This is a genomic window from Nocardioides kribbensis (assembly GCF_015070375.1).
GTDB classification, from domain to species: domain Bacteria; phylum Actinomycetota; class Actinomycetes; order Propionibacteriales; family Nocardioidaceae; genus Nocardioides; species Nocardioides kribbensis.
Genome location: NZ_JADCLL010000006.1, coordinates 170391 through 227324, shown reverse-complemented (window position 1 = coordinate 227324; position 56934 = coordinate 170391). Strand labels below are relative to the sequence as shown.

At 74.4% G+C, this 56934-nt stretch carries 56 protein-coding genes, 2 tRNA genes and 1 pseudogene (2 of these 59 running past the window's edge); 47 read left to right on the top strand and 12 right to left on the bottom strand.

Annotated features, from left to right (window positions below; genetic code table 11):
- Window positions 1-539 carry the 5' portion of a 3-methyladenine DNA glycosylase gene (locus IR170_RS14295; RefSeq protein WP_193665063.1) on the bottom strand. Its footprint begins 331 nt before the window's first position, so 539 of the gene's 870 nt are visible here — the first part of the coding sequence; its start codon is at window positions 537-539; its stop codon lies beyond the left edge, outside the window.
- A 116-nt stretch (window positions 540-655) separates the two neighbouring features.
- On the opposite strand from IR170_RS14295, the gene IR170_RS14290 reads away from it, so the two are divergent.
- The 5 genes from IR170_RS14290 to IR170_RS14270 all read left to right on the top strand — a co-directional run bounded on the left by IR170_RS14290 (window position 656) and on the right by IR170_RS14270 (window position 4240).
- On the top strand, window positions 656-1465 hold the full coding sequence (locus tag IR170_RS14290; RefSeq protein ID WP_193665061.1) for a fumarylacetoacetate hydrolase family protein: 810 nt from the start codon (window positions 656-658) through the stop codon (window positions 1463-1465).
- Between the two features lie 41 nt (window positions 1466-1506).
- On the top strand, window positions 1507-2955 hold the full coding sequence (gene gltX, locus IR170_RS14285; RefSeq protein ID WP_193665242.1) for a glutamate--tRNA ligase: 1449 nt from the start codon (window positions 1507-1509) through the stop codon (window positions 2953-2955).
- A complete protein-coding gene (locus tag IR170_RS14280) occupies window positions 2952-3914 on the top strand; it encodes a CPBP family intramembrane glutamic endopeptidase (protein WP_193665059.1) in 963 nt (320 codons plus the stop codon). The genes gltX and IR170_RS14280 overlap by 4 nt, the downstream gene beginning before the upstream one ends.
- Window positions 3915-3976: 62 nt before the next feature.
- Window positions 3977-4048 (top strand) — tRNA-Gln (locus tag IR170_RS14275).
- Between the two features lie 119 nt (window positions 4049-4167).
- Window positions 4168-4240: transfer RNA gene (locus tag IR170_RS14270), tRNA-Glu, on the top strand.
- Window positions 4241-4311: 71 nt separating this feature from the next.
- Here the strand turns inward: IR170_RS14270 and IR170_RS14265 are convergent.
- Window positions 4312-5547, bottom strand: a complete 1236-nt coding sequence (locus IR170_RS14265; protein ID WP_193665056.1) for an LCP family protein — start codon at window positions 5545-5547, stop codon at window positions 4312-4314.
- Between the two features lie 91 nt (window positions 5548-5638).
- Between IR170_RS14265 and IR170_RS14260 the strand changes: the two genes are divergently transcribed.
- Entirely contained in the window at window positions 5639-7357 is a 1719-nt protein-coding gene (locus IR170_RS14260; protein ID WP_319805092.1) for an AlkA N-terminal domain-containing protein, read from the top strand.
- Window position 7358: 1 nt separating this feature from the next.
- Window positions 7359-7838: a methylated-DNA--[protein]-cysteine S-methyltransferase gene (locus tag IR170_RS14255; protein WP_193665055.1), complete on the top strand. Its 480-nt coding sequence runs from the start codon at window positions 7359-7361 to the stop codon at window positions 7836-7838.
- 255 nt (window positions 7839-8093) lie between these two features.
- Here the strand turns inward: IR170_RS14255 and IR170_RS14250 are convergent, their stop codons facing one another.
- A complete protein-coding gene (locus IR170_RS14250) occupies window positions 8094-8819 on the bottom strand; it encodes an IclR family transcriptional regulator (protein ID WP_056862335.1) in 726 nt (241 codons plus the stop codon).
- Window positions 8820-9056: 237 nt separating this feature from the next.
- Here IR170_RS14250 and leuC point away from each other — a divergent pair, with 237 nt between their 5' ends.
- The gene (leuC, locus tag IR170_RS14245) at window positions 9057-10472 is read left to right on the top strand and encodes a 3-isopropylmalate dehydratase large subunit (protein WP_193665053.1); all 1416 of its coding nucleotides are present in this window, start codon (window positions 9057-9059) and stop codon (window positions 10470-10472) included.
- 31 nt (window positions 10473-10503) lie between these two features.
- The gene (leuD, locus tag IR170_RS14240) at window positions 10504-11109 is read left to right on the top strand and encodes a 3-isopropylmalate dehydratase small subunit (RefSeq protein WP_056862337.1); all 606 of its coding nucleotides are present in this window, start codon (window positions 10504-10506) and stop codon (window positions 11107-11109) included.
- A gap of 58 nt (window positions 11110-11167) precedes the next feature.
- Here leuD and IR170_RS14235 read toward each other — a convergent pair whose 3' ends face one another.
- Window positions 11168-11926, bottom strand: a complete 759-nt coding sequence (locus IR170_RS14235) for a GNAT family N-acetyltransferase (RefSeq protein WP_193665051.1) — start codon at window positions 11924-11926, stop codon at window positions 11168-11170.
- Window positions 11927-12034: 108 nt separating this feature from the next.
- Between IR170_RS14235 and IR170_RS14230 the strand changes: the two genes are divergently transcribed.
- Window positions 12035-12856, top strand: coding sequence for an alpha/beta fold hydrolase (locus tag IR170_RS14230; protein ID WP_308196084.1), 822 nt, complete (start codon window positions 12035-12037; stop codon window positions 12854-12856).
- A 76-nt stretch (window positions 12857-12932) separates the two neighbouring features.
- On the opposite strand, the gene cofC is transcribed toward IR170_RS14230, so the two are convergent.
- Window positions 12933-13577, bottom strand: coding sequence for a 2-phospho-L-lactate guanylyltransferase (gene cofC / locus IR170_RS14225; protein ID WP_193665049.1), 645 nt, complete (start codon window positions 13575-13577; stop codon window positions 12933-12935).
- A gap of 136 nt (window positions 13578-13713) precedes the next feature.
- Between cofC and IR170_RS14220 the strand changes: the two genes are divergently transcribed.
- Together IR170_RS14220 and IR170_RS14215 are read left to right on the top strand one after the other, a co-directional pair.
- Complete coding sequence (locus IR170_RS14220; RefSeq protein ID WP_319805091.1) at window positions 13714-14412, top strand: lysophospholipid acyltransferase family protein; 699 nt, start codon at window positions 13714-13716, stop codon at window positions 14410-14412.
- Complete coding sequence (locus IR170_RS14215; protein ID WP_193665045.1) at window positions 14409-15428, top strand: NAD(P)H-dependent glycerol-3-phosphate dehydrogenase; 1020 nt, start codon at window positions 14409-14411, stop codon at window positions 15426-15428. The genes IR170_RS14220 and IR170_RS14215 overlap by 4 nt, the downstream gene beginning before the upstream one ends.
- Window positions 15429-15477: 49 nt before the next feature.
- Here IR170_RS14215 and IR170_RS14210 read toward each other — a convergent pair whose 3' ends face one another.
- Window positions 15478-16557, bottom strand: a complete 1080-nt coding sequence (locus tag IR170_RS14210) for a trans-sulfuration enzyme family protein (protein ID WP_193665044.1) — start codon at window positions 16555-16557, stop codon at window positions 15478-15480.
- A 63-nt stretch (window positions 16558-16620) separates the two neighbouring features.
- Here IR170_RS14210 and IR170_RS14205 point away from each other — a divergent pair, with 63 nt between their 5' ends.
- Both IR170_RS14205 and IR170_RS14200 read left to right on the top strand, forming a co-directional pair.
- Window positions 16621-18036 (top strand): UDP-N-acetylmuramoyl-tripeptide--D-alanyl-D-alanine ligase, encoded by a 1416-nt coding sequence (locus IR170_RS14205; protein WP_193665042.1) that lies wholly within the window; start codon window positions 16621-16623, stop codon window positions 18034-18036.
- An 11-nt stretch (window positions 18037-18047) separates the two neighbouring features.
- The gene (locus IR170_RS14200) at window positions 18048-19127 is read left to right on the top strand and encodes a D-alanine--D-alanine ligase family protein (protein WP_193665040.1); all 1080 of its coding nucleotides are present in this window, start codon (window positions 18048-18050) and stop codon (window positions 19125-19127) included.
- A gap of 42 nt (window positions 19128-19169) precedes the next feature.
- Here the strand turns inward: IR170_RS14200 and IR170_RS14195 are convergent, their stop codons facing one another.
- Both IR170_RS14195 and IR170_RS14190 read right to left on the bottom strand, forming a co-directional pair.
- Window positions 19170-20123, bottom strand: coding sequence for a D-alanine--D-alanine ligase family protein (locus IR170_RS14195; RefSeq protein ID WP_056862345.1), 954 nt, complete (start codon window positions 20121-20123; stop codon window positions 19170-19172).
- A gap of 139 nt (window positions 20124-20262) precedes the next feature.
- Entirely contained in the window at window positions 20263-20499 is a 237-nt protein-coding gene (locus IR170_RS14190) for an Lrp/AsnC family transcriptional regulator (protein ID WP_056862346.1), read from the bottom strand.
- Window positions 20500-20646: 147 nt separating this feature from the next.
- Here IR170_RS14190 and IR170_RS14185 point away from each other — a divergent pair, with 147 nt between their 5' ends.
- On the top strand, window positions 20647-21642 hold the full coding sequence (locus IR170_RS14185; protein ID WP_193665037.1) for a thiamine-phosphate kinase: 996 nt from the start codon (window positions 20647-20649) through the stop codon (window positions 21640-21642).
- 89 nt (window positions 21643-21731) lie between these two features.
- Here the strand turns inward: IR170_RS14185 and rpmB are convergent, their stop codons facing one another.
- Window positions 21732-21917, bottom strand: coding sequence for a 50S ribosomal protein L28 (rpmB, locus tag IR170_RS14180; RefSeq protein WP_056862348.1), 186 nt, complete (start codon window positions 21915-21917; stop codon window positions 21732-21734).
- A gap of 235 nt (window positions 21918-22152) precedes the next feature.
- Here rpmB and IR170_RS14175 point away from each other — a divergent pair, with 235 nt between their 5' ends.
- From IR170_RS14175 to IR170_RS14080, 20 genes are all read left to right on the top strand, one after another.
- Window positions 22153-23832: a DAK2 domain-containing protein gene (locus IR170_RS14175; RefSeq protein WP_193665035.1), complete on the top strand. Its 1680-nt coding sequence runs from the start codon at window positions 22153-22155 to the stop codon at window positions 23830-23832.
- 19 nt (window positions 23833-23851) lie between these two features.
- Complete coding sequence (locus IR170_RS14170; protein ID WP_193665033.1) at window positions 23852-26104, top strand: ATP-dependent DNA helicase RecG; 2253 nt, start codon at window positions 23852-23854, stop codon at window positions 26102-26104.
- Window positions 26101-26670, top strand: coding sequence for a 16S rRNA (guanine(966)-N(2))-methyltransferase RsmD (rsmD, locus tag IR170_RS14165; protein WP_193665031.1), 570 nt, complete (start codon window positions 26101-26103; stop codon window positions 26668-26670). The genes IR170_RS14170 and rsmD overlap by 4 nt, the downstream gene beginning before the upstream one ends.
- Before the next feature lie 35 nt (window positions 26671-26705).
- Entirely contained in the window at window positions 26706-27197 is a 492-nt protein-coding gene (gene coaD, locus IR170_RS14160; RefSeq protein ID WP_056862352.1) for a pantetheine-phosphate adenylyltransferase, read from the top strand.
- Window positions 27198-27341: 144 nt separating this feature from the next.
- Window positions 27342-27899, top strand: coding sequence for a YceD family protein (locus IR170_RS14155; protein WP_056862897.1), 558 nt, complete (start codon window positions 27342-27344; stop codon window positions 27897-27899).
- Between the two features lie 128 nt (window positions 27900-28027).
- Entirely contained in the window at window positions 28028-28213 is a 186-nt protein-coding gene (rpmF, locus tag IR170_RS14150; protein WP_056862353.1) for a 50S ribosomal protein L32, read from the top strand.
- Window positions 28134-28985 (top strand): ribonuclease III, encoded by an 852-nt coding sequence (gene rnc / locus IR170_RS14145; RefSeq protein ID WP_251531419.1) that lies wholly within the window; start codon window positions 28134-28136, stop codon window positions 28983-28985. Before rpmF ends, rnc begins: the two co-directional genes overlap by 80 nt.
- Before the next feature lie 3 nt (window positions 28986-28988).
- Complete coding sequence (gene mutM, locus IR170_RS14140; RefSeq protein WP_193665029.1) at window positions 28989-29897, top strand: bifunctional DNA-formamidopyrimidine glycosylase/DNA-(apurinic or apyrimidinic site) lyase; 909 nt, start codon at window positions 28989-28991, stop codon at window positions 29895-29897.
- Between the two features lie 171 nt (window positions 29898-30068).
- Window positions 30069-30269, top strand: coding sequence for a hypothetical protein (locus IR170_RS14135; protein WP_193665027.1), 201 nt, complete (start codon window positions 30069-30071; stop codon window positions 30267-30269).
- 77 nt (window positions 30270-30346) lie between these two features.
- Window positions 30347-31606 (top strand): MFS transporter, encoded by a 1260-nt coding sequence (locus IR170_RS14130; protein ID WP_193665025.1) that lies wholly within the window; start codon window positions 30347-30349, stop codon window positions 31604-31606.
- Between the two features lie 108 nt (window positions 31607-31714).
- Window positions 31715-35287, top strand: a complete 3573-nt coding sequence (smc, locus tag IR170_RS14125; protein ID WP_193665023.1) for a chromosome segregation protein SMC — start codon at window positions 31715-31717, stop codon at window positions 35285-35287.
- Window positions 35288-35405: 118 nt separating this feature from the next.
- Window positions 35406-35861: an acyl-CoA thioesterase gene (locus IR170_RS14120; RefSeq protein ID WP_228941880.1), complete on the top strand. Its 456-nt coding sequence runs from the start codon at window positions 35406-35408 to the stop codon at window positions 35859-35861.
- Between the two features lie 71 nt (window positions 35862-35932).
- Window positions 35933-36139 carry a hypothetical protein gene (locus IR170_RS14115; RefSeq protein ID WP_193665021.1) on the top strand — a complete coding sequence of 69 codons (207 nt, stop codon included), beginning with the start codon at window positions 35933-35935 and terminating at the stop codon, window positions 36137-36139.
- Window positions 36140-36259: 120 nt separating this feature from the next.
- On the top strand, window positions 36260-37444 hold the full coding sequence (gene ftsY / locus IR170_RS14110; protein WP_193665019.1) for a signal recognition particle-docking protein FtsY: 1185 nt from the start codon (window positions 36260-36262) through the stop codon (window positions 37442-37444).
- 259 nt (window positions 37445-37703) lie between these two features.
- Window positions 37704-38984 (top strand): ammonium transporter, encoded by a 1281-nt coding sequence (locus IR170_RS14105; protein WP_193665017.1) that lies wholly within the window; start codon window positions 37704-37706, stop codon window positions 38982-38984.
- Between the two features lie 3 nt (window positions 38985-38987).
- Entirely contained in the window at window positions 38988-39326 is a 339-nt protein-coding gene (locus IR170_RS14100) for a P-II family nitrogen regulator (RefSeq protein WP_056862361.1), read from the top strand.
- Between the two features lie 165 nt (window positions 39327-39491).
- The gene (locus IR170_RS14095) at window positions 39492-39830 is read left to right on the top strand and encodes a P-II family nitrogen regulator (protein WP_056862362.1); all 339 of its coding nucleotides are present in this window, start codon (window positions 39492-39494) and stop codon (window positions 39828-39830) included.
- Window positions 39831-39921: 91 nt separating this feature from the next.
- On the top strand, window positions 39922-42141 hold the full coding sequence (locus IR170_RS14090; RefSeq protein ID WP_193665015.1) for a [protein-PII] uridylyltransferase: 2220 nt from the start codon (window positions 39922-39924) through the stop codon (window positions 42139-42141).
- Between the two features lie 45 nt (window positions 42142-42186).
- On the top strand, window positions 42187-43752 hold the full coding sequence (gene ffh, locus IR170_RS14085; RefSeq protein WP_056862364.1) for a signal recognition particle protein: 1566 nt from the start codon (window positions 42187-42189) through the stop codon (window positions 43750-43752).
- Between the two features lie 40 nt (window positions 43753-43792).
- Complete coding sequence (locus tag IR170_RS14080) at window positions 43793-44167, top strand: hypothetical protein (protein ID WP_193665013.1); 375 nt, start codon at window positions 43793-43795, stop codon at window positions 44165-44167.
- 51 nt (window positions 44168-44218) lie between these two features.
- On the opposite strand, the gene IR170_RS14075 is transcribed toward IR170_RS14080, so the two are convergent.
- The gene (locus IR170_RS14075) at window positions 44219-45406 is read right to left on the bottom strand and encodes an ROK family transcriptional regulator (protein ID WP_319805090.1); all 1188 of its coding nucleotides are present in this window, start codon (window positions 45404-45406) and stop codon (window positions 44219-44221) included.
- 176 nt (window positions 45407-45582) lie between these two features.
- Between IR170_RS14075 and IR170_RS14070 the strand changes: the two genes are divergently transcribed.
- Window positions 45583-47658: a glycoside hydrolase family 3 protein gene (locus IR170_RS14070; protein ID WP_193665011.1), complete on the top strand. Its 2076-nt coding sequence runs from the start codon at window positions 45583-45585 to the stop codon at window positions 47656-47658.
- An 85-nt stretch (window positions 47659-47743) separates the two neighbouring features.
- A complete protein-coding gene (locus tag IR170_RS14065) occupies window positions 47744-48865 on the top strand; it encodes an amidohydrolase family protein (RefSeq protein ID WP_193665005.1) in 1122 nt (373 codons plus the stop codon).
- A 24-nt stretch (window positions 48866-48889) separates the two neighbouring features.
- Here IR170_RS14065 and IR170_RS14060 read toward each other — a convergent pair whose 3' ends face one another.
- The gene (locus IR170_RS14060; protein ID WP_193665002.1) at window positions 48890-49654 is read right to left on the bottom strand and encodes a FadR/GntR family transcriptional regulator; all 765 of its coding nucleotides are present in this window, start codon (window positions 49652-49654) and stop codon (window positions 48890-48892) included.
- Window positions 49655-49877: 223 nt separating this feature from the next.
- Between IR170_RS14060 and IR170_RS14055 the strand changes: the two genes are divergently transcribed.
- The 10 genes and pseudogenes from IR170_RS14055 (at window position 49878) to IR170_RS14015 (ending at window position 56889) form a co-directional block, all read left to right on the top strand.
- Complete coding sequence (locus IR170_RS14055) at window positions 49878-50429, top strand: gluconokinase (RefSeq protein WP_193665236.1); 552 nt, start codon at window positions 49878-49880, stop codon at window positions 50427-50429.
- Between the two features lie 4 nt (window positions 50430-50433).
- Window positions 50434-51825, top strand: coding sequence for a GntP family permease (locus tag IR170_RS14050; RefSeq protein WP_193665000.1), 1392 nt, complete (start codon window positions 50434-50436; stop codon window positions 51823-51825).
- A gap of 195 nt (window positions 51826-52020) precedes the next feature.
- Window positions 52021-52539 carry a 30S ribosomal protein S16 gene (gene rpsP / locus IR170_RS14045; protein ID WP_193664998.1) on the top strand — a complete coding sequence of 173 codons (519 nt, stop codon included), beginning with the start codon at window positions 52021-52023 and terminating at the stop codon, window positions 52537-52539.
- 5 nt (window positions 52540-52544) lie between these two features.
- Window positions 52545-52787 (top strand): RNA-binding protein, encoded by a 243-nt coding sequence (locus IR170_RS14040; protein ID WP_056862370.1) that lies wholly within the window; start codon window positions 52545-52547, stop codon window positions 52785-52787.
- A 109-nt stretch (window positions 52788-52896) separates the two neighbouring features.
- Window positions 52897-53487, top strand: a complete 591-nt coding sequence (gene rimM, locus IR170_RS14035; RefSeq protein ID WP_251531390.1) for a ribosome maturation factor RimM — start codon at window positions 52897-52899, stop codon at window positions 53485-53487.
- A 7-nt stretch (window positions 53488-53494) separates the two neighbouring features.
- Window positions 53495-54202: pseudogene (gene trmD / locus IR170_RS19575) on the top strand (tRNA (guanosine(37)-N1)-methyltransferase TrmD); the annotation flags it as partial.
- Window positions 54200-54667, top strand: coding sequence for a GNAT family N-acetyltransferase (locus tag IR170_RS19570; protein ID WP_319805107.1), 468 nt, complete (start codon window positions 54200-54202; stop codon window positions 54665-54667). The pseudogene trmD and the gene IR170_RS19570, both read left to right, overlap by 3 nt.
- 245 nt (window positions 54668-54912) lie before the next feature.
- Window positions 54913-55263 carry a 50S ribosomal protein L19 gene (gene rplS / locus IR170_RS14025; protein ID WP_056862372.1) on the top strand — a complete coding sequence of 117 codons (351 nt, stop codon included), beginning with the start codon at window positions 54913-54915 and terminating at the stop codon, window positions 55261-55263.
- A gap of 46 nt (window positions 55264-55309) precedes the next feature.
- The gene (gene lepB, locus IR170_RS14020; protein ID WP_319805089.1) at window positions 55310-56158 is read left to right on the top strand and encodes a signal peptidase I; all 849 of its coding nucleotides are present in this window, start codon (window positions 55310-55312) and stop codon (window positions 56156-56158) included.
- Window positions 56155-56889, top strand: coding sequence for a ribonuclease HII (locus IR170_RS14015; protein WP_193664994.1), 735 nt, complete (start codon window positions 56155-56157; stop codon window positions 56887-56889). Before lepB ends, IR170_RS14015 begins: the two co-directional genes overlap by 4 nt.
- Here the strand turns inward: IR170_RS14015 and IR170_RS14010 are convergent.
- Window positions 56821-56934, bottom strand: the end of a protein-coding gene (locus IR170_RS14010) for a YqjF family protein (protein ID WP_319805088.1). It continues 666 nt past the right edge of the window; 114 of the gene's 780 nt are visible here — the last part of the coding sequence; its start codon lies beyond the right edge, outside the window; the stop codon is at window positions 56821-56823. The two genes, IR170_RS14015 and IR170_RS14010, sit on opposite strands and share 69 nt — an antisense overlap.

Below are 56934 nucleotides of genomic sequence, written 5' to 3'. Positions count from 1 at the left end.
AGGGTGTTGAGCGGGGCCGCGGTGGGGGTGAAGAAGCGGAAGGCGTCGAAGTGGGTGCAGGTGATGCGGTGCGACTCCACCACCGCGTCGGTGCCCTCGCGGCCCAGGCGCAGCGGCCAGTCGTGGCGGGTCTCGTCGGCGCGGTGCACCATCGCCCACTCGTGCAGCCCGAAGCAGCCGAAGGCGGCCGGTCGCGCCGCGGTCGCGGCCAGCAGGCGGCGCAGCGCCTCGAGCAGCGGGCGCTGGGCCGCCACGTGCTCCACGCCGACGGCCGGCGGGTCCCCGGCGTACCCCTTGAGCCCGGCGTACGCCGTGGCGTCGCCCCCCAGCGCGGCTCCGAAGCCGGGGTGCCAGCGGCGCAGCTGGGCCGGGCGCTGGGAGTAGTAGGTGAAGAGGAAGTCGTGCACGGGGTGCTTGACGCTGGCCCCGCGTCGCGCGAGGTGGGGGGCGAGGAAGGCGTCGACCCGCTCGGCGTGCGCGGCGGCCCGCGCGCGCCAGGTCTCCTCGTCGAGCACGAGCGGCGGCGCGGTCGGGGTCACCGCAGGGATTATCCGCGGCCCGTCGTCGGGCGCCCAGTCGCGGGCCCGGTCGCGGGCCCGGTCGAGGCACCGCCTCGGGTTCGGCCCGGCACGGCCCGCCTCGCTAGGGTCGAGGGGTGCGCATCGCGAGATTCACCACCGGCGAAGACCCTCTCTACGGCGTCGTGACGGGGGAGGTGGACGAGTTCGGCCAGCCCGACGAGGACAGCGTCGTCGTGGCCCTGGCCGGCGACCCGCTCTACGTCGGCGTCAAGCTGCTCGACCAGGAGCACAAGCTCTCCGACGTGCGCCTGCTCGCGCCCGTCCTGCCGCGCAGCAAGGTCGTCGGCATCGGGCGCAACTACGCCGCCCACGCCGCCGAGCTGGGCCACGACCTGCCCGAGGAGCCGCTGATGTTCCTCAAGCCCAACACCAGCGTGGTAGGCCCGGGCGACCCGATCTTCTACCCCCGCCAGACCCGGGAGCTGCACTACGAGGGCGAGCTGGCCGTGGTCATCGGCCGCATCTGCCGCGACGTGCCGCCCGAGCAGGCCACCGACGTCATCCACGGCTACACCATCGCCAACGACGTGACCGCGCGCGACCTGCAGCGCTCCGACGTGCAGTTCACCCGCGCGAAGGGCTTCGACTCCTTCTGCCCGCTGGGGCCGTGGATCGAGACCGACCTCGACCCGCAGCACTTCAAGGACGGGGTGTCGGTGCAGACCTTCCTCAACGGCGAGACCGTCCAGGACGGCTCGACCGCCGACATGATCTTCGACATCCCCGCGCTGGTGGCCCACGTCTCCAGCGTCATGACGCTGCTCCCGGGCGACGTCATCCTCACCGGCACCCCCGAGGGCGTCGGTCCGATGGAGGTGGGCGACGAGGTGGAGATCTCGATCGCCGGCCTCGGCACCCTCACGAACAAGGTGGCACAGCGTTGAGCACCACGACCCCCGGCACCGACCGTCCCGTCCGCGTGCGCATGGCCCCGAGCCCCACCGGCAGCCCGCACGTCGGCCTGGTCCGCACCGCGCTCTACAACTGGGCCTTCGCGCGCCACCACGGCGGCACCTTCGTCTTCCGCATCGAGGACACCGACACCGCCCGCAACACCCAGGAGTCCTACGACGCCCTCGTCGACCTCTTCCACTGGCTCGGCCTGGGCTGGGACGAGGGTCCCGAGGTCGGCGGCGACCACGGGCCCTACCTGCAGTCGCAGCGCGGTCATCTCTACGTCGACGCCCTGGCCCGGCTGGCCGAGGCCGGGCACACCTACCGCTGCTTCTGCACCACCGAGGAGATCGACGCGCGCCGCAAGGCGTCGGGCTCGAAGATCCTGGGCTACGACCGCTTCTGCCGCGACCTGACCGGCGAGCAGGTCGCGGCCTTCGAGGCCGAGGGCCGCTCGGCCGTCGTGCGCTTCAAGATGCCCGACGGCGAGATCGCCTTCGACGACCTCGTGCGCGGTACGATCACCTTCCACTCCGACCACGTGCCCGACTACGCGCTGGCCCGGGCCAACGGCGACCCGCTCTACACGCTGGTCAACCCCGTCGACGACGCGCTCATGGAGATCACCCACGTGCTGCGCGGCGAGGACCTGCTCTCCAGTACCCCGCGCCAGATCGCGCTCTACGCCGCCCTGGCCGACGTCGGCATCGGCACGGGCGCGCCGTACTTCGGCCACCTGCCCTACGTCATGGGCCAGGGCAACAAGAAGCTCAGCAAGCGCGACCCCGAGGCCAACGCCCTGGGCTACCGCGAGGCCGGCTTCCTGCCCGAGGGCCTGCTCAACTACGTCGCCCTCCTCGGCTGGGCGATCGCCGCCGACCGTGACGTCTTCACGCTGGAGGAGATGGTCGAGGCCTTCGAGATCGGCGACGTCAACCCCAACCCCGCCCGCTTCGACCTCAAGAAGGCCGACGCGATCAACAGCTCCCACATGCGGCTGCTCTCCACCGAGGACATCGCCCACCGCGCGCTGCCCTTCCTCAAGGCCGCCGGCGTCGTGTCCGACCCGGTGGGCGACGCCGACGCGCAGCTGCTCGAGCTGGCGATGCCGCTGGTCGCCGAGCGCATCAACAAGCTCACCGAGGCCGTCGACATGCTCGGGTTCCTCTTCGTCGAGGAGGCCGACTTCACCCGCGACCCCGCCGACGTCGAGAAGCTGGTGGCCACCGACGACGGCCGCGCGGTCGTCCAGGCCTCCCACGACGCCCTGGCCGGCCTGGAGCAGTGGTCGACTGCCGCCATCCAGGAGGCGCTGCAGACGCGCCTGGTCGACGAGATGGGCCTCAAGCCCCGCCACGCCTTCGGGCCGGTGCGCGTCGCGGTGACCGGCCGCAGGGTCTCCCCGCCGCTCTTCGAGAGCCTCGAGCTGCTCGGCCGCGAGCGCGGCCTGGCCCGCCTGGAGGGGGCGCTGGGCGCGTGAGCGACCACGCCCCCGCCCGTACGCCGGAGCCGTTGGAGTACCAGCGGCTGCTGCGCGCCGGCCGGCCGGGGGCGTGGCGCCCCCTCGTCGGCGTGGTGGCCCTGGTGGCCCTCGTGCTGCTGGCCCAGGTGGTCGTCGTCTCGGTGCTCAGCGTCTACCTGCTGCTCACCGGCGTCGACGGCGCCGAGGCCTCGCGACGGCTGTCGGGCGCCGACGAGGTCACCCCGGTCTTCCTCGCCGTGGTCAACCTCGGGTGGGCCGCGGCGATCCCCGCGGCATGGCTGGTGCTGTGGAGCGTGCACCGGCTGCGGCCGGGCTGGCTGGCCTCGGTGCGACCGCGCATCCGGTGGCGCTGGTTCGCCACCTGCCTGGGGCTGGCGCTGCTGGCACTGGTGGCGACCCTGGTGGTCTCGGCCGTGCTGCCCGCCCAAGGCGGGAGCACGCAGGTCAGCGGGCAGGTCAACGACTTCTCGCGCACCACCCGCGACTTCCTGCTGGTGATCGTGCTGCTGACCCCGCTGCAGGCGGCGGGGGAGGAGTACGCGTTCCGCGGCTACCTCACCCAGGTCTGCGGCGGGCTCGTGCGCCAGCGCTGGGTCGCCGTCGTCGTGCCGGCGCTGCTGTTCGCCCTGGCCCACGGGCTGGGCCAGGACCTGCCGATCTTCTTCGACCGCTTCGCCTTCGGCCTGGTGGCGGGCGCCCTGGTGGTGCTCACCGGCGGGCTCGAGGCGGGCATCGCGATGCACGTGCTCAACAACTTCTTCGCCTACGGCCTGGCCCTGGCCTTCGGCGACATGACCTCCGCGCTCAACCCCACCGGCGGGAGCTGGTGGAGCATCCCCGTGACGCTCACGCAGTCGCTGGTCTTCCTCGCGCTGACCCTCGCCGCGGCCCGCCGGCAGGGCGTCGAGCGGGTCTCCGGACGCCTCGACTTGGTCGGCTCCAGACGTCCCGTGTAATGTTTTGTCCGGCCCGGAGACGGGCCGAGCAGCAGGTCCGACGAGCTCGGGTCGACTGCGATTGGGATATGGTGTAATTGGCAACACGACTGGTTCTGGTCCAGTTATTCTAGGTTCGAGTCCTAGTATCCCAGCTGACAACCGGCAAGATCGCGGCCGCGAGGCCGCGATTTTGTGCGAGACGGGAGCTTCGGCTAACGTTCCGCGAGTTGTCAGGGAGATGCCGCGAGGCAGATCCCAGCAGCACCGCAAGGCCCCCGTTGTGTAGCGGCCTAGCACGCCGCCCTCTCACGGCGGTAGCGCCGGTTCGAATCCGGTCGGGGGTACAAGCAGACGAAGGCCCGGCTCCTCGGAGCCGGGCCTTCGTCGTTCCCGGACGGGTCCGTCCGAGGTGCCCTCAGGCGCAGAGCCCCGCGGCCGCGGCCTCCTCGGCGTCCTGCTCCGAGCCCCCGCCGCCGTCGACCGGGTCGGCTGCGGAGATGGCGCCCCCGCGGAACTCGCGGCCCAGCGACTCGTCGGCCTTGATCCGCTTCCACAGCGCGTCGGCCTCCGCGGTCCAGACCAGACGGTTGGGATCGGGCTCGTAGGCCTCGAACGGCACGCTGATGAAGCGGATCTTGGTCAGGCCGGTGTCGCGGAACTGGCGGGCCAGCTGGGTCAGGTCGCGCAGGCTGTCGATCTGGTCGTCGACCTCGATGGAGTCGGTGGCGGCCTTGAGGAACTGGTAGACCCGGTCGACGCGGGTGAGGGTGCCGGCGGAGAAGACCTTGTTGACCATGGAGGCGATGAAGGCCTGCTGGCGCTTCATCCGGCCGATGTCGCCGGTCGACGACAGCACTGTGCGCTCACGCACGTAGTTGAGGGCCTGCTGGCCCTCGAGCTCCTGGACGCCGGCGTCGAAGTAGATGTCGTGCTCGGGGTCGTCGACGTCCTTCGGGATGCAGACCTCCACCCCGTCGACCGCGTCGACCATGTCCTTGAAGCCGTTGAAGTCGAGGACCACGAAGTGGTCGATGTAGATGCCCGTGAGCTGCTCGACGGTCTGCACGGTGCACAGCGGGCCGCCCACGGCGAAGGCGGTGTTGAACATCGCCGCCTCGGCGCCGGGGATCTCCTCGCCGTCGACGCGGCACGCGGGGCGGTCCACGATCGCGTCGCGGGGCAGGCTCACGCCGTAGGCCTCCTGGCGGTCGGCCGAGACGTGCACCAGGATCGTGGTGTCGGCGCGCTGGCCGCCGCCGGTGAGCCCGTCGATGTCGTTGCCCTCGCCGTCGCGGTTGTCGGAGCCCATCACCAGGATGTTGAGCGGCTCCAGCGGGGCGTCGTCGGCGACGTCCTCCTTCTCCACGACGTGGGGGATGGCGCTGCCGGCGGCGATGTTGTCGTCGAGGCGCTGGTAGGCCAGGGTCACCGCGGCGGCGGTGAGCAGGGCCAGGCACAGCTGGGTGGTCAGCACGACCCGCAGGACCGTGCGCCGGTGGCGACGCGCCATCGTGCGGTGGCCCCCTCCAGCGGCTGCGGCGCCGGTGCGGGTGCGGCGCGGGCGGCGACGCCGCCCGCGACGCGGCGCCGTCTGCGAGGGCGCCTCGGCCGCGGGGTCGGAGCCCGCGGGCGGTGTCGTGTCGTGATTCACCCCACCATCGTCGCAGGCCCCTGCACGGGAGGGCTCCCGCCGTGTCCGATTCCCGCCGGTCCGGCCACCGGGCATCGGCCATGATGGGCACGTGACCCCGCCCAGCGACCTCGACCCGGCGTCCTGCTACGGCGCGGTGAAGTCACGCGACCGCCGCTTCGACGGGATGTTCTGGACCGCGGTGCGCACCACCGGCATCTACTGCCGTCCCTCCTGCCCGGCCCGCACCCCGGCGCCCGGCAACGTCACCTTCCACCGCAGCGCGGCCTCGGCCCAGGCCGCCGGCTACCGCGCCTGCAAGCGGTGCCTGCCCGACGCCGTGCCGGGCAGCCCGCAGTGGGACGTCGCCGCCGACGTCGCCGGGCGGGCCATGCGGCTGATCTCCGACGGCGTCGTCGACAGGGAGGGCGTCGAGGGTCTCGCCGCCAGCCTGGGCTACACCCCGCGCCACCTGACCCGTCTGCTCACCGCCGAGCTCGGCGCCGGCCCGCTGGCCCTCGCCCGGGCACGACGGGCGCAGACCGCGCGGGTGCTGGTGGAGACCACCGACCTCGGGCTGGCCGACGTCGCCTTCGCCGCCGGCTTCTCCAGCGTGCGGCAGTTTAACGACACGGTGCGCGCGGTCTACGCCGCGACCCCGTCGCAGCTGCGCGGTGCGGGCCGACGTGCCGGCGGCGCGGGCGGCGCGGGCCGTGCGGGAGACGTGGGCGGGGCTGGCGGCGTGGAGAGCGGGGACCCGTCCGGCTCGCATGGCGTGGACGACCCGGTGGCCCTCGCGGTCGTCGGGCTGCGGCTCGCCGTACGCACGCCCTTCGCGGGCCAGGCGCTGCTGGCCTTCCTGGCCTACCACCTCGTGCCGGGCGTCGAGGTCTCCGGGCCGGGGTGGTACGCCCGCACGCTCGACCTGCCCCACGGGCACGGCACGCTGCGCCTCGACCTCGACCCGGCCCTCGACGCCGCGCCGGCGGGGGAGACCGTGCTCGTGCCGGTGACCCTCGCCCTCAGCGACCTGCGCGACACGACCGCCGCCCTCGAGCGGGCCCGCCGGCTCGTCGACGCCGACTGCGACCCGCTGCCGGTCGCCGAGCACCTGGCCGGGGACCCCGTGCTGGGCCCCCTGGTGCGGGCCACGCCGGGTCTGCGGGTGCCCGGGCAGGTGGACGGCCCGGAGACCGCGATCCGCACCGTGATCGGCCAGCAGGTCAGCGTGACCGGCGCGCGCACCGTCACCGGCCGCGTCGTGGCCGAGCACGGACGCGTCGTGCGCACCTCGACCCCGGGGCTGACCCACCTCTTCCCCAGCTCTGCGGCGCTCGCCGCCGCCGACCCCGAGACGCTACCGATGCCGCGCGCCCGCGGCCGGGCCCTCGTCGCCCTCGCCGGCGCCCTGGCCTCGGGCCACCTCGCGCTCGACCGCGGCACGGCGCGGGCCGAGGTCTGGAAGGCGATGGTGGCGCTGCCCGGCATCGGTCCCTGGACCGCCGACTACGTCGCCATGCGCGCCCTGGGCGACCCCGACGTCTTCCTGCCCACCGACCTCGGCGTCCGCAACGCGCTGCGGCGTCTGGGCCACGACCCGGTCGCCACGATCGAGGCGGCCGACCGGTGGCGGCCCTGGCGCTCCTACGCGCTGATGTACCTGTGGGACACCCTCATGCCGCCGGCCGCGCCCGCCCCTCCGGCGGACGCCCGGGCCGGAGCCGTCACCACGGGCGCCACGAGCCCGGCCGTGAGCCCGGCCGTGAGCCCCGCCGTGAGCCCCGCTAGAAGCACCACCCTGAGCGACACCACGACCACCGAGGAGCCCTGAGATGTGGACCGAGACCGACACCCCGGTCGGGCCGCTGCGCCTGGTCGAGACCGACGGCGCGCTGAGCGCGATCGAGTTCGCCCCGTGGAGCGACGCCCTCGGCCACGACCGCGGGGAGCGCGACGACGACCACCCGGTCCTCGCCGCGACCGTCGCGCAGCTCTCGGCGTACTTCGCCGGCCGGCTGACCGCCTTCGACCTCCCGCTCGCCCCGGTGGGCAGCGACTTCCAGCAGCGGGTGTGGGCCGCGCTGCGCGAGATCGGCTTCGGCGAGACCGCGTCGTACGGTCAGGTCGCCCACCGGCTGGGCATGACCAACGCCGCCTCGCGCGCCGTCGGACTGGCCAACGGGCGCAACCCGATCCCGATCGTCATCCCGTGCCACCGCGTGATCGGCGCCGACGGCAGCCTCACCGGCTACGCCGGCGGCCTCGAGCGCAAGCAGCTCCTCCTGGGCCTCGAGCGGCCCGGCCTGTTCTGAGCCGCTCGCGCCCGACCCGCACGCCCCACCCGCCACACCGGTCGGCCCGGACCCGCACTTGTCGGCCCACGCGCGGGCCGACAGGTGCGGGTTTCGCCAGCCGGCCGGTGACACCCGCGAGCGGCGCGGGGAGCGGCGCGGCACGCCCCGCAGACCCCATGCGTCACACCGGTCGGCCCGGACCCGCACTTGTCGGCCCACGTGCGGGCCGACAGGTGCGGGTCTCGCCAGCCGGCTGGTGAAACCCGCAGCAGGTCAGGCCGACTCGGCCGCAGCCCGCCGCAGCGACTCGGAGAGCCGCTCGGCGGCGGCGAGGACGGCGGGGGCGTGCATGCGGCCGGGCTGGCGGGAGAGCCGCTCGAGGGGGCCGGAGACGGAGACGGCGGCGATGATCTTGCCGCTGGGGGAGCGCACGGGCGCGGAGACCGAGGCGACGCCCTGCTCGCGCTCGCCGACCGACTGGGCCCAGCCGCGGCGCCGGATGCCGGAGAGGGCGGCGGCGGAGTAGGCGGCGTTCTGCAGGCCGCGGTGCATCCGCTCGGGGTCCTCCCAGGCCAGCAGCACCTGGGCGGCCGAGCCGGCGCGCATCGTGAGCTGCGAGCCGACGGGGATGGTGTCGCGCAGGCCGGAGGGACGCTCGGCGGCGGCCACGCACACGCGGTGCTCGCCCTGGCGGCGCCACAGCTGGGCCGACTCCCCGGTGATGTCGCGCAGCCGCGCGAGCACGGGGCCCGCGGTGGCCAGCAGGCGGTCCTCGCCGGCGGCGGCCGAGAGCTCGGCCAGACGCGGTCCCAGCACGAAGCGGCCCTGCATGTCGCGGGCCACCAGCCGGTGGTGCTCGAGGGCCACGGCGAGGCGGTGCGCCGTGGGCCGCGCGAGTCCTGTGGCCGTGACGAGGCCGGCCAGGGTGGCCGGCCCGGCCTCGAGAGCGGTCAGGACGATGGCGGCCTTGTCGAGCACGCCCACTCCGCTGGTGTCCATATGGCAATACTCGCGTCTCAGATCATGGGATGCAACCTCCCGGCGCCAAGTCGGCGCTGTGACCTGGCCGACACCGTGGACGGGCGTGCCGCGCCCCAGCGGACCCGACGCCGCCTGCGTCTCGCATGCCAAGACCCGAGTCTCACACAATGGGACGCGCGTCGTACGCTGGACCTCCCGCCGGCGACGCCTGTCGCCGTGCCGCACCGCACTGCAGTCGTCACGAGGGAGTGAGCCATGGGTGCCACCCGCACCGCCAGGACGTTGGCCGAGAAGGTCTGGGACGAGCACGTCGTCCGCTCGACCGAGGGGGAGCCCGACCTCCTCTTCATCGACCTCCACCTCATCCACGAGGTGACCTCCCCGCAGGCCTTCGACGGGCTCCGCCTCGCCGGCCGCCAGGTCCGTCGCCCCGACCTGACCCTGGCCACCGAGGACCACAACGTCCCGACCGTCGACTGGGACAAGCCGATCGCCGACCCGGTCTCCAAGACCCAGGTCGACACGCTGCGCCGCAACGCCGAGGAGTTCGGGGTGCGGCTGCACCCCCTCGGCGACGTCGAGCAGGGCATCGTGCACGTCGTGGGCCCGCAGCTGGGCCTGACCCAGCCCGGCATGACCATCGTGTGCGGCGACTCCCACACCAGCACCCACGGCGCCTTCGGGGCGATCGCCTTCGGCATCGGCACCTCGGAGGTCGAGCACGTGCTGGCCACCCAGACGCTCATGCAGGCCAAGCCCAAGACCATGGCGGTCACGATCAGCGGCAGCCTCCCCGCGGGCGTCACCGCCAAGGACATGGTGCTGACCCTCATCGCGCACACCGGCACCGGCGGCGGCCAGGGCTACATCGTGGAGTACCGCGGCCAGGCCATCGAGGAGCTCTCGATGGAGGGCCGGATGACGGTGTGCAACATGAGCATCGAGTGGGGCGCCAAGGCCGGTCTCATCGCCCCCGACCAGACCACGTTCGACTACATCGAGGGCCGTCCCGAGGCGCCGAAGGGCGAGGACTGGGACGCCGCGGTCGCCCACTGGAAGACCCTCGTCACCGACGACGACGCGGAGTACGACAAGGAGATCGTCCTCGACGCCGCGGAGATGACGCCCTTCGTCACCTGGGGCACCAACCCCGGCCAGGGCGTCCCGCTCGGCTCGGCGGTGCCCGACCCGGCGTCCTACGACGACGAGTCCGACCGCGTCGCGGCCCAGAAGGCCCTGGAGTACATGGGCCTCGAGGCCGGCACCCCGATGCGCGAGGTCAAGGTCGACACCGTCTTCGTCGGCTCCTGCACCAACGGGCGCATCGAGGACCTGCGCCTGGCCGCCGAGATCATCAAGGGCCGCACGGTCGACCCCGACACCCGGCTGCTGGTCGTGCCGGGCTCGGTGCGGGTGCGCCTGCAGGCCGAGCAGGAGGGCCTCGACGTCGTCTTCAAGGACGCCGGCGCCGAGTGGCGCGGCGCAGGCTGCTCGATGTGCCTGGGCATGAACCCCGACACCCTGCAGCCCGGCGAGCGCAGCGCGTCGACCTCCAACCGCAACTTCGAGGGCCGGCAGGGCAAGGGTGGGCGCACCCACCTGGTGTCGGTGCCCGTCGCCGCCGCGACCGCGGTGCGCGGCACCCTGTCCTCGCCCGCCGACCTCGCCTGACGCCGACCTCGCCCGACCTGAAAGGCCTCCGATGGACAAGTTCACCCAGCACACCGGCGTCGGCGTGCCGCTGCGCCGCAGCAACGTCGACACCGACCAGATCATCCCCGCGGTCTACCTCAAGCGCGTGACGCGCTCGGGCTTCGAGGACGGGCTGTTCTCCGCGTGGCGCAACGACCCCGACTTCGTGCTCAACGACCCGGCCTACGCCGGTTGCTCGGTGCTCGTCGCCGGCCCCGACTTCGGCACCGGCTCCTCGCGCGAGCACGCCGTGTGGGCGCTGCAGAACTACGGCTTCAAGGCCGTGGTCTCCTCCCGCTTCGCCGACATCTTCCGCGGCAACTCCGGCAAGGCGGGCCTGCTGGCCGCGCAGGTCGACGAGAAGGTCGTCCAGAAGCTCTGGGACCTGCTCGAGGCCCAGCCCGGCGCCACCGTCACCGTCGACCTCGAGTCGCGCACCGTGCGCGCCGGTGAGGGTCCCGACGCGATCGAGGACTCCTTCGACATCGACGACTACACCCGCTGGCGCCTGCTCGAGGGCCTCGACGACATCGGCATCACCCTCGGGCACGCCGACGACATCACGGCCTACGAGCAGACCCGCCCCCGCTGGAAGCCCGCCACCCTCCACGCCTGAGCCCGACCGGGCACCACCGCCGCGACCCCGTCCGCACCCGCGGGCGGGGTCGCGCGCGTCAGGGGCGTACGGCGACCTGCGCGCACCAGGTCTCGAAGCCGATCCGGCGGGCCGTCGCCAGCGAGGCGGCGTTGTCGTCGCGGCTGCGCCACCGGGCGTGGCCGTGGTGGCGCACCGCCCATGACGCCGCGTGGCGCCCGACCCGCTCGGCGAGACCGCGCCCGCGGTGCGCCGGCGCCACCAGCACGCCGACGTCGAGCGGGGCGCCGTCCACCGGCCGGAGGTTGGCCGCCGCGACGACCCGGCCGTCGACGACGAGACCCCACGCCAGGGCGGGGCGGTCGGCCCAGCCCGACTCCTCCCACTCGGCGGCCGGCACCGTGGTGCGCAGCTGCTCGCGCTGCGCGGCGTCCAGCACCACGACCCCGTCCCCAGCCCCGTCCCCAGCCGCGTCCCCAGCCGCGTCCGCCGGTCCGTCGCCGACCCGCCCGCCCCGGGCGAGGGGGTCGGCGTCGAGGTAGGTGTGGGTCGCGGGCCCCACCAGCCGCAGACCACGCTCGTCGGCGAAGCGGCGCCAGAAGGCGACGTCCTGCAGGTCGGGGATCTCGCAGCCGGCGAGCATGCCGGCGTCGACCGCCGGGGCGTCGACGGGGGAGGAGACGTGGACGCCCTCGCCGCGCCAGGCGACGTACCAGCCCGGGTAGTCGCCGAGCCGGCGGTGGGTGCGCACCGTGAGGTCGCACCACAGGTCCTCCTCGTCGACGCCGAAGACGCGGGCGTAGGAGCGGTCGACGGCGGCGGCGGTGGCGGGGTGCACCCGTCTCACCCTAGGCAGCGGTCACTCACCCCAGTGAGCGGGACCATTCGTCCGGGTCGCGACACACCATGGAAGGGAGACAGACGTCACCCACGAAAGGCACACGTCGTGACCACGATCCCCAGCAACGGCATCACCCTCGAGTACTCCGACACCGGCGGCACCGGCCGCCCGGTCGTCCTCATCCACGGGTGGCCCCTCAGCGGCGCCTCGTGGTCGGAGCAGGTGCCCGCGCTCACCGACGCCGGCTACCGCGTCGTCACCTACGACCGGCGCGGCTTCGGCGACTCCGACAAGCCCGGCGAGGGCTACGACTACGACACCTTCGCCGCCGACCTCAAGGGTCTGCTCGACGGTCTCGACCTCTCCGACGTCACCCTCGTCGGCTTCTCGATGGGCGGCGGCGAGATCGCCCGCTACCTCGGCACCTACGGCGACGAGCGCGTCCACTCGGCCGTCTTCGCCGCCGCGGTCCCGCCCTACCTGCTCAAGACCGACGACAACCCCGACGGCGGCCTGCCCGAGGAGGCCGTGCAGGAGATGCAGCAGGGGGCCCGCGACGACCGCGAGAACTTCCTCGACGGCTTCACCACCGACTTCTTCTCCGTCGACGGCACCCTCAAGGTGACCGAGGAGCAGCGCCAGGAGGCGCTCGCCCTCGAGACCAAGGCCGAGGACAAGGCGCTGGTCGACTGCATCGGCGCCTTCGGTCGCACCGACTTCCGCGCCGACCTGGCCAAGGTGAAGGTGCCGACCCTGGTCATCCACGGCTCCGGTGACGCCACGGTGCCCTTCGAGGTCTCCGGCAAGCGCACCGCCGAGGCCGTCGACGGCGCCGAGCTGGTCGTCGTCGACGACGCCCCGCACGGCTTCAACGTCAGCCACGCCGCCGAGTTCAACAAGGCCGTGCTGGACTTCCTGGCCCGCTGAGCCTGCGCGCACCACGACGGCCCTCCCGCAGCCGCGGGAGGGCCGTCGTCGCGTGCGCCGACGGCGGCCGCGCGGCTCAGCCGGCGGCGAGGCCCCACCGGTGGGCCGCGACCGAGGTCGCCGGGCCCACGCCGAGGCCGAGCGCGACGGCGAGGTCGTCGAGGTCGTCGACGTCGCGGCGCAGGGTGACCAGGTCGCCGCGCACCTCCAGCGCGCCCGCCGCGAGGTGGGCCTCGCGCGACCCCTCGCCGTAGGACGGGGCGAAGTCGGCGTGGGGTGCGGTGTAGAGCGTGGTGCCGACGCCGTCGGCGTCGGCCACGAACGACGCCCCGCCGGGCACGAGCGCCCCCAGGGCGGCGTCGAGGTCGCCGGGGCGCAGGGCGGGCAGGTCGGCGCACAGCGCCACGGGCTCGAGGTCGGGCCAGCGACGTCGCGCCTCGGCCGCCGTCAGGCGCAGCGTGGCGTTGAGGTCGCTGGTGGTGCCGTCGGGGATCGCCTCGCAGCCCAGCCGCGCCAACGCGTGGGAGAGCCGGACGTCGTCGGTGGCCACGAGCACCCTCGCGACCCGCGCCGCCGCCACGCACGCGCGTGCGGTGTCGAGCGCGAAGGCCTCCGCCAGCTCGCGGCGGCCCTCGTCGCTGACGCCGAGCAGGCGCGACTTGCCCACGGCCGGGGGCTTCACGGGCAGCAGGACGGCGTGGACCGCAGGAGGGACGGACATCGCCCCCATCCTCCCAGCAGCCCTGGCGCGTCCGGGGCCCACCTGCGGTGTGGCCGAGGTCACCGGCGAGTAATGTGCGCCTGTGAGTGTCGTCCGCAAGCACGCCCGTCCGCCGGGGGGAACCTGGAGGTTCGCGGTGGCCGTCGTGAAGCCGGCCCTGCTCGCCACGACCCGCCGCGACTGGCGCGGCGGTGAGCGGATCCCCGCCGAGGGCGGCTGCCTGCTGGTGCTCAACCACATCTCCCACGTCGACCCGCTGACCGCGGCCCACCTGGTGCACGACCACGGCCGGGTCCCGCGCTACCTCGCCAAGTCGGGCCTGTTCCGCGTCCGCTTCGTGGGTCGGATCATGCGGGCCACGGGCCAGATCCCCGTCGAGCGGCTCAGCCGGGAGGCCGTCGGCGCCTACGCCGCGGCCGTGCGCGCGGTCGAGCAGGGCGAGGTCGTGGTCGTCTACCCCGAGGGCACGATCACCCGCGATCCCGGGCTGTGGCCGATGACCGGCAAGACCGGCGCGGCCCGGATCGCGCTGGCCACCGGGTGCCCGGTCGTGCCCGTGGGCCAGTGGGGGGCCCAGGAGATCCTGGCGCCCTACTCCCACCGGCCCCACCTCGTGCCGCGCAAGCGGGTCACGATGCTCGTGGGGGAGCCGGTCGACCTCGCCGACCTCGTCGCCCAGGGCGCGACCCCCGAGGCCGTCGCCCGCGCGACCGAGCGGATCATGGACGCCCTCACCCACCTCGTGGAGGAGGTCCGCGGCGAGCGGGCCCCCGACGTACGGTTCGACCTGCGCCGCGCCCGCGCGGACCACCCCCACCGGAAGGACTCCGCATGACCCTCGGCTCCAGCTCCGGCAAGGTCGCCGTGCTCGGCGCCGGCTCGTGGGGCACGTCGTTCTCCATCGTCCTCGCCGACGCCGGCAACGACGTGACGGTGTGGGCGCGTCGCGAGGAGGTCGCGGAGTCGATCAACGAGAGCCGGGAGAACGTCGACTACCTCCCCGGTGTGGAGCTGCCCGCGGGCATCGGCGCGACCCACGACGTCGAGAAGGCGCTGCACGGCGCCGACGTGGTCGTGCTGGCCACGCCCTCGCAGACCCTCCGGGCCAACCTCGCGACCTGGGCGCCCTACGTCGAGGACGACGCGGTGCTGGTGTCGCTGATGAAGGGCGTCGAGCTCGGCACCCTCAACCGGATGAGCGAGGTGATCGCGCAGGAGACCGGCGCCGGCCCCGAGCGGATCGCGGTGATCAGCGGGCCCAACCTGGCCAAGGAGATCGCGCGGCGCGAGCCGGCCGCCTCGGTGGTGGCCTGCGTCGACGAGTCGGTGGCCAAGCGGCTGCAGCAGCGCTGCCACTCACCGGCCTTCCGCCCCTACACCTCGGTCGACGTCGTCGGCTGCGAGCTGGGCGGGGCCTACAAGAACGTGATCGGCCTGGCCGTCGGGATGGCGGTCGGCCTGGGCTTCGGCGACAACACCACGGCCTCCCTCATCACCCGCGGGCTGGCCGAGACCGCGCGCCTGGCCACGCGCCTCGGTGCCAACCCGCTCACGCTCATGGGGCTGGCCGGCCTCGGCGACCTCGTCGCCACCTGCTCCTCGCCGCTCTCGCGCAACCGCACCTTCGGGGAGAAGCTCGGCCAGGGCATGACGGTGGAGGAGATCTACGCCTCGACCCGCCAGGTCGCCGAGGGCGCGAAGTCCTGCTCCTCGCTGCGCGCGCTGGCGGCCAGCCACGGCGTCGACGCCCCGATCGCCGAGCACGTCGACGACGTCGTGGCCGGCCGGCTGACCACGCAGGAGATGATGAACTCCTTCATCGCCCGCGACACCAAGGCCGAGACCGACTGACCCGCCCGGCGCGGGCGCTCCTGGCCCGGTCCCCGGCCCTGGCCTGGTCTCAGCCCAGGTCGTCCAGGGCCCGGCGCAGGTCGGCCCAGAGGTCCTCGACGTCCTCGATGCCCACGGAGAGCCGCACCAGGGCGTCGGGCACGCTGGCGGGCTCCGACTTCCAGCGACGACGGCGCTCGAAGGTCGACTCCACCCCGCCGAGGCTGGTGGTGTGCACCCACAGCGAGGTCTTGCGGGTCAGCAGGTCGGCGGCGAGGGCACCCTGGGCGAGCACGATGGACACGATCCCGCCGAAGCCGGGGTAGCGCACCTCGCCGACCGCGGGGTGCTCCCGCAGCCGTCGCGCCAGCTCCCCGGCGTTGGCCTGGGCCCGCTCCACGCGCAGGTGGAGGGTGCGCAGGCCGCGCAGGGCGAGGTAGGCCTCGAGGGTGCCGGGCACGGCGCCGAGCAGGTTGCGGCGGCCCTTGAGCACGCCGAGGAGCTCGTCGTCGGCGGTGACGATCGCTCCCATGAGCGCGTCGCTGTGCCCGGCGAGGTACTTGGTCGCCGAGTGGACCACCAGGTCGGCGCCCAGGCGCAGCGGCTGCTGCAGCAAGGGGGTGGCGAAGGTGTTGTCGACGACGACGTAGGCGCCGGCCTCGTGGGCCGCGGCGGCGATCGTCTCGATGTCGGCGACCTCGAGGGAGGGGTTGGTCGGCGACTCCAGCCACACCAGTGCCGCGTCGTCGCAGGCGGCCACGCAGGCCGCGGTGTCGGTGACGTCGACCAGGTCGGTGACCACGCGCCCGCGTGCCTCGAGGTCGGCCAGCTGGAGGATCGTGCCGTTGTAGGCGGTGCGGGGGGCCACGACCTTCGCGCCCTGCCCGACCAGGTCGAGCACGGTGGCGACGGCGGCCAGGCCCGAGGAGAACGACAGCGCCCGGCCGCCCTCGAGCGCGCCCAGGGCCTCCTCGAAGGCCTGCCAGGTCGGGTTGCCCCAGCGGCCGTACTCCCGGTCCCCGCCGGCGACGAAGGTCGATGCCATCGTGATCGGGGTGTTGAGCGGCTGGTCGGCCTCCCGCGGCGGGCGACCGGCCGTCACGGCGACGGTGGAGGGGCGGAGCTCGGCGGGCTGGGGGTGGTCGGCCATGACGTCCAGACTAGGGTCACGCGACATGACGTCGAAGGTCGGGACCGCGCCCGGAGCAGCCCTGTGATCGCCCTGTCGCTGGCCGAGGTGGCCGCGGTGGTCGGCGGGGAGGTCGTGCTCCCCGCCGGCGCCGGCGGCACGACCGGCGCCGAGCCGGGGGCGGTGGCCGGGGCGGGGACCACCGTGACCGGCCCCGTGGTCATCGACGGTCGCGAGGCCGGCCCGGGCAGCCTCTTCGTCGCCTTCGTGGGCGAGCGCTCCGACGGTCACGACCACGCCGCGCAGGCCGGCGAGGCCGGCGCGGTGGCGGTGCTGGGCAGCCGTCCGACGCCGCTGCCGACCGTGGTCGTGCCCGATGCGCGCGAGGCGCTGCAGCGCCTCGCCTCCCACGTCGTGGAGCAGGTCCGCCGCGCGGGCGGTCTCACCGTCGTCGGCATCACCGGCTCGCAGGGCAAGACCTCGACCAAGGACCTGCTCGGCGCCGTGCTGGCCCACGCCGCCCCGACGGTGGCCACGCGCGGGTCGTTCAACAACGAGCTGGGCATGCCGCTGACCGCGCTGCGCGTCGAGCCCGGCACCCGCTACCTGGTGCTCGAGCTCGGCGCCCGCGGGCGCGGCCACATCGCCGAGCTCACCGCCCTGGTGCGCCCCGACGTCGCCGTCGTGCTCAACGTCGGCCAGGCCCACCTCGGCGAGTTCGGCTCGCGCGAGGCCATCGCCGAGGCCAAGGGCGAGCTGGTCGAGGCCCTCACCGCCGAGGGCACCGCCGTGCTCAACGCCGACGACCACCGCGTCGCCGCGATGGCCTCCCGCACACGGGGCGCGGTGGTGAGCTTCGGCGAGGCCGAGGGCGCCGACGTACGGGTCGGGGGGCTGCGGCTCGACCGGCTCGGCCGGCCCTCCTTCACCCTCGCCACCGCGCAGGGCGACGTGCCCGTCACGCTGCGGCTCGTCGGCGCCCACCAGGCGCTCAACGCCGCCGCCGCGGCCGCGGCCGCGCTCGTGGCCGGCGTCACCCCCGCCCAGGTCGGCGAGGCCCTCGACGCCGTCGAGACCCTCTCGCAGTGGCGCATGGAGCTCACCGAGCGCGCCGACGGCGTCGTGGTGCTCAACGACTCCTACAACGCCAACCCCGAGTCGATGCGGGCCGCCGTCGACGCCCTGGTCTCCCTCGGTGCCGACCCCGCCGTGCGGCGCACCGTCGCGGTGCTGGGGGAGATGCGCGAGCTGGGGGAGGCCGCGCCCGAGGAGCACCGCGCCGTCGGCTCCTACGCCGCGCAGCGCGGCGTCGACGTCGTGGTCGTGGTGGGTGACTCCGCCGAGGGGATCGCCGACGGCGCCGGGCAGCGTGCGGTCCTGCTGCCCGACAACGCCGCGGCCGTCACGTGGCTGCGCGAGCACGTCGCCGAAGGTGACGCCGTTCTCCTCAAGGCCTCCCGCGGGGCGCGCCTCGACGAGGTGGCCGCGAGCCTTCAGTAGGGTCGCGGACCATGACCGAGACCCCTCCCCGGAAGGTCCGGGTGGCCCTCGTCTTCGGCGGCCGCTCCGGCGAGCACGCGATCTCGGCGGCCACCGCCGCCGGGGTGATGAGGGCGATCGACCGCGACACCTACGACGTGCTGCCCGTCGGGATCACCCGCGAGGGGCAGTGGGTGCTGGCCCCCGACGACCCCGCGCGCTGGGAGCTGGCCGCCGGCCGGCTGCCCGAGGTCACCACCGACGCCGGGCCCGCACTGGCCAGCCTCGGCGAGGCCGGCCCGGTCGACGTGGTCTTCCCGCTGCTGCACGGGCCCTACGGCGAGGACGGCACCATCCAGGGCCTGCTCGAGCTCGCCGGCGTGCGCTACGTCGGAGCCGGTGTGCTGGCCTCCGCGGTGGGCATGGACAAGCACTACATGAAGCTGGTCTTCGCCGGCCACGGCCTGCCCGTAGGGCCCTACGTCGTGGTGCTGCCGCGTGCGTGGGAGCAGGACCCCTCCGCGGTGGTCGACCGGGTGCAGGCCGAGCTGCGGTTCCCGGTCTACGTCAAGCCCGCCCGGGCCGGCTCCTCGCTCGGCGTGACGCGCGTCGAGGACCTCACCGGGCTGGCCGACGCCATCGAGGAGGCGCGCGCCCACGACCCCAAGGTCCTGGTCGAGCAGGCGCTGGTCGGTCGCGAGATCGAGTGCGCGGTGCTCGGCGGACGCGCCGGGGGCCCGACCCGCGCGTCGGTGCCGGGGGAGATCGTGGTCGACCACGACGCCGCCGACTTCTACGACTTCGAGGCCAAGTACCTCTCCGACTCCCAGGCCCGCACCCAGGCCCCGGCCGACCTGCCCGACGACGTCACCGAGCGGGTGCGCGCCCTGGCCGTGCAGGCCTTCGAGGCCATCGGGGGCGAGGGGCTCTCGCGCGTCGACGTCTTCGTGGCCCCCGACGGCGACGTCGTGATCAACGAGATCAACACGATGCCCGGCTTCACCCCCATCTCGATGTACTCCAAGATGTGGGAGGCCTCGGGCCTGGCCTACACCGACCTCGTCGGGGAGCTCATCCAGCTCGCCCTGGAGCGCCCGGTCGGCCTGCGCTGAGGCCCGGCCCGGGCGTGAGGGGCCCGGGCCGGGCGTCCGGGCTCAGCCCGCGACGACGCCGCGCAGCAGGTCGCGGGCGACCTCGCCCAGCGAGGTGCCGCTGTGGGTGCAGGCGTAGGGCATCACCGAGGTCTCGGTCATGCCGGGGGTGATCGCGGTCTCGAGCACGACGAAGGAGCCGTCGGGCTCGACGATGAAGTCGGAGCGGGAGACCCCGCTGAGGCCGAGCACGCGGTGGGCCTCCACGGCGGTGCGGCCGATCTCGGCGACTTGCTCGTCGGTGAAGGGCGCGCGGGAGAGCGAGACGTACTCCGCGGTGTAGCGGGCGCTGAAGTCGAACTCGTGGCCCTTCTCGTACTCCACCCACACCGGCATGAGCGCCTCGAGCCCGCCGGGGCGCTCCACGCAGACGACGCTGACGTCGACGCCGTGGTGGAAGCGCTCGATGAGCGCGTCGTCGCAGTAGGCGTAGCTGCCCACGAGGGCCGAGGGCAGTGCCCCCATGCCGTCGACGCCGGTGACGCCGAGCGCGCTGCCGCAGCGGGTGGGCTTCACCACCACCCGGTCGCCGAGGCGGGTCATGACGTGCTCCATGAGCGCGTTGGCGCCGATGTCGCGGAAGGTCTGGGCCGAGAGGCCGACGCTCTGCGGCACCGGGATGCCGGCCCGGCGCATCAGCTCGCGGGCGGTGCCCTTGTCCCAGGCCACGCGGCAGGCGTTGCTGGAGGAGCCGACGTAGGGCAGGCCGAGGAGCTCCAGCAGGGTCTGGATCTCCCCGTCCTCCCCGAACTGCCCGTGGAGCACGGGGAAGGCGACCGCGACCTTGTCGCGCTCCAAGGCGTGCATCAGGTTGCGGTCGAAGTCGTAGGCGTGCGCCTCGACGCCTTGGGCGCGCAGCTCGCGCACCAGGTTGCGGCCACTGGCCAGGGAGACGTCGCGCTCGTGGCTGAGGCCGCCGGCGATGACGGCGACGGGGCCCGGGAAGTCCTCGCTCATGGCACGAGGGTCCCACACCGTCCGGTCGCCGGCGGCGGGTGCCGCCGTCCCGGACACGACGGACGCCCCGTGCCGTCGGGGGCGCGGGGCGTCGGTCGTGCGGTCGGTGCCCCGCCGGTGCGGGGCGGAGGCGGCTGCCTCAGATGTGCACGACGGGGCAGGTGAGGGTGCGGGTGATCCCCTCGAGGGTCTGCACCTTGGCCACCACGAGCTTGCCGAGCTCGTCGACGTTGCGCGCCTCGGCGCGGACGATGACGTCATAGGGCCCGGTGACGTCCTCGGCGAGGGTCACACCCTTGACCTGCGCGATGGCCGTGGCCACCTCGGCGGCCTTGCCGACGTCGGTCTGGATGAGGATGTACGCCTGGACGACCATGGTGGTTCTCCCTCTACAGCGACTCTGCTGGTCGGTGGATCTGCTCACGCAGACGATTCGCGGTCAACCTACCGCCCCCGCCGCCGCGCCGGGTACCCGACCGTCACCGGTCCGCGCCACGGTCCCCGCGTCTGCTGGGATGGGGCCATGACACCCCCGTCGTCCCTCCCCCCGTCCGGCCCGTCGTCCCAGCCGTCGTTCCCGCCCGGGGCCACGCTGGCCGACGCGGGCGAGTTCGGCCTGATCGAGGAGCTCGTACGCCGCTTCCCGCAGGGCGAGCACGTCCTGGTGGGCCCGGGCGACGACGCCGCCGTGCTGCGGGTGCGCACCGGGCACGTCGTGGTCTCGACCGACCTCATGGTCGAGGGGCGCCACTTCCGCCGCGAGTGGGCCTCGGCCGCCGACATCGGCCACCGCGCCGCGGCGCAGAACATCTCCGACGTCAACGCCATGGGCGGGCGCGTCACCTCGCTCACGATCGGCCTGGCGGCCCCGGCCGACCTGGAGGTCGCCTGGGCGCTCGACTTCGCCCAGGGCTTCGCCGACGAGTGCGCACTGGTCGGGGCCAGCGTCGTGGGCGGCGACCTGACCCGCGCCGACCAGGTCGTCGTGGCGGTCACCGTCATGGGGGTCTGCACGGTCGCGCCGGTGCTGCGCTCCGGCGCCCGTCCCGGCGACGTCCTGGCGCTCGCGGGACGCCAGGGCTGGGCCGCGGGCGGCCTGGCCGTGCTGGGTCGCGGCTTCCGCTCGCCGCGGGTGCTCGTGGAGGCCTACCGCCGCCCCGAGCCGCCCTACGACGCCGGTCCGGCCGCCGCCGACGCCGGGGCGACGGCGATGATCGACGTCTCCGACGGCCTGCTGGCCGAGGCCGGGCACCTGGCCCGGGCCTCCGGGGTGGCCGTCGACGTGCGGCGCGCCGCGCTCGACCTGGCCGAGCCGCTCCAGGCCGTGGGTGCCGCGCTGGGCGCCGACCCGCTCTCCTTCGTGCTCGGCGGCGGTGACGACCACGCGCTGCTGGCGACCTTCCCGGCGGGCGCGGACCTGCCGGAGGGCTTCACGCCCATCGGCACGGTGGGGGAGGGCTCCGGCGTGACCCTCGACGGCGCCGCCTACGACGGACCGACCGGGTGGACCCACTTCTGAGGCCCCGGTCCTCTGGGGCCCCGGTGAACGACGAAGGGGCCGTCACCGCGAGGTGACGGCCCCTGTCGAGGCGTGGGTGCTGCGCTGGGTCAGCGGGAGACCTTGCCGGCCTTGAGGCACCCGGTGCAGACGTTGAGGCGCTTCGGGGTGCCGTTGACCTTGGCCCGGACGCGCTGGATGTTGGGGTCGAAGCGTCGCTTCGTGATCTTGCGCGACCACGGCCGGTTGTTGCCGAAGCCAGGCTTCTTGGCGCAGATGTCGCAGACGGCAGCCACCGTGAACTCCTGTAGATCGATTGCTAGAGATGAGGTTCGAACGACGTTCGAGGGCCCGGTCGAGCGGGCAACCGCACCAGAGTATCCGACGTCTCCGGGCACGGGCGAATCGAGCCGACCGAGCCGCGCGAGCGGCGTCGGTGCGTTGATCTAGCCTAAGCCCCGCACCCCCCGGGCGACGATCCGGTCCGGGCGCCCCGTCCGCTGCCCCGGCAGCCCGACCCGAGGTGAGTCGATGGAAGTCCCCGGCAGCGGCCACGTGCAGCTGGCCGTCGTGCTGCGCTTCGTCGACGTCGCGGTCGACGCCCTGGCGGCCGCACGCGAGGAGGTCGACGCGCTCAACGTCTATCCCGTGCCCGACGGCGACACCGGCACCAACATGCACCTCACCGTCTCCGCGGCGCGCGAGGCGGTGCGGCAGGCGGTGGCCGACCGGTCCGACGCCGACGTGGTGGAGGCCCTCGAGGCGCTGCGGCGCGGCGCGCTGCTGGGGGCCCGCGGCAACTCGGGCGTCATCCTCAGCGAGATGCTGCGCGCGATCGTCGAGCGCCTGCTCGCCGCGACCTCCGAGGAGACCAACGCCCGGGTCGTCGCCGACGCCCTGCGCCGTGCGGCGGCCGCCAGCTACGCCGCCGTGGGGGAGCCCGTGGAGGGCACGATGCTCACCGTGGCCCGTGCCGCCGGTGACGCCGCGGTGCTGCGGGCCGAGGAGCCCCGCGCCCGTGCCCGCGACGTCTTCGCCGCCGCCGCGGCCGCGGCGCGTGCAGCGCTGGCCGCGACGCCCGACCAGCTGCCGCTGCTGCGCGAGGCGGGTGTGGTCGACGCGGGCGGTCGTGGCCTGAGCGTCGTGCTCGACGCCGCCGAGACCGTCCTCACCGGCCGGCGCCCGGTGCCGGCCGCGACCGGTCTGGGGGCCGCGCGCACCATCCCGGTGCCCCACCTCGCCCCCGGTGGCCACGCGCTGGCCGCCGACGGGCCGGCCTACGAGGTGATGTACCTGCTGGAGACCACGGCCGAGCGGGTGCCGGAGCTGCGGGCGCGCCTCGGCGGGCTGGGCGACTCCCTGGTCGTCGTGGGCGGCGACCCCCTGTGGAACGTGCACGTGCACGTCGACGACGTCGGCGCGGCGATCGAGGCGGGCATCGACGCCGGTCGACCCCACCGGATCCGGGTCACCCACTTCGCCGAGCAGCGCGCGGGCGCGGCGGCCACCCCCGCGGGCGCCCCCGTCGGCGCGGCCTCGCGCAGCGGCAGGCGGGTCGTCACCGTCTCGGCCGGCGCGGGCCTGACGCGGCTCTTCGAGGAGGCCGGGGCCGTCGTCGTGGCCGGGGGGCCCGGTCGTCGGCCCTCCACCGGCGAGGTGCTCGCCGCGATCGAGGCCAGCGGCGCGGCCGAGGTCGTGCTGCTGCCCAACGACGAGGCGTCGGTGCGGGTGGCCGAGGTGGCGGCCTCCACCGCCGCCCAGGACCTCGGTCTGCGGGTCGCCGTGGTGCCCACGATCGCCCAGGTCGAGGGGCTGGCCGCCCTGGCGGTCCACGAGCCCGGGCGCGGCTTCGACCGCGACGTGCGCGAGATGACCGCGACCGCGCGCCACGTGCGCCAGGGTGCGGTCACGGTGGCGGCGCGCCAGGCCATGACCATGGCCGGGCCCTGCGAGCCCGGCGACGTGCTGGGCGTCGTCGCGGGCGACTTCGTGGTCGTCGGCTCCGACGCCTTCGACGTCGCCACGCAGGTGCTCGACCGGCTGCTGGCCAGCGGCGGCGAGCTGGTCACGGTGGTGGCGGGCTCCGACGACCCCGAGGGCTCGCTGGCCACCCGGGTGGCCGGGTGGATCGAGGAGCAGCACCCCACCGTCGAGGTCGTGGTCTACGACGGCGGCCAGGACCGCTACCCCCTCCTGGTGTCGGTCGAGTGAGGGCGGGGAGGCTGTTCTCGTGATCGGTCCTGACTCCCCGGTCGAGACGGTGCTCGGCAACGCCGACAAGGCCAAGCGCGACCTCGTCGTCGACAAGCTGGGCCTGCGCACCGTCGGCGACCTCGTGCACCACCTGCCGCGGCGCTACCTGCGCACGGCCGAGCTCACCCTCGTCGAGGACGTCGAGGAGGGCCAGGTGCTCGTCGTCGTGGGCCGGGTCGTCGCCACGAGGGTCATCCCCTACGAGGACCGCCGCACCGGCAAGCCGGCCTTCCGCGTCGAGGTGACGGTCGAGACCGACGGGCCGCCGCTGCGCATGACGTTCTTCTCCAAGCGCAAGGGCGTGGCCCAGTGGCACGCCGAGCGCCTCGCGGTGGGACGACGGGGGATCTTCCAGGGCAAGGCCACGATCTTCAACCGGCAGTGGCAGCTGACCAACCCGCAGATGGTGCTCTTCAGCGAGGAGGAGGGGCGCGACCTCGAGCGGAAGCGCCAGGAGGGTCGCCAGCCCCTCGAGCTCGAGGCGCTGCGTGCCCTCTACCCGCTCTACCCCGCGATCAAGGGCGTGGACTCCTGGGACCTCCAGCGCGCGATCACCTTCGCCCTCTCGGTGCTCGACGACCCGCCCGACGCGCTGCCCGAGCCGTTGCGCGCGGAGCACGGCGTGCTCGACCGCGCCACCGCCCTGCGCTGGATCCACCTGCCCGACGACTGGGGGCAGGTCACGCGCGCCCAGCACCGCCTGCGCTTCGAGGAGGCCCTGGTCACCCAGCTGGTGCTCGGCCGTCGCCGCCGGGCGCTGCAGGCGCAGGGGGCGCAGGTCCGCGCCGGCGGAGGAGGGCTGCTCGCCGCCTTCGACGCCCGCCTCCCCTTCGCCCTCACCGAGGGCCAGCGCACCGTGGGGGCGGAGGTGGAGGCCGACCTGGCCCGTCCCGTGCCGATGCACCGCCTCCTCCAGGGCGAGGTCGGCTCGGGCAAGACCCTGGTCGCGCTGCGGGCGATGCTGCGGGTCGTCGACTCCGGCGGCCAGGCGGCGCTGCTCGCGCCCACCGAGGTGCTGGCCCAGCAGCACCACCGCTCGATCACCGCACTGCTCGGCGACCTCGCCGGCGGCGGCATGCTCGGCGGTGCCGCCGAGGCCACCGGCGTCGAGCTGCTCACCGGCTCGATGACCAAGCGCCAGCGCACCGCCCCGCTCTCGCGGCTGGCCAGCGGCGAGAGCGGCATCGTCATCGGCACCCACGCACTGCTCGAGGACACCGTGCAGCTCGCCGACCTCGGGCTCGTCGTCGTCGACGAGCAGCACCGCTTCGGCGTCGAGCAGCGCGCGGCGCTCACCGACAAGGCCGGCAGCCCGCCCCACGTTCTCGTGATGACCGCGACCCCCATCCCGCGCACCGTGGCGATGACCGTCTTCGGCGACCTGGAGGTCTCGACGCTCGCCGAGCTGCCGGCCGGGCGCGCGGCCATCCAGACCACGGTCGTGCCGGTGGCCGAGGCGCCGCACTGGGTCGACCGGGTCTGGCAGCGCGTGCGCGAGGAGGTCGCCGCCGGCCACCAGGTCTACGTCGTGTGCCCGCGCATCAGCGGCGACGTCGTTGAGCAGGGCGGCCACGACGCCGTCGACCTCGACGAGGACGGTCAGCCCCTGGCCCGCCCGCCGTCGCTCAGCGCGGTCGAGGAGGTGCTGGCCGAGCTGCGGGCCGGGCCGCTCGCCGACGTGCGCGTCGAGCCGCTGCACGGCCGGATGACCCCGGAGGACAAGGACCGCACCATGACGGCCTTCGCGGCCGGCGAGGTCGACGTGCTCGTCGCCACGACGGTGATCGAGGTCGGCGTCGACGTCGCCAACGCCACCACCATGGTGCTGCTCGACGCCGACCGGTTCGGGGTCTCCCAGCTCCACCAGCTGCGCGGGCGCGTCGGGCGCGGCGGCCTGCCCGGGCTGTGCCTGCTGGTCACCCACACTTTGCCCGGACCGGCGCGCGAGCGGCTCGACGCGGTCGCCGCCACCACCGACGGCTTCGAGCTGAGCCAGGTCGACCTGGAGACCCGACGCGAGGGCGACGTGCTGGGCCGCTCGCAGTCGGGTGGCCGCTCCAGCCTCGAGACGCTGCGGGTGCTGCGCGACGAGGAGACGATCGTCGCCGCGCGCGCGGCGGCCGGGAGCCTGCTCGACGACGACCCCGACCTCGACGGGGTGCCGCAGGTGGCCGCGGCCGTGCGAGCGCTCGAGGACTCGGTGCGCGCCGACTGGATGGAGCGCTCGTGACCCGGATCATCGGGGGCAGCGCGGGTGGTCGTCGCCTGGCCACGCCCCGCGGCGCCGCCACCCGCCCCACCAGCGACCGGGTCCGCGAGGCGCTCTTCTCGGTCATGGAGTCGTGGTGCGGCTCGCTGCACGGCCTGCGCTTCCTCGACCTCTACGCCGGCTCCGGCGCGGTCGGGCTCGAGGCGTGGTCGCGCGGCGCCGGCTTCGTCACGCTGGTCGAGTCCGACCGCCGCACGGCGGCCCTGGTGACGGCCAACGCGCGGACGCTGGGATTCCCCCGCGCCGACGTGCGGGCCGCCCCCGTGGCCAGCGTGCTGGCCCGCCCCGCGGTGGCGCCCTACGACCTGGTCTTCGCCGACCCGCCCTACCCGCTGCCCGACGAGGCCGTGGCCGCCGACCTGGCCGCGCTCGTCGAGCACCACTGGCTGGTGCCCGGCGCGCTCGTGCTCGTGGAGCGCTCCTCGCGCAGCCCCGAGCCGACGTGGCCCGACGGCTTCGACGACGTGCGGCGCCGCACGTACGGTGAGACCACCGTGTGGACGGCCCACGCCCCCGAGCCGGACTGACCCCACGACCCGACCCCCGACCCGAGGAGTGGCGCGTGCGCCGAGCCGTCTGTCCCGGATCCTTCGACCCCGTCACCCTGGGCCATCTCGACATCGTGGGGCGTGCCGCGTCGCTCTTCGACGAGGTCGTCGTGGCCGTCGGTGTCAACGCCTCGAAGAACCGGATGTTCACCGCCGAGGAGCGCATGGACATGCTGCGCGAGGCCTGTGCGCCCTGGCCCAACGTGCGCGTCGACGGCTTCAGCGGGCTGCTGACGACCTTCTGCTCCGAGCACGGGGTCCACGCCATCGTCAAGGGGCTGCGCGCGGTGAGCGACTTCGACTACGAGCTGCAGATGGCCCAGATGAACGCCTCCCTCAGCGACGTCGAGACCGTCTTCGTGCCGACCAGCCCCGAGTTCTCCTTCCTGGCCTCGAGCCTGGTGAAGGAGGTCGCGACCTTCGGCGGCGACGTCTCCACGCTGGTGCCGGCCTTCGTCGACGAGCGGCTGCGGGCCCGGATCGCGGAGAACGCCGCGGCCCGGTGACCTGCGCTGCGACCTGCGCTGTGACCTGCGCTGTGACCTGCGCTGTGACCTGCGCGGGAGGGCCGGAGCTGCGTTTTGGTCCGCCACCCCCGCGGCGGTTACGATTCCCGACGATCTGTTGTGCCTGGAACCGGAAGTGACACCCTGAAGAGCCTGGACCCGAGAGCGCCGCTCGTGCTCGACACCCGCGAGCTCGGCCGCCGCCCGGGGTCCCAGCGTCAGGTGTCCCGTCAGGTCCCAGCCCCAGCAGATCTCGGCATCGAAGTCCTCCATGTCCCCGAGGGTGCGCCGGTCGACCTCGACCTGCGCCTCGAGTCGGTCATGGAGGGGGTCCTGGTGACGGGCGAGGCGCGAGCCACGCTCGAGGGCGAGTGCGCACGGTGCCTGGAGCCGATCTCCGACGAGATCGAGGTGACGTTCCAGGAGCTGTACGTCTACGAGCAGCACCAGACCCCGCACGACGAGGACGACGAGGTCAGTCGGCTCGAGGACGACCTGGTCGACCTGGAGCCCCAGCTGAGGGACGCGGTGGTGCTCGCACTGCCGTTCCAGCCGCTGTGCCGCGACGACTGTCCGGGGCTGTGCACCGAGTGCGGTGCCCGGCTCGCCGACGATCCGGACCACTCGCACGAGGAACCGATCGACCCCCGCTGGGCCGGCCTGGCCGCGCTCCAGCAGGACGAGGCTCCCCGGGGCGACTGACCCGGCGCCGAGGCAGTACGGTGCACCGATCGTGCACCGACCCCGCACCACCCACCGAACGACCGGAGCGCCCATCCCGGGTGCTCCACAGCGAGCCGGACCTGCCGGCCCTGGTAGAGGAGAGAACTGTGGCTGTCCCGAAGCGGAAGATGTCGCGCAGCAACACGCGTCACCGTCGCTCGGCCTGGAAGGCCGTCGCCCCCACCCTGGTGACCTGCGCCAACCCGGCCTGCGGTGCCAAGCACCTGCCCCACCGCGCCTGCGCCACCTGCGGCCAGTACGGCGCGCGCGCCGAGCGTCGTCAGGTCCTCTGATCTGAACGACTACGCCGAGCTCCGAGCAGCGCTCGGGGACCCTGAGCTGGCCCCCGAGCTGCTCGAGCGTGCCCTGACCCACCGGTCCTACGCGTACGAGAACGGCGGCCTGCCGACCAACGAGCGCCTGGAGTTCCTGGGCGACTCGGTGCTCGGCGTGGTCGTGACCGAACAGCTCTACGTCACCCACCCCGACCTCTCGGAGGGCCGTCTGGCCAAGCTCCGGGCCGCGGTGGTCAACGCGCGCGCCCTGGCCGAGGTCGGGCGCGCGATCGGGCTGGGCGAGCACGTCAAGCTCGGTCGGGGCGAGGAGTCGACCGGCGGTCGCGACAAGGCCTCGATCCTCTCCGACACCGTCGAGGCGGTCATCGGCGCGGTGCACATGTCGCCCGGGGGCTTCGAGACCTCGGCGCGCGTCGTGCACCGTCTCTTCGACCCGCTCATCGAGGCGGCGTCGGCGATGGGGGCCGGGCTGGACTGGAAGACCTCGCTGCAGGAGCTCGCCGCCGAGCACACCCTCGGCGTGCCGGAGTACGTCATCGAGGACGACGGCCCCGACCACATGAAGACCTTCACCGCCCAGGTGCGCGTCGCCGACCGGCTCTACGGCAACGGCAACGGCCGGTCGAAGAAGGAGGCCGAGCAGGCGGCCGCCGAGACGGCGTACGGCGAGATCGCCAGTGCCCTCGGCGTCGTCGACCCCACGACCGTCGCCGTCACCGAGGCCGTCGGCGAGGTCGTCGCGCCCACCGACGCCGACGCCGACGCCTGACCCGTGCCGGAGCTGCCCGAGGTCGAGGTCGTCCGCGCGGGCCTCGAGCGCCACGTCGTGGGCGCCACCGTCACCGACGTCGAGGTGCTCCACCCGCGCCCGGTGCGCCGGCACGCGGCCGGCCCTGCGGGCTTCGCCGCCGACCTGACCGGCCGCCGCATCGTCGGCGCCCGCCGGCGCGGCAAGTACCTGTGGCTCCCGCTCGACGACGCCGACACCGGTGACGCCCTGGTGGCGCACCTCGGCATGAGCGGCCAGATGCTGGTGCAGCCGCCGCAGGCCCCGGCCGAGCGGCACCTGCGCGTGCGGCTGCGGCTCGCGGGGGCCGACGAGGGCCGTGAGCTGCGCTTCGTCGACCAGCGCATGTTCGGCGGGCTGTCGATCTCGGTCGGCGGCGCCGTCCTCCCGCCCGAGATCTCCCACATCGCGCGCGACCCGCTCGACCCGGCCTTCGACGACGACGCCTTCGTGGCCGCGGTGCGCCGCCGCCGCTCGGCGGTCAAGCGGCTGCTGCTCGACCAGGGGCTGGTCTCCGGGGTGGGCAACATCTACGCCGACGAGTCGCTGTGGCGGGCGCGGATCCACGGCGAGCGGCCGGGGAAGCGGCTCACGCGCGGCCAGGTCGTCGAGCTGCTCGCGCACGCCCGCGAGGTCATGGGCGACGCCCTCGCGCAGGGCGGCACGTCGTTCGACGCCCTCTACGTCAACGTCAACGGTGAGTCCGGCTACTTCGACCGCTCGCTGCACGCCTACGGACGCGAGGGCGAGCCGTGCGAGCGGTGCGGCACACCGATCCGACGGGTGGCGTTCACCAACCGCTCCTCGTTCTTCTGCCCCGTCTGCCAGCCGGCGCCGCGGCGGCGGCGGGCGCCGGGGCCGCTCGCCGGGCCGGCGCTGCCCGCCCCCGACTGAGCTCGACCCCGACCCGACCGGGCCGGACCGGGCCGGACCGGGCCCGACCAGACCGGCCAGGGCCCCGCCTGTGCGCTCGGATTGACCCTGCGGGGCGCCGGTGGGACTCTTGTAGACGGCCCTCTCAGGGTCGCACCGCACGCCCCCAGACCCACCTCCGGAAGGTAAGCCATGGCCAAGGCGCTGATCGGCTACATGAGCAGCGACCTGCGCGACCCGCGCCTCGCCTCCGACAACGCGCGACTGCGCGCGCGGGTGGCCGAGCTGGAGTCGCTCGTCGTCCGTCTCAGCGAGGAGAACGACCGCCTGGTCGCCTCGCGCGCCGCCGAGATCCTCGACGCCGCGCACGCCCAGGAGATGCAGCCGGCCTGACCCGCCGGACCGGTCGGCGCACGCCGGCCGGAAACCCGCGTGCCGACCGCGGGGCGGAGCGCTAGCGTCCTGACCCCGTGAGCAGCCTGGTCGAGATCGTCGTGCCCCGTCGGCTGGGCCCGGGCTACCGGTGGCTCCTGGCCTCGTCGTGGACCAGCAACCTGGGCGACGGGATCGTGCTGGCCGCCGGCCCGCTCCTGGTCGCCTCGCAGACCGACCAGGAGTTCCTGGTCGCGCTGGCGGCGCTGGTGCAGTGGCTGCCGCCGCTGCTGCTCGGGCTCTACGCCGGGGCGCTGACCGACCGCGTCGACCGCCGGCGGCTGGTGATCGCCGTCGACCTCGTGCGCTGCGGCGTCCTGGTCCTGCTGGCCACCGTGGTCCTCACCGGCGCCGTCTCGATCGGTGTCGTCCTCGTCGCGCTCTTCCTGCTCGGCACGGCGGAGATGTTCGCCGACAACGCCTCGAGCACGATCCTGCCGATGCTGGTCGACCGTGACGACCTCGCGGTCGGCAACGCCCGGCTGCAGACCGGCTTCATCACCGTCAACCAGCTCGCGGGCCCGCCGCTGGGCGCGGCGCTCTTCGCGGCGGGCGCGGCGTGGCCGTTCGCCGCGCAGGCGGTGCTCGTGGCCCTCGGGGCCCTGCTGCTCTCGCGTCTCGTGCTGCCGCACCGGCCGGCGCCGACCGACGGGCCGCGCGCCGACCGGCGGCTGCGGGCGGAGGTGGGCGAGGGCTTTAGGTGGGTGCGCCACCACGCGGCCGTGCGGACCCTCGTGCTGACCATCTTCGCCTTCAACGTCACCTTCGGCGCCGCCTGGTCGGTGCTGGTGCTCTACGCCACCGAGCGGCTGGGTCTGGGGGCGGTCGGCTTCGGCCTGGTCACCACGGTCGGTGCCGTCGGCGGGCTGCTCGGCACGCTGTCCTACGGCTGGATCACGCGCCGGGTCAGCCTGGGCGACCTCATGCGCATCGGGCTGGTGGTCGAGACCCTCACCCACCTGGGGCTCGCCCTGACCACCGACCCGCGGGTGGCCCTGCCGATCTTCTTCGTCTTCGGCGCCCACGCCTTCATCTGGGGCACCACCTCCATCACCGTGCGCCAGCGGGCCGTGCCCGCCCGCCTCCAGGGCCGCGTGGGCAGCGTCAACCTGGTCGGGGTCTACGGCGGCCTGGTGATCGGGTCGGCCCTCGGCGGGGCGCTGGCCCAGGGGTTCGGGGTCACCGCCCCCTTCTGGTTCGCCTTCGTCGGCTCGGCGGTGCTCGTGGTCGTGCTGTGGCGCCAGCTCAGCCACATCGCCCACGCCGACGCGCGCACCGCGCCGCTCGACGACGTCTGACCCGCCGGCCGGCGCCGGCGCCGGTAGGGTGACGGGCGCCGGGCTTCCCCCACGTGGCCGTCGAGACGGCCCCGTGCCCGTCCGGACGCGACGACCGAGGAGCCCGTGGTGTACCTCAAGAGCCTGACCCTGAAGGGCTTCAAGTCCTTCGCGTCCGCCACCACGCTCCAGCTCGAGCCGGGCATCACCTGCATCGTCGGGCCCAACGGCTCGGGCAAGTCCAACGTCGTGGACGCCCTCGCCTGGGTGATGGGCGAGGCCAGCGCGAAGTCGCTGCGCGGCGGCAAGATGGACGACGTCATCTTCGCCGGCACCTCGGGCCGCCCACCGCTGGGGCGTGCCGAGGTGCTCCTCACCATCGACAACTCCGACGGCGCGCTCCCGATCGAGTACGCCGAGGTGACGATCAGCCGCACCATGTTCCGCAGCGGCGGCTCGGAGTACGCCATCAACGGCAGCACCTGCCGCCTGCTCGACGTGCAGGAGCTGCTCAGCGACTCCGGCATCGGCCGCGAGATGCACGTGATCGTCGGGCAGGGCCAGCTCGACACCATCCTGCACGCGACGCCGGAGGACCGGCGCGGCTTCATCGAGGAGGCCGCCGGGGTGCTCAAGCACCGCAAGCGCAAGGAGAAGGCGCTGCGCAAGCTCGACTCCACCGACGGCAACCTCACGCGGCTGACCGACCTGCTCAGCGAGATCCGTCGCCAGCTCAAGCCGCTGGGCCGCCAGGCCGAGGTGGCCCGCCGTGCGGCCACCGTGCAGGCCGACGTGCGCGACGCCCGGGCACGGCTGCTGGCCGACGACCTGGTGGGCGCCCGCACGTCGCTGGAGCAGGAGCTGGCCGACGAGTCGGTGCTCCAGGAGCGCCGGACCCGGCTCGAGGCGGCCCTGGCCGAGACCCGCGAGGCCGAGGCGGCCCTCGAGGCGGCGCTGCGCGAGGACCTCCCGGCGCTGTCGGCGGCCCAGGAGACCTGGTTCGCCCTCTCGGGCCTGCGCGAGCGGCTGCGGGGCACCCAGTCGCTGGCCGCCGAGCGCGTGCGCAACGCCGCCGGTGCGGCGCCCGAGCAGCCCTCGGGCCGCGACCCCGAGGAGCTCGAGGAGCAGGCCGAGCGGGCCCGCGCGCGCGAGCAGGAGAGCGCCGCCGAGGTCGAGGAGCGGCGCGCCGCGATGGACCGGGCCGTCGCCGAGCGCACGGCGGCCGAGGAGGCCGCCGCCGCGGAGGACCGGCGCGTGGCGGGTCTGCAACGGGCCGCGGCCGACCGCCGCGAGGGCCTCGCGCGGCTGCACGGCCAGGTCAACGCGCTGCGCTCGCGCGCCGCGGCGGCCGCCGACGAGGTGGGCCGCCTCGGTGCCGCCCGCGAGGCCGCGGTGGCCCGCGCCGAGCGGGCCCAGCGCGACTTCACCGCCCTGGAGACCCGCGTCGCCGGCCTCGACGCGGGCGAGGAGGGCCTCGACGCCGAGCACGAGGCCGCCGTGGCCGCCCTCGACGACCTCGAGGAGCAGCTGGCCGCCACCCGCGAGGAGGCCACCCGGGCCGACCGTGAGCGCTCGGCGCTGAGCGCGCGCAAGGAGGCCCTCGAGATGGGGCTGCAGCGCAAGGACGGCGCGGGCGCCCTGCTCGCCGCCTCCGACGGCGTCTCCGGCCTGCTGGGCTCGGTCGCGGCGCTGGTGTCGGTGCGCCCGGGCCACGAGACGGCCGTCGCCGCGGCGCTCGGCGCCGCCGCCGACGCCGTCGCGGTCACCGGCCCCGACGCCGCGCTCGCGGCCATCGGCCACCTCAAGGACCGCGAGCTCGGCCGGGCCGGGCTGCTGCTGGCGGCCGACCCGGCGGAGGCCGGCGGGGCGGCGGCCGACCGTGACTGGCCGGCCCTGCCGGCGACCGCGTCGTACGCCGTGGACTCGGTGGAGTGCCCCGCCGGGCTGCGGGCCGCCCTGACCCGCCTGCTGCGCAAGGTCGCCGTGGTGGACGACCTCACCGCCGCCCGCGCCCTGGTCGCCGAGGCCCCCGACCTCGTCGCGGTCACCCGTGACGGCGACGTGCTCGGCGCCCACCTCGCAGCCGGCGGGTCGGGCGACCAGCCGAGCCTGATCGAGGTCCAGGCCGCCGTCGACGACGCGTCGACCCAGCTGGCCGAGGCGGTCGCGACGGGGGAGCGGCTCGGCTTCGCGCTCTCCCGCCTGGAGCGGGAGCGCCTCGAGGCCCAGCAGCGCGTCGACGCCGCCCTGGCGAGCCTGCACGAGTCCGACGCGACGCTGGCCGCCGTCGCGGAGGAGCTGGGCCAGCACGGCTCGCAGGCGCGCGCGGCGCGGGGGGAGGCCGAGCGCCTGGAGCAGGCCATCGCGCAGGCCGAGGCCGCGCGCGACCGCGACGTCGCGGGCCTGGCCGACCTCGAGGCCCGCCTGGCCGGGGCGGAGGAGAGCCCCGAGGAGGAGCCCGACACCGCCGAGCGCGAGCGCCTCGCCGCGGCGGCCCGCGAGGCGCGGCAGGGCGAGATGGAGACCCGGCTGGCGCTGCGCACCGCCGAGGAGCGGGCGCGCGCACTGCACGGTCGAGCCGACTCGCTGCTGCGCGCCGCGGCGCAGGAGCGCCAGGCCCGTGCCCGCGCCGCTGAGCGCCGCCGCCGGCTCGAGCGCGAGGCCCGCGCCGCCCGCGCCGTGGGCGCCGGGGTGGCCGCGGTGCTGGCCCGGCTCGAGGTGTCGGTGGGGCTGGCCGCCGAGGCCCGCACCGCGATCGAGGAGCAGCGGCGGGGCCGGGAGGGCGAGCTGCTCGCCGCCCGGGCGCGGCTGCGCGACCTGGGCCGCGAGCACGACGAGCTGGTCAGCACCGTGCACCGCGACGAGCTGGCCCGCTCCCAGCAGCGGATGCGCATCGAGCAGCTCGAGCAGCGCGCCCTCGACGAGCTCGGCGTCGAGCCCGACGCGCTCGTCGCCGACTACGGCCCCGACCAGCCGGTGCCGGTCGCGCCCGCCCCGGACGCCGCCGAGGACGACCCCGCCCCCGAGCCGGTGGCCTACGTGCGCGAGGAGCAGCAGAAGCGGCTGCGCAGCGCCGAGCGCGCGCTGGCCCAGCTGGGCCGGGTCAACCCGCTGGCCCTGGAGGAGTTCACCGCGATGGAGGAGCGCCACCAGTTCCTCTCCGAGCAGCTCGACGACCTGCGGCGCACGCGCAAGGACCTCCTCGACATCGTCAAGGACGTCGACGTGCGCGTGGAGCAGGTCTTCACCGAGGCCTACGCCGACGTCGAGCGGGCCTTCGACGCCACCTTCGCCCGGCTGTTCCCCGGCGGCGAGGGCCGCCTCGTGCTCACCGACCCCTCCGACATGCTCACCACCGGCATCGAGGTCGAGGCGCGCCCGCCGGGCAAGAAGGTCAAGCGGCTCTCGCTGCTCTCCGGCGGCGAGCGCTCGCTGGTGGCGGTGGCCTTCCTGGTCGCCCTCTTCAAGGCCCGGCCCTCGCCGTTCTACATCCTCGACGAGGTCGAGGCCGCGCTCGACGACACCAACCTGGGCCGGCTGCTGCAGATCTACGAGGAGCTGCGCGAGAGCTCGCAGCTGCTCGTCATCACCCACCAGAAGCGCACGATGGAGGTCGGCGACGCCCTCTACGGCGTGACGATGCGGGGCGACGGGGTCTCCACGGTCATCAGCCAGCGGCTGCGCGAGGCGGAGACGGCCTGACCCCGACGGGGGACCGGCCGGTCCGACCCGGACGTGCGCCGCAGGCCCCGGTGCGGCGCGGTCGGCCGGCTGCGACCCGTCGTAGGTCGCCGGGCCGGGCGTTGGCAGGATGGCCGCCGTGAGCGACCGCACCCGACCCACCCGAGCCGACTACGTCGCCTGGCGCACCATCACCACGCGCTGGCGAGACGACGACGCCTACGGACACCTCAACAACGCGACCTACTACGAGATGTTCGACACCGCGGTCAACGCGCACCTCTACGAGCACACGGGCGTCGACGTGCGCCGCCTGCCCGCCATCGGCGTCGTGGCCGAGACCTCGTGCCGCTACTTCCGCGAGATCGGCTTCCCGGCCCCGGTGGAGTCCGGCCTGGTCGTCGACAAGGTCGGCACCTCCTCGATCGTCTACCGCATCGGTCTCTTCCAGGGCGACGCGGAGGAGGCGGCGGCCGAGGGCCGCTTCGTCCACGTCTACGTCGACGACACCGACCCGGCCCGGCCGGTGACCCCGATGCCCGACGTGATCCGTGTCGCAGTCGAGCCACTCCTGCGCGGGGGTGAGGCGGGCTGACCCCGCCTGTGCGACCGTGACGGTGCGGCCCCGACCGGGGCGCCGCGCCTCACACGTCTCGGAAGGTCCGCGTGCTCGTCATCGCCGTCGCCATGCTCGTCATCCTCGTCCTCGCGGGCCTGGTCATCTTCTACGTCGCCTTCCCGCACCGCGGGCAGACGCCGCCGCAGGGCGAGTGGCTCGGCGGCGTGATGTCGCGCGCCGCCGACGCCGTCCCGACCCTCGAGCACGACGCCCGCGCCCGGGTGGGTGCGCAGCAGCAGGACCGCTCCGCCTGAGGATCCGCCCGCGGTGGCGGGCCGGTGCGTGGGCCGCCCGGCGGCACGTGCCGTGGGGCGAGCCCCTGGGTCGCGCTCCTGCCCGACAGGGACGGCGGGCCGCTCTGGTTGGATGAGGCCATGGAAGCCATCGCCATCCTGATCCTCGTCATCGCGCTGGTCGGCGTGGCCCTCGTGGCCACCGTGACCGGCCTGGTGGTGACCCGCCGCCGCAAGCCGGCGCCCCTGCCCGACACCCACACCGACGTCCTCGGCACGCCCGTCGAGGACGGCGCCGACCCGGTCGAGCTCAGCTCGCCGCCGGCCACCCTCGAGCCCGAGGCGCCCGAGGCGCCCGAGGCGCCGGTCGAGCCCGAGACCGCCCCCGCGCCGACCCTGGAGCGGCCCGAGAGCACGGCCTCGCGCCTGCAGCGGCTGCGTCAGCGGCTGGCCGGCTCCCAGGGGGCCCTGGGCCGTGGCCTGCTCGCGCTCCTCTCGCGCGACCGGCTCGACGAGGACACTTGGGAGTCGATCGAGGACACCCTGCTGACCGCCGACATCGGCGTCGGCCCCACCCAGGAGCTGGTCGACCGGCTGCGCACCCGCATGCGCGTCGACGGCGCCGACGCCTCCCAGGCCCGCGAGGTGCTGCGCGAGGAGCTGCTGGCCCTGGTCGACCCGAGCATGGACCGCCGGCTCCAGGTCAGCGGCGAGGACGGCCGGCCCGGCGTGGTGCTGGTGGTCGGGGTCAACGGTGCCGGCAAGACCACCACGGTGGGCAAGATCGCCCGCATCCTGGTGGCCGAGGACCGCTCGGTGGTGCTCGGTGCCGCCGACACCTTCCGCGCGGCCGCCGTCGAGCAGCTGGCCACCTGGGGCGAGCGCGTCGGCGTCGACGTCGTGCGCGGCCCGGAGGGCACCGACCCCGCCAGCGTCGCCTTCGAGGCGGTCAAGCAGGGCGCGAGCGAGGGCGCCGACACCGTCATCGTCGACACCGCGGGCCGGCTGCAGAACAAGGCCGGCCTCATGGACGAGCTGGGCAAGGTCAAGCGGGTCATCGAGAAGCAGGCCCCCGTCACCGAGGTGCTGCTGGTGCTCGACGCCACCACGGGGCAGAACGGCATGATCCAGGCCCGCGTCTTCAGCGAGGTCGTCGACGTCACCGGCATCGTGCTCACCAAGCTCGACGGCTCCGCCAAGGGCGGCATCGTCGTGGCCGTGCAGCGCGAGCTCGGCGTGCCGGTCAAGCTCGTGGGCCTGGGCGAGGGCCCCGACGACCTGGCGCCCTTCGACTCCGGCGCCTTCGTCGACGCGCTGCTGGGCTGAGCGCCCCGGCGTAGGCCGACCGTGCCGCACGGGCGCGGCCACGCACCTCGGTGCGGGGCCGCGCCCGTCGTCGCGTCATCGTGAAGTTACACAGCCACCGGGTCGTTTACGTGGCTGAAACACACCTCACGGGGAGAGGAAACCTGGCCCCATCAAGGTCTCCTGCAACAGCCGCTGGGCCGCCGACACCGGAGTCGCCGACGCCCCAGCGTCACCGCGCAATTCCCCTGGAGGTCCTGTGGACGGCTATTACGCCTTCATGCTCATCGCGACAGCGCTCGTGCTGATGATGACGGTGCCCGCGCTCGCCCTGTTCTACGGCGGCATGTCCCGCTCGAAGTCCGTGCTGAACATGATGATGATGTCCTACATCGCCGCCGCGATCGTGGGCATCCTCTACGTCGCGGTCGGCTGGTCGATGGGCTTCGGTGGCGAGGGCACCTTCTTCGCCAACCCCTTCGAGCTGTTCTGGCTCGACGGGGTCACGACCGACGCCTACATCGGCGTGATGTTCCAGATGACCTTCGCGATCATCACCTGCGCCCTCATCAGCGGCGCGGTCGAGGGCCGCATGAAGTTCGCCGCCTGGGTGACCTTCGTGCCGATCTGGGCCCTGGTCGTCTACTTCCCGCTGGCCCACATGGTCTTCAGCTGCACCGACGACTCCCTCATCTGCGGCCGCATCGGCGCCCAGGACTACGCCGGCGGCACGGCCGTCCACATCAACGCCGGTGTCGCTGCCCTCGTGCTCGTGCTGCTGCTCGGCAAGCGCGTGGGCTGGCCCCGCGACAAGATGCGCCCGCACAACCTGACGCTGACGATGCTCGGCGCCGGCCTGCTCTGGTTCGGCTGGTACGGCTTCAATGTCGGCTCGATCGTCTTCGGCGGTGAGAGCGAGGAGGCCGACATGGCCCAGTTCTTCTCCGAGACCGGCCGCACCTTCGCCAACACCACCCTCGCCACCATGGCCGCCATCCTCGGCTGGCTGGTCGTGGAACGGGTCCTGCACAAGAAGGCCACCTCGCTGGGCGCGGCCTCCGGCATCGTCGCAGGCCTGGTCGCCATCACCCCCGCCGCCGGCGCGGTCGACATCGAGGGTGCGGTCGCCATCGGCGCCATCGCCGGCGCGGTCTGCGCCTGGGCCGTCGGCCTGAAGTTCAAGGCGGGCTTCGACGACTCCCTCGACGTCGTGGGCGTCCACCTCGTCGGCGGCATCGTCGGCACGGTGCTGATCGGCATCTTCTCCACCAGCGACGGCGCCGGCGGCGTCGACGGCCTGCTCTACGGCGGCGGCGTCGACTCCCTGGTCGACCAGGTGCTCGGCGTGCTGGTCGCGGTCGTCTACTCCGGCGTGCTGACCGCGGTCATCGCGCTGGCCATCAAGTACACCATCGGGCTGCGCCTGGCCGAGGAGGACGAGGTCGGCGGCATCGACCTGGCCGCCCACGGCGAGTCGGCGTACGACCTGCACACCGGCGTCGGCGGCTCGGGCAACGCCACCAGCGTGCTCGCGCCGAAGACCCAGAAGGAAGGTGTCTGAGCCATGAAGCTCGTGACCGCGGTGATCAAGCCGCACAAGTGGGAGGACGTCCGTGAGGCCCTCGAGACCTTCGGCGTCACCGGCATGACCGTCAGCGAGGTCAGCGGCTACGGCCGGCAGAAGGGCCACACCGAGGTCTACCGCGGCGCGGAGTACGACATCGCGCTGGTGCCCAAGATCCGCATCGAGATCGTCGTCGAGGACGACGACGCCGAGGACGTCGTGGGCATCGTCGTCAAGACCGCCCAGACCGGGCGCATCGGCGACGGCAAGGTCTGGCTGAGCCCCGTCGAGAGCGTGGTGCGCGTGCGCACCGGCGACCGGGACGCAGCCGCACTGTGATCCACCGGACGGGCCCGGCCCCCTCACGCAGGGGTGCCGGGCCCGTCCCGTCCCGCACCGGCCGGCCGACCCGCGGCGCGGGGCGCTGCCCGCCGCCGGGGCCGTCCGGCATGATCGGCCCCACCTTCCCGGCTCCCGCCGGCCCGCCCGACCCAGGAGAGACCCATGAAGCTCGTCACCGCGGTCATCAAGCCGCACAAGTGGGAGGACGTCCGCGTCGCCCTGGAGAGCGTCGGCGTCACCGGCATGACCGTGAGCGAGGTCAGCGGCTACGGCCGGCAGAAGGGCCACACCGAGGTCTACCGCGGCGCGGAGTACGACATCGCGCTGGTGCCCAAGATCCGCCTGGAGATCGTCGTCAACGACACCGACGCCACGACCGTGGTCGACACCATCGTGGCCAGCGCCGCCTCGGGCCGCATCGGCGACGGCAAGGTCTGGGTCTCACCGGTCGAGTCGGTGGTGCGCGTGCGCACCGGTGACAAGGACGACGCAGCCCTCTGACCGTGCCTCCCCACCCCCACGCGCACCCCCAGCACGCCGAGCACCCCCGGCACCCCCGGCACCCCCGCACGAGCCGGCAGCAGGCCCCCGCATGAGCGCCGCCGACCGCGCCCGCCGCACCGCCGAGGCCGACGCGCTGTGCACCAAGGCCTACGAGGCCGCGGGAGGCCAGGACACCGGCACGGCCCTGGTCGCCGTGGGCGGCTACGGCCGCGGCGAGCTCGCCCCGCACTCCGACCTCGACGTCGTGCTGGTCACCGAGGAGGGCGTCGACCCCGGCGAGCTGGCCCACCAGCTGTGGTACCCGCTGTGGGACTCCGGCACCACCATCGACCACTCCGTGCGCTCGATGCCGCAGATGCTGGCCGCGGCCGAGGCCGACCTCCGGGTCGCGCTCGGGCTCATCGACACCCGCCACCTGGCCGGCGACCCGAGCCTGACCCTGAGGCTGCGCACGACCGTGCTGGCCCACTGGCGCCGCCGCTCGCGCGAGCGGCTGCCGGACCTGCACGAGATGGTGCGCTCGCGCCACGAGCGGGTGGGGGAGCTGGCCCACCTGTCGGTGCCCGACCTCAAGGAGGCGGAGGGCGGGCTGCGCGACGCCACCGTGCTCAAGGCCCTGGTCGCGACCTGGCTGGTCGACGTGCCCCACGTCGAGCTCGAGCGCAGCCGCCAGCAGCTGCTCGACGTGCGCGACCTCGTGCAGGACGCCGCCGGACGCGCCACCGACCGGGTCAACCCCGAGACGTGGAGCGAGCTGGCCACCGGTCTCGACCTGCCCGACGCGCGCAGCGCGCAGGTGCACGTGCGCGAGCTCGGGCGGCGCATCACGCACCTCTCGCGCCTGACCTGGCGGCGCGTCGACGACGTGCTGGCACGCCCGGCCCAGGTCGGCGTACGACGCCCGTCGCTGACGCCGGTCGCGCCCGGGGTGGCGCTGGCCGGTCGCGAGATCGTGCTCGACGCCCGCGCCAAGCCCGCCCAGGACCCCGTGCTCCTGCTGCGCGCCGCCGCGGCCGCCGCCGAGATGGACGTCGTGCTGGCCCCGCCCACCGCGGCGCGGCTGGCGCGCGAGTGCCCGCCGCTGCCCGACCCGTGGCCGGCCGAGGCCCGCCAGCAGCTGGTGCGGCTGCTGGCCTCGGGCCGGGGGCTGCTGCCGGTGTGGGAGACCCTCGAGGAGACCGGGGCGCTCACCCGGCTGCTGCCCGAGTGGGAGCGCATCCGGCTGCTGCCGCACGCCTCGGCCATCCACCGCTTCACCGTCGACCGCCACGTGGTCGAGACCTGCATCGAGGCCTCGGCGCTCATCCGCCACGTCGGACGGCCCGACGTGCTGATGGTGGCCGCGCTGCTGCACGACATCGGCAAGGGCTCGCTGACCGAGCACAGCGTCGCCGGCGAGCCCCTCGCCCGGACGATCGCGACCCGGATGGGCTTCGCCCCCGACGCCGTCGACCTCATCGCCTCGCTGGTGCGCTGGCACCTGCTGCTCTCGGAGACCGCGACCACCCGCGACCCCGACGACCCGGCCACCGTCGACCGGGTCGCCAGCCGCATCCGCACCACCGAGGCGCTGGCCCTGCTGACCGCGCTCACCGAGGCCGACGCCAAGGCCGCCTCGGCCCCGGCGTGGTCGAGCTGGCGCGCGGGCCTGGTCCTGGACCTGTCGCGGCGGGTGCGCACCGCGATCGACACCGGTCAGAGCCTGCCGGTCGTGGAGACCGACGAGGTCGACATCCCGGAGGCCGTGCGCCGCGGGGCGGTGTCGGTGAGCGTCGAGGCCACCCCCGACGGCTCGCGCGTCACCGTCATCGCCCCCGACCGGGTCGGTCTGCTGGCCGACTTCGCCGCGATGTTCGCCCTGCAGCGCATCGCCGTGCGCGCCGCGCGGGTCTGGGCCCAGGACGTCTACGGCGTCTCGGTGTGGGAGGTCGCGCAGAGCGACCTGACCGGGGCCTTCCTGCTGGAGAAGTACGACGCGATCGTCGAGGGCCGGGTCGACCCCGCGGCGCGGCTGACCCCGCCCGACGCCACCACGCTGGCGCCCACGGTGGAGGTGCGGGCCGACGCGTCGGCCTCGGCCACGGTGCTCGAGGTGCGCACCGCCGACCGCCCGGGGGTCGTCTACCTCGTGTGCTCCGCCCTGGCCCGCCTCGACGTCGCGGTGCGCTCGGCGCACGTCGACACCCTCGGGCCGCAGGCGGTCGACGTGTTCTACCTCCAGGAGGCGGGCGCCGGTCAGCTGGCCGAGACCCGTGCCGCGGCGGCGGCGCACGCGGTCAGGGCGACCTTGTCGGGGGAGTCGCGTTAGGCTCGACGCCGACTGCTCGCCCGTTCGACGCCCCCGAGGACACCCTTGTTCGCCACACTCTCCGACCGTCTCGCCGACACCTTCAAGAACCTGCGGGGCAAGGGTCGGCTCTCCGAGGCCGACATCGACGCCACCGCGCGCGAGATCCGCATCGCGCTGCTGGAGGCCGACGTCGCGCTGCCCGTGGTCAAGGAGTTCGTGGGGGCGGTCAAGGACCGTGCCCGCAGCGAGGAGGTCAGCGGTGCGCTGAACCCCGCCCAGCAGATCATCAAGATCGTCAACGAGGAGCTCGTCGCGATCCTGGGCGGCGAGACCCGCCGGCTGCGCTACGCCAAGTCGGGCCCGACCGTCATCATGCTCGCGGGCCTCCAGGGCGCCGGCAAGACGACCCTGGCCGCCAAGCTCGCGCTGTGGCTCAAGGACCAGGGCAAGACCCCGATGCTCGCGGCCTGCGACCTCCAGCGGCCCAACGCCGTCAAGCAGCTGCAGGTCAACGGCGAGCGCGTCGGCGTGCCGGTCTTCGCCCCCGAGCCCGGCAACGGCGTGGGCGACCCCGTGTCGGTGGCCCGGGCCTCGATCGCCGAGGCCCGGCGCACCCTGCACGACGTGGTCATCGTCGACACCGCCGGGCGCCTCGGCATCGACGCCGAGCTGATGCAGCAGGCCTCCGACATCCGCGACGCCGTGCAGCCCGACGAGGTGCTCTTCGTCGTCGACGCGATGATCGGCCAGGACGCCGTGGTCACGGCCCAGGCCTTCCTCCAGGGCGTCGGCTACGACGGCGTCGTGCTCACCAAGCTCGACGGCGACGCCCGCGGTGGCGCGGCCCTGTCGATCGCCTCGATCACCGGCAAGCCGGTCATGTTCGCCTCCAACGGCGAGAAGCTCACCGACTTCGACCTCTTCCACCCCGACCGCATGGCGTCGCGCATCCTCGACATGGGCGACATGATGACCCTGATCGAGCAGGCCGAGAAGACCTTCGACGCCGAGCAGGCGATGAAGGCGGCCGAGAAGCTCTCGGGCCGGGGCGGGCAGTTCACCCTCGACGACTTCCTCCAGCAGATGCAGCAGGTGCGCAAGCTGGGCTCGATGTCGAAGATCATGGGGATGCTCCCCGGGATGGGCCAGTTCCGTGAGCAGCTGGAGAACTTCGACGAGCGCGAGATCGACCGCATCGAGGCGATCATCCGCTCCATGACCCCCGGCGAGCGGGAGAACCCCAAGCTCATCGACGGCTCGCGTCGCGCCCGCATCGCCAAGGGGTCGGGGCGTCAGGTCTCCGACGTCAACCAGCTCGTCGACCGCTTCTTCGAGGCGCGCAAGATGATGGAGCAGATGGCGCGCGGTGGCGGCATGCCCGGGATGCCCGGCATGCCGGGGATGCCGGGGATGGGCGGGCCCAAGCGCGGCAAGGCCAAGGCCCAGCCCAAGAAGGGCAAGGGCGCCAAGCGCTCCGGCAACCCCGCGAAGGCCGCCCAGGAGGCCGCGGCCGCCAAGGACAAGGCGGGTGCGGTCAACCCGTTCGCCACCCCGGGCGAGGACGTCGACTACGAGCAGGCGGCCGCGGCCCTCGACCTGCCGAAGGACTTCTCGAAGTTCCTGAAGTGACCGGCGGTGACGTGACCCGACCCGGGGACGGCCCACGGCCGTGACCTCCGTGCTGGTCGTCGACGGCGCCAACGTCGTCGGCTCGCGACCCGACGGCTGGTGGAAGGACCGCGCGGGCGCCGCACGCCGGCTCCACGAGCGGCTGCTGGTGGCCGACACGCCGTACGACCGGATCGTGCTGGTGCTCGAGGGCGCGGCCAAGGGCGGGGTGCGGGCCGGTCGCGACCAGCACGTCACCACCGTGCACGCCCCGCGCGACGGCGACACGACCATCATCGAGCAGACCCGGGTGGCCTGCGAGCGGGGCGACCAGGTCGTCCTCATCAGCGCCGACCACGTGCTGCGGGGGCGCTGCGAGGGCCTGGGCGCCCGGGCGATGAGCCCGTCGTGGCTCCTGGACCAGATCGTGCGCTGAGCCCGGGCGGCCCGGCGGCCCAGCGGCCCGGCGCGGGCGGGGCCGAGCCCCTCAGCCTGCCGGTCCCGCGGCCGCCGTGCGCAGCACCGCGAGCGTGAGCGCCCCGACGACCTCGGCCCGGTCGCCGAGGTGCCCGGGGCGGACCTCCAGCGCCGCCGCGGTGGCGGGCTGGGCGTAGCGGTCGATGGCGTCGCGCACGCCGGCCACCACCGAGCCGCACGCACCGAGCGCGCCGCCGACGACCACCGTGGCCGGGTTGAGGCTGTTGCCGAGGTCGGCCAGCGCCCGTCCGAGCGTGCGGCCCGCGTCGGTGAGGACGCGTCGCACCGCCGGGTCGCCGGCCTCGTCGAGCGCGCGCAGCCGCTCGGTGGTGAGCGTCTCGTCGTACGCCGGCTGGAGCACGGCCAGCAGGTGGGGCAGGGCCACGAGGGTCTCCAGGCAGCCGCGGTTGCCGCAGCGGCAGACGTGCCCGTCCTCGCCGACCTGCACGTGGCCGATCTCGCCGGCCAGACCGGTGGCCCCGCGGTGCAGCCGACCGCCCAGGACGATGCCGGCGCCGACCCCGGTGGAGAGCTTCACGTAGACCAGGTCGCCCCGGTCGCGGGCCGCCCCGTGGCGACTCTCGGCCAGGGCGCCGAGGTTGGCGTCGTTGTCGGCGTGCACCTCGACGTCGAGTCGCCGGCCCAGCTCCTCGCTCGGCACCAGGCCGCGCCACCCGGGCAGGATGCCCGTCGAGATCCGCGCCGAGCGCCGGTCGACGGGGGCGGGCACGCACAGCCCGACCGCCGCCAGCTCGCTGCGCTCGCGACCGGCCGCGCGCAGCGCGCTGCGCACCATGTCAGCGCACAGGTCGAGGGTCTGGGGCCCGTCGAGGTCGGCCTGGGTGCCGGCCTGCTCCTCCACCAGCACGGTGCCGCTGCGGTCGGCCAGGGCCACGCGCACGTGGGCGTGGCCGACGTCGACCCCGGCCACGCACCCGTCGGGCACCGACAGCGCGACCAGCACCGGGGGGCGCCCGCTGCCGCCCTTGTGGGGCCGTCCCCGCTGGGCGGTCTCGACCACGGCCCCGTCGGCGAGCAGCGCGAGCACCAGGTTGGACACCGCGGAGCGGGACAGGCCGGCCGCGCGCGCCAGGTCGGCGCGGCTCATCGGCCCGCGCGCGGCCAGCAGGCCGGTGAGGGCGCGCGCGTTGCCCGACGGTCGGGCCGACTCGGCCCGTGGGCGCCCTCGCTCGGTCACCGCACCACCGTGGCGGGAGCGACCGAATATGTCCAGCACCTGCACGAATCAGTCCGGATGTGACGGGCGTTACGCGTTGACGGTGGCGGAAAGGCGTTCCTAGGTTGAGCGGGCGCGGCCCCCGCCGCGCCCGGTCCGACCGGTCCTCTCCCTTGAATCTCGGCAAGGAGACCCCCATGTCCCGCTTTGTCACCCCCACCCCGGCCGCCTCGGCGCCGCTCCCGCAGGCGCCACGTCACCGTCGCTCCCGCCTGGCCGTCGGTCTCGCGACCGCCGCCCTCGCCGCCGGGCTCGTGCCTGCCGGGCTCTCCGCCTCCACCGCCGCCGTGTCCGCCGCGGGTCCCGGCGCCTCCTCCGCCCCGGCCTCCGACGAGGTCCTGCCCTACCTCGACCCCTCGCTGCCGGTCGCGGAGCGCGTGGCCGACCTGCTGGGGCGCATGACCCTGGCCGAGAAGATCGGCCAGATGACCCAGGCCGAGCGGCTCGACGTGGCGGCCGACCCCACGCTGGTCACCGAGTACGGCCTGGGCAGCGTGCTGTCGGGCGGTGGCTCCGTGCCCGACCCCAACACCCCCGAGGCGTGGGCCGACGCCGTCGACACCCTGCAGCAGGCCGCGCTCGACTCGCGGCTCGGCATCCCGCTGCTCTACGGCGTCGACTCCGTGCACGGCCACGGCAACCTGCTGGGCGCCACGGTCTTCCCCCACAACATCGGCCTGGGGGCCACCCGCGACCCCGCGCTCGTGCGCCGGATCGGGCACCTCACCGCGATCGAGACCCGGGCCTCGGGCCCGCAGTGGGCCTTCGCCCCGTGCGTCTGCGTGGCGCGCGACGACCGCTGGGGCCGCACCTACGAGAGCTTCGGGGAGACCCCGTGGCTCGCGACCCGCATGGAGACGGCCATCGACGGCCTCCAGGGCGGCCCGGGCCAGCTCGACGAGACCGACCGGGTGCTGGCCACGGCCAAGCACTTCGCCGGCGACGGTCTGACCGACTGGGACACCGGCGAGGGCGACTACACCCTCGACCAGGGCATCGCCCGGGTCTCGCGCGAGGAGTTCGACCGGCTCGCGCTCTCGCCCTACCCCGACGCGGTGGGCAGGCACGACGTCGGCTCGATCATGCCGTCCTTCTCCAGCGTGGACTGGACCGACGACGGCCTCGGCGACCCGGTCAAGATGCACGCCAACCGCGAGCTGCTCACCGACGTGCTCAAGGGGGAGATGGGCTTCGAGGGCTTCGTCGTCTCCGACTGGCGCGCCCTGCACCAGATCCCCGGCGACCTCGACGACCAGGTCGAGGCGTCGGTCAACGCCGGGGTCGACATGTTCATGGAGCCGGCCGCGGGCACCGACCCGGCGTGGCGGGAGTTCATCGAGACCCTGACCGGCCTGGTCGAGGAGGGTCGGGTGAGCCAGGAGCGCATCGACGACGCCGTCGGGCGCATCCTGACCGCGAAGTTCGAGCTCGGGCTCTTCGAGGCCCCCCTCACCGACCGGTCGCGCATCGACTCGATCGGCAGCCCCGCCCACCGTGCGGTGGCCCGTCGGGCGGTGGCGAAGTCGCAGGTGCTCCTGCGCAACCGCGGCCAGGTGCTGCCGCTCGCCGTGGACACCGTGCGCGGGCCGAGCCGCCCCGTCTACGTCGCGGGGAGCAACGCCGACAACATCGGCAACCAGTCGGGCGGGTGGACCCTCACCTGGCAGGGCGGGTCGGAGAACGTCGTGCCCGGTGACACCGTGCTCGACGGCGTCCGGGCCGCGACCGACCGACCGGTCCGCTTCAGCGAGACGGCCGACACCCGGGTGCCGAAGCGCGCCGACGGCGTCGTCGTGGTGGGCGAGACGCCCTACACCGAGGGCTTCGGCGACGTGGGCGGCCCGCAGTGGGCCTACGACCCCGCCGACGGCGGGGTGCCGCGCCCGCAGCAGACGATGCGCCTCACCGACGCCGACCGGGCCGCGGTCGAGAAGGTCTGTGCCGCTGCCCGCACCTGCACGGTGCTGGTCGTGTCGGGTCGTCCGATGATCCTGCCCCCGGCGCTCGTGCGCAGCACCGACGCGCTCGTCGCCTCCTGGCTGCCCGGCAGCGAGGGAGCCGGCGTCTCCGACGTGCTGTTCGGCGAGCGGGCCTTCACCGGCAGGCTGCCGGTGACCTGGCCGCGGACCCTGGCCCAGGAGCCGATCAACGTCGGCGACGCCGACTACGACCCGCTCTACGCCTTCGGCCACGGCCTCACGACCCGTCGCTGAGCGGCGACGCCGGGAGGACCTGCGCACCCGCGACCGGGCGCGCAGGTCCTCGTCGGGGCCCGGTGGGCGCGGTAGCGTCCCGGGCATGGCTGCCACCAGCGCTCGCCCCCGCTCCGCAGGCTCCGCCCGACCGCCCGTCCTGCGCGTGCGCGGGCCGGTGCTGCCCGGCGACGACGTCTCCCGCGACCTCTACGTCGTCGACGGGCACGTGACCTACGAGCCGCAGCCGGGCGCGGAGACCGTCGCCACCGGCTGGGTGCTCCCCGGCCTGGTCGACGCCCACAACCACCTCGGCATGGAGGACCACGGGGCCGTCGACGCGGACGAGGTGGAGCGCCAGGCCCTGCAGGACCGCGACGCCGGGGCGCTCCTGCTGCGCGACTGCGGCTCGCCCGCCGACACCCGCTGGGTGCACGAGCGCGAGGACCTGCCCCGCCTGCTGCGCGCGGGTCGCCACGTGGCACGCACCCGCCGCTACATCCGCCACTACGCCGACGAGGTGGAGCCCGTCGACCTCGTGCCGACCGTCGTGGAGCAGGCCCGCTCCGGCGACGGCTGGGTCAAGCTCGTCGGCGACTGGATCTCGCGCGAGCAGGGCGACCTCGCGCCGTCCTTCCCCGCCTCCGACTTCGCGGCGGCGATCGCCGCCGCCCACGCCGAGGGCGCACGGGTCACCGCCCACTGCTTCGGTCGCGACGTGCTCGACGGCCTCCTCGACGCCGGCATCGACTGCATCGAGCACGGCACCGGGCTGTCGACCGCCCACCTCGAGCGCATGGTCGCCGCGGGCACCGCGCTGGTGCCGACGGTGATGCAGACCGACAAGTTCCCGGAGTTCGCCGACGCGGGGCGGGAGAGGTTCCCGGCGTACGCCGCCACGATGGAGGACCTCCACGCCCGCCGACGCGAGACGCTGCTGAGTGCGCACGAGGCGGGCGTGGCCCTCTTCGTCGGCAGCGACGGGGGCGGGGCGCAGCGCCACGGTCACCTCGCGGGCGAGGTGATGGCCATGGTCGAGATGGGGCTGCCCGCCGCCGACGTCGTCGCGGCGGCCTCCTGGTCGGCCCGCGCCTGGCTCGGGCACCCCTCGGGGCTCGAGGAGGGCGCGCCCGCCGACCTCGTCGTGGTCGAGCGCGACCCCCGCCGCGACCCGTCGGTGCTCTGGGAGCCGAGCCGGGTGGTGCTGCGCGGTCGCGTCGTCGCCTGATCCCGGGGGTCGCGCCCGTCCGGCCTACTCCCGCGCGCGCGCCCGGTCGGTGGCCGCCTGCTCCGTCATCGCGTCGGCCGCCTCGTCGATGATGGCGCGCATCGCGTGCTCGGCGCCGGCGCCGTCACCCGTGCGCACGCAGCGCGCGACCTCGTCGTGCAGCGCGATCGCGGTCGGGTTGGGCCGCGCCGGCATGAGGTCGTGGTGGGTGCGCCCGGCGAGCACCTCCTCGACCAGGCCCGCGAGCGCACGCACCATGTCGTTGCCGCTCGCGTCGAGCAGGGTGCGGTGGAAGGCCACGTCGGCCAGCAGGTAGGCCTCGAGGTCGCCGGTGCGGCCGTGCACCGCCATGTCGGTCGTCGCCTCCGCCATGGCCCGGCACTGCTCCGGGGTGGCGCGGTCGGCGGCCAGGCGCGCCGCGACGGGCTCGAAGCCCTGGCGCAGCTCGCTGATGGCCAGCAGCTGCTCGGTGCGCCCGGAGCCCTCGAGGCGCCAGCGCACCAGCCGGGGGTCGAAGACGTTCCAGTCCGAGGGGTCCTGCACGGTCACGCCCACGCGGCGGCGCGAGACGACCATGCCCATCGACTCCAGGACCCGGACGGCCTCGCGGGCCACCGGGAGCGAGACGCCGTGCTCGCGCCGGATCGCGTCGAGCGTGAGGACCTCGCCCGGTGCCACCTCGCCCGACGCCAGCCGTGACCCCAGGGCGTCGAGGGTGTCGACGTGGAGCGCCCCGTGCGGGCGCGCGCCAGGGCTGGGGGCCTCGGCGGGCGGGTCGAGGGGGCTCATGGCGCCCATCCTCCCAGGCGGGCCGGGAGGGTCGACCCGGAGCGTCGGAGAAAAGAACGCATCTTTGAACCTTCCAATTGCCAATGATCCGATCATTGGTCATAGTGTGCGTGCAGTCACACGATGTGTCGACGGTCACGGCCGTCGCGACGACGGGAGCACGATGCCGGACACGACCCGCCCCCCGGGACCTCCGGGACCCGCGAGACCCCTGGCCCTGGTGATGGGGGTGTCCGGCTCCGGCAAGTCGACGGTGGGGGCCGCCCTGGCCCGACGCGCGGGGGTGCCCTTCGCCGACGCCGACGACTTCCACCCGGCGGCCAACATCGCCAAGATGGCTGCGGGGATCCCGCTGGACGACGCCGACCGCGCCCCGTGGCTGGACCTGCTGGCCTCGTGGCTGCGCGAGCACGAGGTCGGCGGGGGAGTGCTGAGCTGCTCCGCCCTCAAGCGGTCCTACCGCGACCGGCTGCGCGACGGGGCCGGGCGTCTGCTCGTCGTCCACCTCGCGGGCAGCCCGGCCGTCATCGCGCGTCGCCAGGCCGCCCGCCCGGGGCACTTCATGCCCGCGTCGCTGCTGGCCTCCCAGTTCGCCACCCTCGAGCCGCTGGCCCCCGGTGAGCCGGGCGCCGTGCTCGACGTGGACCGACCGGTCGACGTGCTGGTCGAGCAGGCACTCGCCCTGCTCGCCGGGCCCGTCGTCACCCCTGGCCGCCCCCGCGCCACCCCGTCCGACCCCGCCACCCCCTGGCCCGCCCGGGCCGACAGGAGCTGACCCCATGACCCTCCCGCAGATCCTGCCGCTCGCCGCGGCCGAGCTGGCCGAGCCCGTCGCGGGCGGCGGCCGGCTCGTGCTGGCGGCCCTGGCGGCCATCGCCCTCATCGTCGTCTCGATCACCTGGCTCAAGCTCCACCCGTTCCTCGCCCTGATCGTCGGTGCGCTGGCCGTCGGCATCCTGGCCGGGCAGAACGTCAACGGCGTCATCACGAGCTTCTCCACGGGCTTCGGGTCCACCGCGGCCGGCGTGGGGGCGCTCATCGCGCTGGGTGCGATGTTCGCCAAGCTCCTCGCCGACTCCGGCGGCGCCGACCAGATCGTCGACACGATCGTCGGCAAGGCCTCGCCCCGGGCGCTGCCCTGGGCCATGGCCGGCGTCGGTGCGCTCATCGGGCTGCCGATGTTCTTCGAGATCGGGCTCGTGCTGCTGATGCCGGTGATCTACCTGGTGGCCCGCCGCGCGCAGCTGTCGGTGATCACGATCGGCATCCCCACCCTGGCCGGGCTCTCGGCCATGCACGGCCTGGTGCCGCCGCACCCCGGTCCGCTGGTGGCCATCGACTCCCTCGGCGCCGACCTCGGTACGACGCTGGCGCTCGGCGTGCTCGTGGCCGTGCCGACCGTGGTCGTCGCGGGCCCGCTCTTCGGCAGGCTCGCCGGGCGCTGGGTCGACGTACCGGCCCCGGACCTCTTCGAGGCCGAGGAGCGCACCGACGCCGCCGCCCGGCCGGCCTTCGGCCTGACGGTCGCGACCGTGCTGCTCCCGGTGGTGCTGATGATGGCCAAGGCCCTGGTCGACATCGGCATCGAGGACGAGACCGACACGGTGCGGCAGGTCTTCGACGTCGTCGGCAACCCCTTCGCCGCCCTGCTGATCGCCGTGGTCGTGGCGATGTTCACCCTCGGGCGCGGCTCGGGCATGGACCGCGCCGCCATCACCTCCTCGGTCGAGAGCTCGCTGCCGGCCATCGCCGGCATCCTGCTCATCGTGGCCGCCGGCGGTGGGTTCAAGCAGGTGCTCGTCGACACCGGCATCGGCACGCTGCTGGCCGACTGGGCCGGCGGCGCCAACGTGTCGGTGCTGCTCCTCGCCTGGGTCCTGGCCGTGCTCATCCGCCTCGCGACCGGCTCGGCCACGGTCGCCACCATCACCGCCTCGGCGCTCATGCTCGGCCTGGTCGAGGGGCTCAGCCAGGGCGAGGTCTCGCTGGTCGTGCTGGCCATCGGCGCGGGCTCGGTGTTCTTCTCCCACGTCAACGACGCCGGCTTCTGGCTGGTCAAGGAGTACTTCGGCCTGAGCGTCGGGCAGACCATCAAGTCGTGGTCGCTGATGGAGACCGTGCTGTCGGTGAGCGGGCTCGTCTTCGTGCTGCTGCTCGGCCTCGTCATCTGACGGGGAGGTCCCACGGGGAGGTCCGCGGGGCGATTTAGCCCACCCGGGGGTCTCTGGCATCATTGCTCGTCGAGTCCTGCGTGCCCGGTCCCTCTCACCCGGTCGCGCGGTGCCCTCGAGGCGATCGGGCCCGGTGTTTCCCCACCTGGTGCACGCTCCCTCACCCACCACGATAAACGAGGAGACACCACAAACGTGGCCGTCAAGATCCGCTTGAAGCGCCTGGGCAAGGTCCGGGTGCCGCAGTACCGCATCGTCGTCGTCGACTCGCGCAAGAAGCGCGACGGTCGAGTGATCGAGGAGATCGGCAAGTACCACCCCAAGGAGGACCCGTCGTACATCGACGTCGTCTCCGACCGGGCGCAGTACTGGCTGGGCGTCGGCGCGCAGCCGACCGAGGCCGTCGAGGCCATCCTCAAGGTCACCGGTGACTGGCAGACCTACAAGGGTCTCCCCGGCACCGAGGGCACGCTGAAGACGAAGGCCGCCAAGCGCGACAAGCTCGACATCTTCAACGAGGCCCTCGCCGAGGCGCACAGCAGCCCCAAGGGCGACGCCGTGACCAAGAAGGCCAGCAAGAAGGCCGACGAGAAGCCCGCCGAGGAAAAGCCGGCCGAGGTCCCCGCCGACGAGACCCCCGCGGTCGCCGCCGAGCAGGCCGAGGCCGCCGAGACCCCGGCCGCTGACGCCGAGGCCGAGAAGACCGAGGCCTGAGCGTCGTGCTGGCCGAGGCGCTCGAGCACCTGGTCCGCGGCGTCGTCGACAACCCCGACGACGTCTCGGTCCGCGACAAGCAGCTGCGACGCGGCTCGATCCTCGAGGTCCGGGTCCACCCCGACGACCTCGGCAAGGTGATCGGTCGCGGCGGGCGCACGGCGTCGGCCTTCCGCACCGTTGTGTCGGCCCTGGCCGGTCGCGAGGGTGCACGCGTCGACTTCGTCGACGTCGACCGCCGCCGCTGAGCCCTCCGGGCCAGCAGCGCCGACCGGCAACCGCGTGAACGGGTGCCGCCCCCCGGGGCGGCACCCGTTCGGCATTTCGCACCACCCGCCACCACCGAGAGGACCCGCCGTGCCCCCGTCATCTCCGAGCGCCCCCGGCACGCCCCCGGGCGAGCCCACCATCGAGCTGGTCGTCGGCCGCATCGGCAAGCCCCACGGCATCCGCGGCGAGGTGACCGTCGACGTGCGCACCGACGAGCCCGAGCGCCGCTTCGGCGACGGCGCGGTGCTGCGCGCCGAGGCGCCCCGCGGCTCCTCCTCGCCGCTGCGCTCCGTGAGCGTCGTCCGGACCCGCTGGCACCAGGGCGTGCTCCTCGCGACCTTCGCCGAGCTGCCCGACCGCAACGCCGCCGAGGCCGCCCGCGGGCTGCTGCTGCACGCCACGGTGCCGGCCGACGCGACACCCGACGACCCCGACGAGTACTACGACCACCAGCTGGTCGGCCTCGCGGTGCACGACCTCGACGGCACCGAGCTCGGCACGGTCACCGCCCTGGTCCACGGCGGCGCCCAGGACCTGCTGACCGTGCGCACCCCGTCGGGCCGCGAGGGCCTCGTGCCCTTCGTCAAGGCGCTCGTGCCCGAGGTCGACCTCGTCGCGCGACGCGTCGTCGTGGCCGACCGACCGGGGCTCGTCACTCCGCTGCCCGAGGACGCCTGAGCCCGTCGTGCGCCTCGACTACCTCACGATCTTCCCCGACTACCTCGCGCCGCTGTCGCTCTCGCTGCCCGGCAAGGCGGTGGCCAAGGGGCTGATCGAGCTCCACGTGCACGACCTGCGCTCGTGGGCCCACGACCGCCACCGCACCGTCGACGACACGCCGTACGGCGGGGGCGCCGGCATGGTCATGAAGCCCGAGCCCTGGGGTGAGGCGCTCGACGAGGTGCTGGGCGCCGGCGGGCCCGACCAGGCGCCGGCCACGGTGGTGTTCACGACGCCGTCGGGGGAGCCGATGACCCAGGCCCTGGCCCGCGAGCTGGCCGGTCGCGAGCGGCTGGTCTTCGCCTGCGGACGCTACGAGGGCATCGACCAGCGGGTGCTCGACCACGCCCGCACTCTCGCCGAGGTGCGTGAGGTCTCGCTCGGTGACTACGTGCTCAACGGCGGCGAGGTGGCGGCGCTCGCCATCACCGAGGCGGTCGTGCGACTGCTGCCGGGCTTCATGGGCAACGCCGCCTCGCTGGTCGAGGAGTCGCACGAGGACGGCCTGCTGGAGTACCCCGTCTACACCAAGCCCGCGTCGTGGCGCGGCCACGACGTGCCGCCCGTGCTCCTCGGCGGCAACCACGGCGCGATCGCGGCCTGGCGCCACGACCAGGCCGTGCGACGCACGGCCGAGCGGCGCCCCGACCTGCTGCACGCCAGCGCCGCGGTGAGCGGGGAGTGGGCCGCCGTGCCGGCCGTGCGCGGCGACGCGGCCGAGCTCCTCACCCTCCAGCTGGCGTGCTGGGTGGGCGAGGCGCTGGTCAACGGCGACCTCACCCTCCCTCCGCTGCAGGAGGGCCTCGACGACGTCACGGCCTCGCTGTCGTCGTGGGACACCTACGTCGTGCGCTCGGCCGGGCGTCTCGTCGGGTCGGTGCGGGGAAGGCTCGACGGGCGCACCTGGGAGATCGGGCGTCTCATGGTGGCACCCGACCTGCGCGGGCGCGGGCTGGGACGCCACCTGCTCGAGCACGCCGAGCGCGTCGCGGCGCCGGAGGCCACGGCGTACCGGCTCTTCACGGGGGCCGCGAGCACCGCCAACCTGCGCCGCTACAAGCGCGCGGGCTACTCGGTGCGCGAGGTGCTCGACGGTCCCTCGGGGCCCGCGGTGCTGACCAAGCCCCGTCGCGGCTGACGCTGGCCGGCCGCTCAGGCTGATTCACCCCCGCCCGCCCGGCTGTGGCAGACTTGCGCACCGGCCAGTCGGCCAAATCCGGATCACCCCGAGGCGCTGCCCAGCAGCCGCCGGCAGGGGGGTCTGCGTCGGGCACCTGCCACAGGGGGAGCACGACGCCGCCGGCCACTCGCACTGCGCCCGACACCTGAACACGCACGACCATCCGACACCGCGGCTGACCTGTGGCACCCGCGAGGAGAACCATGACCAACGTGATTGCCGAGCTCGGCAACTCCCTCAAGCGCGACGACGTCCCGGCCTTCCGCGCCGGCGACACCATCAAGGTCCACGTCAAGGTCGTCGAGGGCAACCGCTCCCGCGTCCAGGTGTTCCAGGGCGTCGTCATCCGCGTCCAGGGCTCCGGCATCGGCCGCACCTTCACCGTGCGCAAGGTGTCCTTCGGCGTCGGTGTCGAGCGCACCTTCCCCCTGAACTCCCCGATCTTCGAGGAGATCGAGATCGTGACCCGCGGTGACGTGCGTCGCGCCAAGCTCTACTACCTGCGCAACCTGCGCGGCAAGAAGGCGAAGATCAAGGAGCGCCGCGAGGCCTGAGCGGTTCTGCTCCCCGCAGCACCACCGGCTTCCTAGACTCACCCGCGTGACCTCACCCGACCGCGACCCCGTGCCCGTCGAGAGCGACGGCACCGCGCACCCGACCGAGACCGGTCGGGGCGCGGAGCCCGACCCGGCCGTCACGGAGTCGCGGTCGCGGTCGTTCCCGGGCGCGCGGGGACCGCGCCGGGAGCGCCCGCTGCCGTTCGGGGTCGAGACACTGGTGCTGCTCGCCGTCGCGGTGGGTCTGGCGGTGCTGGTGAAGACCTTCCTCCTGCAGGTCTTCTACATCCCCTCGGAGTCGATGGAGCCCGGCCTGGTCGAGAACGACCGGATCGTGGTGCAGAAGGTCTCCTACTGGGGCGGCGGCACCCCCGAGCGCGGTGACGTCGTGGTCTTCCAGGACCCCGGCGACTGGCTGGGCGAGGAGGAGACGCGCACCGCGAGCAACCCGGTCACGAAGGGCCTCGACGCGATCGGCCTCTACCCCGGCGGCGGCCACCTCGTGAAGCGCGTCGTCGGCGTCGCGGGCGACACCATCGTGTGCTGCGACGAGGCCGGGCGGATCAGCGTCAACGGCCTGCCCATGGAGGAGGACGCCTACGTCCTCGACGAGAAGAACATCAAGTGCCGCGGGCCGATGCTCGGCGACTGCGACTGGCAGGCGGGACCCGTGCCGGTGGGCACCGTCTTCGTGATGGGCGACAACCGCGGCCACTCCGCCGACTCCAGCTTCCAGATGTGCGCCGAGGGCGACACCGCCTGCGTGCCGGGCGACGAGTTCGTGCCGGTCGACGACATCGTCGGCAAGGTGATGGCCGTCTTCTGGCCCGTCGGGCACGCCGGGCTGCTCGAGCGTCCCGACGTCTTCGCGGACGTGCCCGACCCGTCGTGAGCCTGCTCCCGCGCGGTGCCACGGTCCGGCGCGACGCCGGGCTCTACGGCTACGAGCGCGCCCTGCGACGCCACGGCATCGAGACCGTGGCCGGGGTCGACGAGGCCGGGCGCGGCGCCTGCGCCGGCCCGCTCGTGGCCGGGGCCTGCATCCTGCCCGCCGGTCGGGCGGGGATCGTGCCGGGTCTGGCCGACTCCAAGCTGCTGACCGAGCGGGCCCGCGAGCGGTGCTACGACCAGGTCGTGCGGCGTGCCCTCGCCTGGTCGGTCGTCGTGGTCTCGCAGGAGGAGTGCGACCGCCTCGGCATGCACGTCGCCAACATCGAGGCGCTGCGCCGTGCGGTGGCCCTGCTCGACGTGGCCCCCGACTACGTGCTCACCGACGGCTTCCCCGTCGACGGCCTCGGCGCGCCGGGGCTGGCGGTCTGGAAGGGCGACCGGGTGGCCGCCTGCATCTCCGCGGCCTCGGTGCTGGCCAAGGTCACCCGCGACCGGATCATGACCGAGCTGCACGAGCAGTGGCCGGCCTACGACTTCGCCACCCACAAGGGCTACATCACCGAGACCCACACCGCGGCGCTGCACGAGCACGGCCCCTCGCCGGTGCACCGGATGCGCTTCGTCAACGTCCGCCGCGCCGCGGGCCTGGAGCCCCCCGCGGGCTCAGAGCCGCTCGGGCACCCCGAAGCGGGTCTGCACCCCGGTCGAGAACAGCACCGAGTCGGGCGCTGACCCGCTCACGCCGGGGAGACCGGCCGCGGCGACCAGCTCGTCGTC

Bases quoted from the DNA above. Each gene is read 5' to 3' on its own strand.
- gltX (WP_193665242.1), top strand. From the start codon at position 1,507: ATGGCCCCGAGCCCCACCGGCAGCCCGCACGTCGGCCTGGTCCGCACC.
- IR170_RS14255 (WP_193665055.1), top strand. From the start codon at position 7,359: ATGTGGACCGAGACCGACACCCCGGTCGGGCCGCTGCGCCTGGTCGAG.
- IR170_RS14250 (WP_056862335.1), bottom strand. From the start codon at position 8,819: ATGGACACCAGCGGAGTGGGCGTGCTCGACAAGGCCGCCATCGTCCTG.
- leuC (WP_193665053.1), top strand. From the start codon at position 9,057: ATGGGTGCCACCCGCACCGCCAGGACGTTGGCCGAGAAGGTCTGGGAC.
- leuD (WP_056862337.1), top strand. From the start codon at position 10,504: ATGGACAAGTTCACCCAGCACACCGGCGTCGGCGTGCCGCTGCGCCGC.
- cofC (WP_193665049.1), bottom strand. From the start codon at position 13,577: ATGTCCGTCCCTCCTGCGGTCCACGCCGTCCTGCTGCCCGTGAAGCCC.
- IR170_RS14215 (WP_193665045.1), top strand. From the start codon at position 14,409: ATGACCCTCGGCTCCAGCTCCGGCAAGGTCGCCGTGCTCGGCGCCGGC.
- IR170_RS14210 (WP_193665044.1), bottom strand. From the start codon at position 16,557: ATGGCCGACCACCCCCAGCCCGCCGAGCTCCGCCCCTCCACCGTCGCC.
- IR170_RS14200 (WP_193665040.1), top strand. From the start codon at position 18,048: ATGACCGAGACCCCTCCCCGGAAGGTCCGGGTGGCCCTCGTCTTCGGC.
- IR170_RS14195 (WP_056862345.1), bottom strand. From the start codon at position 20,123: ATGAGCGAGGACTTCCCGGGCCCCGTCGCCGTCATCGCCGGCGGCCTC.
- IR170_RS14190 (WP_056862346.1), bottom strand. From the start codon at position 20,499: ATGGTCGTCCAGGCGTACATCCTCATCCAGACCGACGTCGGCAAGGCC.
- IR170_RS14185 (WP_193665037.1), top strand. From the start codon at position 20,647: ATGACACCCCCGTCGTCCCTCCCCCCGTCCGGCCCGTCGTCCCAGCCG.
- IR170_RS14175 (WP_193665035.1), top strand. From the start codon at position 22,153: ATGGAAGTCCCCGGCAGCGGCCACGTGCAGCTGGCCGTCGTGCTGCGC.
- IR170_RS14135 (WP_193665027.1), top strand. From the start codon at position 30,069: ATGGCCAAGGCGCTGATCGGCTACATGAGCAGCGACCTGCGCGACCCG.
- ftsY (WP_193665019.1), top strand. From the start codon at position 36,260: ATGGAAGCCATCGCCATCCTGATCCTCGTCATCGCGCTGGTCGGCGTG.
- IR170_RS14105 (WP_193665017.1), top strand. From the start codon at position 37,704: ATGCTCATCGCGACAGCGCTCGTGCTGATGATGACGGTGCCCGCGCTC.
- IR170_RS14100 (WP_056862361.1), top strand. From the start codon at position 38,988: ATGAAGCTCGTGACCGCGGTGATCAAGCCGCACAAGTGGGAGGACGTC.
- IR170_RS14095 (WP_056862362.1), top strand. From the start codon at position 39,492: ATGAAGCTCGTCACCGCGGTCATCAAGCCGCACAAGTGGGAGGACGTC.
- IR170_RS14090 (WP_193665015.1), top strand. From the start codon at position 39,922: ATGAGCGCCGCCGACCGCGCCCGCCGCACCGCCGAGGCCGACGCGCTG.
- IR170_RS14070 (WP_193665011.1), top strand. From the start codon at position 45,583: ATGTCCCGCTTTGTCACCCCCACCCCGGCCGCCTCGGCGCCGCTCCCG.
- IR170_RS14065 (WP_193665005.1), top strand. From the start codon at position 47,744: ATGGCTGCCACCAGCGCTCGCCCCCGCTCCGCAGGCTCCGCCCGACCG.
- IR170_RS14060 (WP_193665002.1), bottom strand. From the start codon at position 49,654: ATGAGCCCCCTCGACCCGCCCGCCGAGGCCCCCAGCCCTGGCGCGCGC.
- IR170_RS14055 (WP_193665236.1), top strand. From the start codon at position 49,878: ATGGGGGTGTCCGGCTCCGGCAAGTCGACGGTGGGGGCCGCCCTGGCC.
- IR170_RS14050 (WP_193665000.1), top strand. From the start codon at position 50,434: ATGACCCTCCCGCAGATCCTGCCGCTCGCCGCGGCCGAGCTGGCCGAG.
- rplS (WP_056862372.1), top strand. From the start codon at position 54,913: ATGACCAACGTGATTGCCGAGCTCGGCAACTCCCTCAAGCGCGACGAC.